This is a genomic window from Mesorhizobium sp. LMG17149, assembly GCF_024518695.1.
GTDB lineage: Bacteria > Pseudomonadota > Alphaproteobacteria > Rhizobiales > Rhizobiaceae > Mesorhizobium.
Map to the genome: position 1 here is coordinate 57,672 of NZ_JANIFL010000016.1, position 53,915 is coordinate 111,586.

General features: G+C 64.2%; 60 protein-coding genes (2 of these 60 cut by a window edge). 29 read left to right on the forward strand and 31 right to left on the reverse strand.

All coding sequences use genetic code 11. From position 1 onward, the window contains the following. From dapB to NP945_RS29730, 7 genes are all read right to left on the reverse strand, one after another. Window positions 1–37: the 5' end (the start) of a 4-hydroxy-tetrahydrodipicolinate reductase gene (dapB, locus tag NP945_RS29700; RefSeq protein ID WP_256748301.1), read on the reverse strand. Its footprint begins 785 nt before the window's first position; the window shows 37 of its 822 coding nt (coding positions 1–37); its start codon is at window positions 35–37; its stop codon lies beyond the left edge, outside the window. After that, entirely contained in the window at window positions 34–1,893 is a 1,860-nt protein-coding gene (locus tag NP945_RS29705) for an ABC transporter ATP-binding protein (protein ID WP_256748302.1), read from the reverse strand. The genes dapB and NP945_RS29705 overlap by 4 nt, the downstream gene beginning before the upstream one ends. 137 nt (window positions 1,894–2,030) lie before the next feature. Beyond that, complete coding sequence (locus NP945_RS29710; RefSeq protein WP_127268267.1) at window positions 2,031–3,056, reverse strand: glucokinase; 1,026 nt, start codon at window positions 3,054–3,056, stop codon at window positions 2,031–2,033. A 192-nt stretch (window positions 3,057–3,248) separates the two neighbouring features. Next, window positions 3,249–4,337: a penicillin-insensitive murein endopeptidase gene (mepA, locus tag NP945_RS29715; protein ID WP_256748303.1), complete on the reverse strand. Its 1,089-nt coding sequence runs from the start codon at window positions 4,335–4,337 to the stop codon at window positions 3,249–3,251. 65 nt (window positions 4,338–4,402) lie between these two features. Further along, the gene (locus tag NP945_RS29720) at window positions 4,403–5,302 is read right to left on the reverse strand and encodes an SDR family oxidoreductase (protein ID WP_256748304.1); all 900 of its coding nucleotides are present in this window, start codon (window positions 5,300–5,302) and stop codon (window positions 4,403–4,405) included. Beyond that, window positions 5,299–6,453, reverse strand: coding sequence for a tRNA epoxyqueuosine(34) reductase QueG (queG, locus tag NP945_RS29725; RefSeq protein ID WP_256748305.1), 1,155 nt, complete (start codon window positions 6,451–6,453; stop codon window positions 5,299–5,301). Before queG ends, NP945_RS29720 begins: the two co-directional genes overlap by 4 nt. Continuing rightward, on the reverse strand, window positions 6,434–7,126 hold the full coding sequence (locus NP945_RS29730) for a glutathione S-transferase family protein (protein WP_027040261.1): 693 nt from the start codon (window positions 7,124–7,126) through the stop codon (window positions 6,434–6,436). The genes queG and NP945_RS29730 overlap by 20 nt, the downstream gene beginning before the upstream one ends. 160 nt (window positions 7,127–7,286) lie before the next feature. Between NP945_RS29730 and NP945_RS29735 the strand changes: the two genes are divergently transcribed. Further along, entirely contained in the window at window positions 7,287–8,093 is an 807-nt protein-coding gene (locus NP945_RS29735) for an undecaprenyl-diphosphate phosphatase (protein WP_256748306.1), read from the forward strand. A 277-nt stretch (window positions 8,094–8,370) separates the two neighbouring features. Here the strand turns inward: NP945_RS29735 and NP945_RS29740 are convergent, their stop codons facing one another. Together NP945_RS29740 and rsmI are read right to left on the reverse strand one after the other, a co-directional pair. Continuing rightward, on the reverse strand, window positions 8,371–8,748 hold the full coding sequence (locus tag NP945_RS29740; RefSeq protein WP_027040263.1) for a YraN family protein: 378 nt from the start codon (window positions 8,746–8,748) through the stop codon (window positions 8,371–8,373). Then, the gene (rsmI, locus tag NP945_RS29745; protein ID WP_256748307.1) at window positions 8,741–9,670 is read right to left on the reverse strand and encodes a 16S rRNA (cytidine(1402)-2'-O)-methyltransferase; all 930 of its coding nucleotides are present in this window, start codon (window positions 9,668–9,670) and stop codon (window positions 8,741–8,743) included. Before rsmI ends, NP945_RS29740 begins: the two co-directional genes overlap by 8 nt. A 134-nt stretch (window positions 9,671–9,804) precedes the next feature. Between rsmI and NP945_RS29750 the strand changes: the two genes are divergently transcribed. After that, a complete protein-coding gene (locus NP945_RS29750) occupies window positions 9,805–9,993 on the forward strand; it encodes a hypothetical protein (RefSeq protein WP_256748308.1) in 189 nt (62 codons plus the stop codon). A 73-nt stretch (window positions 9,994–10,066) separates the two neighbouring features. Here NP945_RS29750 and NP945_RS29755 read toward each other — a convergent pair whose 3' ends face one another. From NP945_RS29755 to rph, 5 genes are all read right to left on the reverse strand, one after another. Continuing rightward, a complete protein-coding gene (locus tag NP945_RS29755; protein WP_256748309.1) occupies window positions 10,067–10,504 on the reverse strand; it encodes an EamA family transporter in 438 nt (145 codons plus the stop codon). Between the two features lie 398 nt (window positions 10,505–10,902). After that, the gene (gene hemW / locus NP945_RS29760; RefSeq protein WP_256748310.1) at window positions 10,903–12,066 is read right to left on the reverse strand and encodes a radical SAM family heme chaperone HemW; all 1,164 of its coding nucleotides are present in this window, start codon (window positions 12,064–12,066) and stop codon (window positions 10,903–10,905) included. Continuing rightward, on the reverse strand, window positions 12,063–12,710 hold the full coding sequence (rdgB, locus tag NP945_RS29765; RefSeq protein WP_256748311.1) for an RdgB/HAM1 family non-canonical purine NTP pyrophosphatase: 648 nt from the start codon (window positions 12,708–12,710) through the stop codon (window positions 12,063–12,065). The genes hemW and rdgB overlap by 4 nt, the downstream gene beginning before the upstream one ends. Then, window positions 12,710–13,120, reverse strand: coding sequence for a VOC family protein (locus tag NP945_RS29770; protein ID WP_256748312.1), 411 nt, complete (start codon window positions 13,118–13,120; stop codon window positions 12,710–12,712). Before NP945_RS29770 ends, rdgB begins: the two co-directional genes overlap by 1 nt. A 10-nt stretch (window positions 13,121–13,130) precedes the next feature. Further along, window positions 13,131–13,847, reverse strand: a complete 717-nt coding sequence (gene rph / locus NP945_RS29775; RefSeq protein ID WP_056585385.1) for a ribonuclease PH — start codon at window positions 13,845–13,847, stop codon at window positions 13,131–13,133. A 198-nt stretch (window positions 13,848–14,045) separates the two neighbouring features. Here rph and hrcA point away from each other — a divergent pair, with 198 nt between their 5' ends. From hrcA to NP945_RS29805, 6 genes are all read left to right on the forward strand, one after another. Beyond that, window positions 14,046–15,128: a heat-inducible transcriptional repressor HrcA gene (gene hrcA / locus NP945_RS29780; RefSeq protein ID WP_127808463.1), complete on the forward strand. Its 1,083-nt coding sequence runs from the start codon at window positions 14,046–14,048 to the stop codon at window positions 15,126–15,128. Window positions 15,129–15,152: 24 nt separating this feature from the next. Continuing rightward, complete coding sequence (locus NP945_RS29785) at window positions 15,153–15,350, forward strand: hypothetical protein (RefSeq protein WP_023814156.1); 198 nt, start codon at window positions 15,153–15,155, stop codon at window positions 15,348–15,350. A gap of 98 nt (window positions 15,351–15,448) precedes the next feature. After that, the gene (locus tag NP945_RS29790; RefSeq protein WP_256748313.1) at window positions 15,449–16,801 is read left to right on the forward strand and encodes a sorbosone dehydrogenase family protein; all 1,353 of its coding nucleotides are present in this window, start codon (window positions 15,449–15,451) and stop codon (window positions 16,799–16,801) included. Window positions 16,802–17,080: 279 nt separating this feature from the next. Further along, the gene (locus NP945_RS29795; protein WP_127808466.1) at window positions 17,081–17,698 is read left to right on the forward strand and encodes a LysE family translocator; all 618 of its coding nucleotides are present in this window, start codon (window positions 17,081–17,083) and stop codon (window positions 17,696–17,698) included. 192 nt (window positions 17,699–17,890) lie between these two features. Next, a complete protein-coding gene (gene cysK, locus NP945_RS29800) occupies window positions 17,891–18,871 on the forward strand; it encodes a cysteine synthase A (protein WP_256748314.1) in 981 nt (326 codons plus the stop codon). Between the two features lie 129 nt (window positions 18,872–19,000). Continuing rightward, on the forward strand, window positions 19,001–19,627 hold the full coding sequence (locus NP945_RS29805; protein WP_256748315.1) for a glutathione S-transferase family protein: 627 nt from the start codon (window positions 19,001–19,003) through the stop codon (window positions 19,625–19,627). A 3-nt stretch (window positions 19,628–19,630) separates the two neighbouring features. On the opposite strand, the gene NP945_RS29810 is transcribed toward NP945_RS29805, so the two are convergent. Then, window positions 19,631–20,875, reverse strand: a complete 1,245-nt coding sequence (locus tag NP945_RS29810; protein ID WP_256748347.1) for an RNA polymerase sigma factor — start codon at window positions 20,873–20,875, stop codon at window positions 19,631–19,633. Then, a complete protein-coding gene (locus NP945_RS29815) occupies window positions 20,875–21,228 on the reverse strand; it encodes a YciI family protein (protein WP_256748316.1) in 354 nt (117 codons plus the stop codon). Before NP945_RS29815 ends, NP945_RS29810 begins: the two co-directional genes overlap by 1 nt. A gap of 257 nt (window positions 21,229–21,485) precedes the next feature. On the opposite strand from NP945_RS29815, the gene NP945_RS29820 reads away from it, so the two are divergent. The 3 genes from NP945_RS29820 to NP945_RS29830 all read left to right on the forward strand — a co-directional run bounded on the left by NP945_RS29820 (window position 21,486) and on the right by NP945_RS29830 (window position 25,179). After that, entirely contained in the window at window positions 21,486–22,445 is a 960-nt protein-coding gene (locus NP945_RS29820; RefSeq protein WP_256748317.1) for a TAXI family TRAP transporter solute-binding subunit, read from the forward strand. Between the two features lie 233 nt (window positions 22,446–22,678). Next, on the forward strand, window positions 22,679–24,799 hold the full coding sequence (locus NP945_RS29825) for a TRAP transporter permease (protein ID WP_256748318.1): 2,121 nt from the start codon (window positions 22,679–22,681) through the stop codon (window positions 24,797–24,799). Next, window positions 24,796–25,179, forward strand: a complete 384-nt coding sequence (locus NP945_RS29830) for a DUF1850 domain-containing protein (RefSeq protein ID WP_256748319.1) — start codon at window positions 24,796–24,798, stop codon at window positions 25,177–25,179. The genes NP945_RS29825 and NP945_RS29830 overlap by 4 nt, the downstream gene beginning before the upstream one ends. Window positions 25,180–25,226: 47 nt before the next feature. Here NP945_RS29830 and NP945_RS29835 read toward each other — a convergent pair whose 3' ends face one another. Together NP945_RS29835 and NP945_RS29840 are read right to left on the reverse strand one after the other, a co-directional pair. After that, a complete protein-coding gene (locus tag NP945_RS29835; protein ID WP_372337998.1) occupies window positions 25,227–25,688 on the reverse strand; it encodes a thiol-disulfide oxidoreductase DCC family protein in 462 nt (153 codons plus the stop codon). Between the two features lie 179 nt (window positions 25,689–25,867). After that, entirely contained in the window at window positions 25,868–26,008 is a 141-nt protein-coding gene (locus tag NP945_RS29840; protein WP_013528645.1) for a hypothetical protein, read from the reverse strand. A 377-nt stretch (window positions 26,009–26,385) separates the two neighbouring features. On the opposite strand from NP945_RS29840, the gene NP945_RS29845 reads away from it, so the two are divergent. Next, entirely contained in the window at window positions 26,386–27,255 is an 870-nt protein-coding gene (locus tag NP945_RS29845) for a Ku protein (protein WP_256748321.1), read from the forward strand. A 12-nt stretch (window positions 27,256–27,267) separates the two neighbouring features. Then, a complete protein-coding gene (ligD, locus tag NP945_RS29850; protein WP_256748322.1) occupies window positions 27,268–29,781 on the forward strand; it encodes a DNA ligase D in 2,514 nt (837 codons plus the stop codon). 12 nt (window positions 29,782–29,793) lie between these two features. On the opposite strand, the gene NP945_RS29855 is transcribed toward ligD, so the two are convergent. Beyond that, entirely contained in the window at window positions 29,794–30,468 is a 675-nt protein-coding gene (locus NP945_RS29855; RefSeq protein WP_256748323.1) for a helix-turn-helix transcriptional regulator, read from the reverse strand. Between the two features lie 68 nt (window positions 30,469–30,536). Between NP945_RS29855 and NP945_RS29860 the strand changes: the two genes are divergently transcribed. The 3 genes from NP945_RS29860 (at window position 30,537) to NP945_RS29870 (ending at window position 31,489) form a co-directional block, all read left to right on the forward strand. After that, entirely contained in the window at window positions 30,537–30,752 is a 216-nt protein-coding gene (locus tag NP945_RS29860) for a DUF1127 domain-containing protein (RefSeq protein WP_127321960.1), read from the forward strand. A gap of 63 nt (window positions 30,753–30,815) precedes the next feature. Next, complete coding sequence (locus NP945_RS29865; protein WP_256748324.1) at window positions 30,816–31,148, forward strand: NIPSNAP family protein; 333 nt, start codon at window positions 30,816–30,818, stop codon at window positions 31,146–31,148. Beyond that, window positions 31,145–31,489: an antibiotic biosynthesis monooxygenase gene (locus tag NP945_RS29870; protein WP_127268914.1), complete on the forward strand. Its 345-nt coding sequence runs from the start codon at window positions 31,145–31,147 to the stop codon at window positions 31,487–31,489. The genes NP945_RS29865 and NP945_RS29870 overlap by 4 nt, the downstream gene beginning before the upstream one ends. Window positions 31,490–31,653: 164 nt before the next feature. Here NP945_RS29870 and mbfA read toward each other — a convergent pair whose 3' ends face one another. Next, complete coding sequence (gene mbfA / locus NP945_RS29875; RefSeq protein WP_127269751.1) at window positions 31,654–32,637, reverse strand: iron exporter MbfA; 984 nt, start codon at window positions 32,635–32,637, stop codon at window positions 31,654–31,656. A 176-nt stretch (window positions 32,638–32,813) separates the two neighbouring features. Between mbfA and NP945_RS29880 the strand changes: the two genes are divergently transcribed. The 3 genes from NP945_RS29880 to NP945_RS29890 all read left to right on the forward strand — a co-directional run bounded on the left by NP945_RS29880 (window position 32,814) and on the right by NP945_RS29890 (window position 35,120). Next, window positions 32,814–33,137, forward strand: a complete 324-nt coding sequence (locus tag NP945_RS29880; RefSeq protein ID WP_023813492.1) for a hypothetical protein — start codon at window positions 32,814–32,816, stop codon at window positions 33,135–33,137. Between the two features lie 308 nt (window positions 33,138–33,445). After that, the gene (locus NP945_RS29885) at window positions 33,446–34,423 is read left to right on the forward strand and encodes a threonine/serine dehydratase (RefSeq protein ID WP_256748325.1); all 978 of its coding nucleotides are present in this window, start codon (window positions 33,446–33,448) and stop codon (window positions 34,421–34,423) included. Window positions 34,424–34,520: 97 nt separating this feature from the next. Beyond that, the gene (locus NP945_RS29890) at window positions 34,521–35,120 is read left to right on the forward strand and encodes a DNA-3-methyladenine glycosylase (protein ID WP_127808490.1); all 600 of its coding nucleotides are present in this window, start codon (window positions 34,521–34,523) and stop codon (window positions 35,118–35,120) included. 83 nt (window positions 35,121–35,203) lie between these two features. On the opposite strand, the gene NP945_RS29895 is transcribed toward NP945_RS29890, so the two are convergent. Genes NP945_RS29895 through NP945_RS29910 form a run of 4 tightly spaced genes read right to left on the reverse strand, consistent with a single transcriptional unit; the run spans window position 35,204 to window position 38,907 of the window. Beyond that, complete coding sequence (locus NP945_RS29895; RefSeq protein ID WP_256748326.1) at window positions 35,204–36,340, reverse strand: ABC transporter permease; 1,137 nt, start codon at window positions 36,338–36,340, stop codon at window positions 35,204–35,206. Next, a complete protein-coding gene (locus NP945_RS29900) occupies window positions 36,337–37,257 on the reverse strand; it encodes an ABC transporter ATP-binding protein (RefSeq protein WP_128307091.1) in 921 nt (306 codons plus the stop codon). The genes NP945_RS29895 and NP945_RS29900 overlap by 4 nt, the downstream gene beginning before the upstream one ends. Then, the gene (locus NP945_RS29905; protein WP_128362696.1) at window positions 37,254–38,207 is read right to left on the reverse strand and encodes an HlyD family secretion protein; all 954 of its coding nucleotides are present in this window, start codon (window positions 38,205–38,207) and stop codon (window positions 37,254–37,256) included. Before NP945_RS29905 ends, NP945_RS29900 begins: the two co-directional genes overlap by 4 nt. 13 nt (window positions 38,208–38,220) lie before the next feature. Beyond that, window positions 38,221–38,907: a CerR family C-terminal domain-containing protein gene (locus NP945_RS29910; RefSeq protein WP_256748327.1), complete on the reverse strand. Its 687-nt coding sequence runs from the start codon at window positions 38,905–38,907 to the stop codon at window positions 38,221–38,223. 90 nt (window positions 38,908–38,997) lie between these two features. Between NP945_RS29910 and NP945_RS29915 the strand changes: the two genes are divergently transcribed. From NP945_RS29915 to NP945_RS29925, 3 genes are all read left to right on the forward strand, one after another. After that, window positions 38,998–39,471 carry a CYTH domain-containing protein gene (locus NP945_RS29915; protein WP_127268427.1) on the forward strand — a complete coding sequence of 158 codons (474 nt, stop codon included), beginning with the start codon at window positions 38,998–39,000 and terminating at the stop codon, window positions 39,469–39,471. Beyond that, complete coding sequence (locus NP945_RS29920) at window positions 39,468–40,400, forward strand: CHAD domain-containing protein (protein WP_256748328.1); 933 nt, start codon at window positions 39,468–39,470, stop codon at window positions 40,398–40,400. The genes NP945_RS29915 and NP945_RS29920 overlap by 4 nt, the downstream gene beginning before the upstream one ends. Window positions 40,401–40,480: 80 nt before the next feature. Next, window positions 40,481–41,287 carry a YiiX/YebB-like N1pC/P60 family cysteine hydrolase gene (locus NP945_RS29925; RefSeq protein ID WP_256748329.1) on the forward strand — a complete coding sequence of 269 codons (807 nt, stop codon included), beginning with the start codon at window positions 40,481–40,483 and terminating at the stop codon, window positions 41,285–41,287. A 72-nt stretch (window positions 41,288–41,359) separates the two neighbouring features. Here the strand turns inward: NP945_RS29925 and NP945_RS29930 are convergent, their stop codons facing one another. Continuing rightward, window positions 41,360–42,331 (reverse strand): AraC family transcriptional regulator, encoded by a 972-nt coding sequence (locus tag NP945_RS29930; RefSeq protein WP_256748330.1) that lies wholly within the window; start codon window positions 42,329–42,331, stop codon window positions 41,360–41,362. A 175-nt stretch (window positions 42,332–42,506) separates the two neighbouring features. Here NP945_RS29930 and NP945_RS29935 point away from each other — a divergent pair, with 175 nt between their 5' ends. The 4 genes from NP945_RS29935 (at window position 42,507) to NP945_RS29950 (ending at window position 43,920) form a co-directional block, all read left to right on the forward strand. Beyond that, window positions 42,507–42,650 carry a hypothetical protein gene (locus tag NP945_RS29935; protein WP_256748331.1) on the forward strand — a complete coding sequence of 48 codons (144 nt, stop codon included), beginning with the start codon at window positions 42,507–42,509 and terminating at the stop codon, window positions 42,648–42,650. Next, complete coding sequence (locus NP945_RS29940) at window positions 42,647–43,006, forward strand: hypothetical protein (protein ID WP_256748332.1); 360 nt, start codon at window positions 42,647–42,649, stop codon at window positions 43,004–43,006. The genes NP945_RS29935 and NP945_RS29940 overlap by 4 nt, the downstream gene beginning before the upstream one ends. Beyond that, entirely contained in the window at window positions 42,999–43,517 is a 519-nt protein-coding gene (locus tag NP945_RS29945) for a hypothetical protein (protein WP_256748333.1), read from the forward strand. The genes NP945_RS29940 and NP945_RS29945 overlap by 8 nt, the downstream gene beginning before the upstream one ends. Before the next feature lie 118 nt (window positions 43,518–43,635). Further along, the gene (locus tag NP945_RS29950; RefSeq protein WP_256748334.1) at window positions 43,636–43,920 is read left to right on the forward strand and encodes a hypothetical protein; all 285 of its coding nucleotides are present in this window, start codon (window positions 43,636–43,638) and stop codon (window positions 43,918–43,920) included. A 128-nt stretch (window positions 43,921–44,048) separates the two neighbouring features. Here the strand turns inward: NP945_RS29950 and NP945_RS29955 are convergent, their stop codons facing one another. From NP945_RS29955 to NP945_RS29975, 5 genes are all read right to left on the reverse strand, one after another. Next, entirely contained in the window at window positions 44,049–45,425 is a 1,377-nt protein-coding gene (locus NP945_RS29955) for an adenylate/guanylate cyclase domain-containing protein (RefSeq protein WP_127320693.1), read from the reverse strand. Window positions 45,426–45,768: 343 nt separating this feature from the next. Beyond that, the gene (locus tag NP945_RS29960; RefSeq protein ID WP_256748335.1) at window positions 45,769–47,502 is read right to left on the reverse strand and encodes a SulP family inorganic anion transporter; all 1,734 of its coding nucleotides are present in this window, start codon (window positions 47,500–47,502) and stop codon (window positions 45,769–45,771) included. Window positions 47,503–47,571: 69 nt separating this feature from the next. Then, complete coding sequence (locus tag NP945_RS29965) at window positions 47,572–47,850, reverse strand: helix-turn-helix domain-containing protein (protein ID WP_127320695.1); 279 nt, start codon at window positions 47,848–47,850, stop codon at window positions 47,572–47,574. Between the two features lie 245 nt (window positions 47,851–48,095). Then, window positions 48,096–48,815 (reverse strand): phosphatase PAP2 family protein, encoded by a 720-nt coding sequence (locus tag NP945_RS29970; RefSeq protein WP_127267185.1) that lies wholly within the window; start codon window positions 48,813–48,815, stop codon window positions 48,096–48,098. A gap of 14 nt (window positions 48,816–48,829) precedes the next feature. Continuing rightward, complete coding sequence (locus tag NP945_RS29975) at window positions 48,830–49,171, reverse strand: hypothetical protein (protein ID WP_013528672.1); 342 nt, start codon at window positions 49,169–49,171, stop codon at window positions 48,830–48,832. A gap of 172 nt (window positions 49,172–49,343) precedes the next feature. Here NP945_RS29975 and NP945_RS29980 point away from each other — a divergent pair, with 172 nt between their 5' ends. Next, window positions 49,344–50,738: a sensor histidine kinase gene (locus tag NP945_RS29980; RefSeq protein ID WP_127267186.1), complete on the forward strand. Its 1,395-nt coding sequence runs from the start codon at window positions 49,344–49,346 to the stop codon at window positions 50,736–50,738. After that, a complete protein-coding gene (locus NP945_RS29985) occupies window positions 50,735–51,394 on the forward strand; it encodes a response regulator transcription factor (RefSeq protein ID WP_023813468.1) in 660 nt (219 codons plus the stop codon). The genes NP945_RS29980 and NP945_RS29985 overlap by 4 nt, the downstream gene beginning before the upstream one ends. A 281-nt stretch (window positions 51,395–51,675) precedes the next feature. On the opposite strand, the gene NP945_RS29990 is transcribed toward NP945_RS29985, so the two are convergent. Then, a complete protein-coding gene (locus NP945_RS29990; RefSeq protein ID WP_127331940.1) occupies window positions 51,676–52,146 on the reverse strand; it encodes a hypothetical protein in 471 nt (156 codons plus the stop codon). A gap of 559 nt (window positions 52,147–52,705) precedes the next feature. Between NP945_RS29990 and NP945_RS29995 the strand changes: the two genes are divergently transcribed. Beyond that, window positions 52,706–53,915, forward strand: the 5' portion of a protein-coding gene (locus NP945_RS29995; protein WP_256748336.1) for a PhoX family phosphatase. Its footprint extends 794 nt past the window's final position; only the first 1,210 of its 2,004 coding nucleotides appear in the window; it begins with the start codon at window positions 52,706–52,708; its stop codon lies beyond the right edge, outside the window.

Sequence of the window (53,915 nt, forward strand, 5' to 3'; positions counted from 1 at the left end):
CCACCACCACAAGGCCCATATCGCCTGCTTCGCTCATGTGCTCCTCACAGCAGTCTTCTTCGCACGCGTGGCCCGGACCGGAGTTTGGATCGGCTCGCGGTCCTCGACAAGCCCCAGTCCCTTCTTGCCCTGGATGCGGTGGAAGCGGGAATAGATGCTGTCCGGGTCGGCCATAAGCGTCGCATGGGTGCCTTCCTCGACCAACCGTCCCTCTTCCAGCACGATGATGTGGTCGGCATTGACCACCGTCGACAGCCGATGCGCTATGACGATGGTCGTGCGGCCTTGCATGACTTGGGTCAGCGCTTCCTGGACGCGCGCCTCCGCTTCGTTGTCGAGCGCCGATGTCGCCTCGTCGAGCAGCAGGATCGGTGCCTGGCGCACGACGGCGCGGGCGATCGAGACGCGCTGGCGCTGGCCGCCGGAAAGGGTCGAGCCGCCTTCGCCGACCGGCGTGTCGTAACCTTGCGGCTGCTGGCGGATGAACTCGTCGGCTGCCGCCTGTTTCGCTGCCTGCTCGATCTCGGCGTCCGTGGCCGACAGACGGCCGTAGCGGATGTTGTCGCGGATCGTGCCCTCGAACAGATAGGGCGCCTGCGCCACATAGGCGATCGACTGCCGCAGCGAATGCTTGGTTACCTTCGAGATGTCCTGGCCATCGACCTCGATGCTGCCCCGGTCGACGTCGTAGAAGCGCTGCAAGAGGGCCACCAGCGTCGATTTGCCGGCGCCCGACGCACCGACGATCGCCGTCACCTTGCCGGCGGCGGCGGTAAAGCTCAGGTCCCTAAGCACCGGCATGTCGGCGCTGTAGCCGAACGTCACATTGTCGAAACGCACCTCGCCGGTGGTGATCCTCGCCTCGACGGCATCGGGTGCGTCGCCCTGTTTCGGCTCCAGGTCGAGCAACTCGTAGATCATGCGCGCGTTAACCAGGGCACGTTCCATGCCCACCTGTGTGCGCGCCAGGCGTCTTGCCGGATCGTAAGCCATGATCAGCGCGGTGATGAAGGAGAAAACCGCGCCCGGCGGCTGCCCAAGATACAACGCCCGGTAGCCGGAATAGGCAAGTACGGAGGTGATGGCGAGACCGCCCAGAATCTCGGAAATCGGCGACAGCCGCTCCGATACGCGGGCGATCTTGTTGTTACGCTGCTCGGCCGTGTCCGCCATGATGCCGATGCGGCGCGCCAGCTCGGCCTCCAAGGTGAAGGCCTTGACGATGGCGATGCCTTGCGTGGCTTCCTGCACGGACCCGTTCAGCCGCGAATTGATCAGGACGGATTCCCGGTTGATACGCCGCAGTCGGCGGGTGATATAGACGACGGCCCAGATCAGTGGAGGGCCGATCAGCAGCGAGCTGAGCGACAACACCGGATCCTGATAGATCATCACGCCGACGAGAGCGACCAGCGTGACCGCGTCGCGGCTGATGGAGGTCAGTGTCAGCGACAGCAGATCGCGAACGCCGCCGACATTCTCGCTGACCTGTGCCGCCAGCCGACCGGAACGCGTATCGTTGAAGAAGTTGACGCCGAGCTTCATCAGATGGTCGAAGCTACGCTTCTGGTAGCGCGCGACCAGATTGTTGCCGATACTGGCCAACGCGACTGCTTGGCCGTAACCGGCGAAGCCGCGCAGCAGGGAGGCCCCCATGAAACCGGCGCAGATCAACCAGAGCATATCGCCGCGTCGTTCGTAGAAGATCTGGTTGATCATCGGGGCCATGATCCACGCCGTGAAGGCGGTGGTGCCGGAAACGATCAGCAGGCAAGAGACGGCGACGACATAGGTCCAGCGATACTCTTTGCCGTTTTCAGCGAGGATGCGGCGGAGCACCGCTGTGACCTCGCCGGGCCGGGCTTTTTGTTTGTTTGGAGCTTCAAGTGTCAAATCGGGAGCGCTTTGTGGTTTTCCGCCTCGTGGGACCGGGGCTGCAAATTCGGCACCCCTCTTAACGCCCTGCGGCCTGATTGCCTATGCCCGCACCTGATTAACTTCGTCGCGGGGCGCGAGCGCTTCGCTGGCTTTCAGGCCTGCCAGCGCCGGCCCTCCGTCTGGACACCGAACAGCAAGGGGTTCCTGGCATAGGCGGCAAGGCCCAGAAGTGCGGCCAGCGGGTGGGTGATGACGTAGACCGGCATGGTGCGCATCATCGCGCTGTGCGGCGCCTTGTCCTCGAAAGCGGCGCGGAAATTGCCGGCTTTCAGCGCCGGCACGATCTTCTGCGCGATGCCACCGGTGAGGAACACGCCGCCGCGGCTCATGAACACCAGAGCAAGGTCGCCTGCGGTGCGCCCAAGGCAGGTGACGAAAATCTCCAGCGCTTCCACTGCAACCGGATCGGTTTTCGCAAGTGCCGCGGCAGTGATCTCGGCCGGCGTGGTGAAGGGCGACGGCTTGCCGTCCGCCTTGGCCACCGCCCTGTAGACATTGACCAGACCGCGTCCGCACAGGATCTGCTCGCCCGAAACGCGGCCTTCGAGCTTCTCGATATGCGGAAAAACCTCGAAATCGCGCGGTGTGCGCGGGCCGATGTCCATATGGCCGCCCTCGCCGGGCACCGGTATCCAATGGTGCAGCGCATGGACCAGCCCGGCGACGCCGAGCCCGGTTCCGGGGCCGAGCACGACGCGCCCGGCATTGGGCTCCGGCGTGCCGCCGCCGATCTTTTCCATGTGCTCCTCGCCGAGCGCAACGACGGCCAGCGCCTGCGCCTCGAAATCGTTGAGCACGACGATGTCGCTCAGGCCGAGGCTGGCGAACATTTTCCTCGGCTTGACGATCCAGGGGCAGTTGGTCAGCTCGATCTCGTCGCCGTCGACCGGGCCAGCCACCGCCAGCACCGCCGATTTGGGACGCACCGACGAGCGGTCGAGCACGGCCGCCTGGATCGCCTCGTCGATGGTGTTGTAGTTCGCCGTCTGGACGATGGTCGGCTCGCCTGCCTCGGAATTGGCGTCGAGCACGATCGAAAAGCGCGCATTGGTGCCGCCGATGTCGCCGATCAGGATCGGAAACCGCAGCAAAGTGTCGTCGTCGCCTGTGCGTGGCATGCTCTCGTCCGTCTCCGGCGCCCCCGACGGCATCTGGCCGTTCTTCCGTTGACTAGCGCATGGGTTTGAAAAGGGAAACGGTTTTCGACCCGGGCGGCGCGCTGAGGCCGGCTCTGCGGCCAAACCGCCACGGTTTCGCAAAATGAGGCGCTGAACCGATTGAGTCTGCCTATAAGCTATAAGCCGTGATCGTCAGTTTCCAGGCGGCCGCGGTCGCGGCAGCGGCACGCCGATCTCGGGCGTCGCCGTGAAAGCGTTCATCGTGCTTGGCAAGCCGGCGGCGGCCGGAGTGGCGGGCAACGAAGGCGCTTCGGGTTCGGGCGCGGCGGCCGCGACCGGCACGCCGCCGCCATGGTAGGTCGCCGCATCGGCCGACGACGGCCCCGGCGCGTCGAGCACGGCGCGGCACTCGCCCGGCAGGTTCGCCATCGTCATCAGGTCGCGCGCCTTGGGCGCATCGGGGTTCTTGTTGGGGCGCCAGGGCTCCTGCGTGAACCACCAGGCCAGCGGCTTGCCGCAACCGTCATCGTCCGGCGTCGCTTCCTGCGCCTTGCAGCCGGGCGAGCCCGGCTGGCAACCGATGCGCATGTGGAAATGATAGTCGTGGCCCCAGAACGGCCTGACCTTGCGCAGCCAGAAGCGGTCGCCCTTGACGGTGTCGCAGAGCTTTTTCTTGATGCCCGGATTGACCAGGATGCGCTTGACCTGGCCGTAGCTCGCCGCCCGCTTCAGAAGCTTTGTGTGCGCTGGCGTCCACAGCGCGTCCTTCACCAGATGGGTCTTCTCATCGACCATCAAGGTGGCGCTCATCGATTCGCGCTGCGCCATCGACAGCGGGCGGCGGGGCATCGGCGTCAGCCAGATGTCGGCGTCGAGCCCGATCTGGTGCGAGGCATGTCCTGTCAGCATCGGGCCGCCGCGCGGCTGCGAAATGTCGCCGATCAGCAGGCCTGGCCAACCATCGGCCGCTGCGTCGCGCGACAATTTCTCGACTACCGCGATCATCGCCGGATGGCCCCAGCGGCGGTTGCGCGACGGCCGCATCACCTGCCAGGTCGGACCGTCCAAGGGAATGGCGACGCCGCCGGCAAAACAGCCCTTGGAATAGAAGCCGATCGACTGCGCCGCGGTCGCGGCCGGCAGTCTCTTGGCGCCGAACAGGTCTTTTGCCCGCTCCTCGGCGCTCGCCGGCTGAACGGCTGACCCAAGCACGGCAAGCAGGCCGAGCGCAGCGGCCAACAGGGGCGTTTTGCCTAGAGATAGCCTCATCGCTGTCTTCATGAACCCGGTTCTCCACCGCAATCCCAAGGCCGAATCATAGCACGCCGCACCCGCGGCTTCGATCGTCAGCGCTTCATCGGGCTGCGCGCTTCGCCGTCACGCCAATCGCCGCTTGCCCACATATGATCGAAGGCGGCGCGGTAGTCTGGAAACCGCAGGGAATAACCCGCCGCCTTGATCGCCGCATTGGCGACACGCTTGTTCTCGCCATAGAAGGACCGCGCCATGGGCGAAAGTTGGGCGGCGTCGAAGGGAATTTCGGGCGGCGGTTCGATACCCATTAGCGAAGCGGCATAGGCGACGACATCCTGCGGCGGCGCCGGCAGGTCGTCGGTGACGTTGAAGATGCCGCCTGTATTGCCTTCGATGAGCTGCCACAGGGCGCCGGCAATGTCGTCGCAATGGATGCGGTTGAACACCTGGTCCGGCTTGACCAGCCGCCTTGCAGTGCCGTTTTCCAGATTGACCAGCGCGTTGCGGCCGGGGCCGTAAATGCCGGACAGGCGCAGGATCGCCCCCGGTCGGCCGATCTCGCGGCCCAGCTCCAGCCAGTCTCGTTCGGCGGCCACCCGCATCACCGAGCGCTTCGACACCGGCCGGCATTCCGCCGTTTCATCGACCCAGGCGCCATCATAATTGCCGTAGACGCCGACGGTGGAGAGATAGCTGATCCATTCGAGCGCCGGCATTTGAGCGATTGCCTCTCGTGCGGCATTCAGAACGGGATCGCCGGCCTCTTCCGGGGCAATCGAAATCAGCAGATGCGTTGTTTTTCCCAATGCATCGCCGATTTCGCCGGTCATCGCGCCGTCGAACAGAAGCGGCGCGATACCGGCCTGCCGTAGCGTCTCGAGTTTTTTCGGCGAGCGTGTCGTGCCGAAGATCGTCGCGGCGCCTTTGTTAGCCCGAGCAAAAGCCCTGCCGGAATAGCCGGCGCCGAAGATGAATATCTGCTTTTCGCTCATGCATTCGCCCTGGTTGGCCGCACCAGACGCCATTCGTCGCGCACGGCTTCGTCGCTTTCGGTTTTCAGGCCGATGGCTGCCCGTTCTGAATATTCGGCATCGGGCACCAGCCGCGCCAGCGCCCATATTGCCGCGCCCCGGACCAGCGGCGAGGCATCGTCCAGCAAGGCGCGCACAGTGTCGGCAAGAGAGGCATCGCCGGAATTGCCGGCGGCGATCAGCACGTTGCGGATGAACCGGTCGCGGCCGATGCGTTTTATCGGCGAACCGGAGAAGAAAGCGCGGAAGGCCGCGTCATCGAGACCCAAAAGGTCGGCGAGCGGCGGCTCGCGCAAATCATCGCGCGCGACGAGTTTTGCTTCGGAAGCTGCCCGGGCGAATTTGTTCCACGGGCAGGCGGCAAGACAATCGTCGCAGCCATAGATGCGGTTGCCGATCTTTTCGCGGAATTCGTGCGGAATCGGCCCTTTGTTCTCGATGGTGAGATAGGAGATGCAGCGCCGCGCATCGAGCCGGTAGGGCGCCGGAAAGGCATCGGTCGGGCACGCGTCGAGGCAGGCACGGCAGGAGCCGCAATGGTCGATCTCGGCGCGGTCGGGCACGAGTTCGGCGGTGGTGAAAATGGTGCCGAGGAACAGCCAGGAGCCGTGCTCGCGGCTGACCAGGTTGGTGTGCTTGCCTTGCCAGCCGAGCCCGGCGGCCTCGGCCAGCGGCTTTTCCATGACAGGTGCGGTGTCGACGAACACCTTCACATCACCACCGGCGCGCGCCACAATCTTGCCGGCGATCTCCTTCAGCCGCCCCTTCATCACGTCGTGATAGTCGCGGTTTTGCGCATAGACCGAGATCGCGCCGGAGTCGCGCTTGGCCAGCAGCCCGCGCGGATCATGGTCGGGGCCATAGTTCATCGCCAGCACGATGATCGAGCGCACCTGCGGCCAGAGGGCTGTTGGTTCACTGCGGCGTTGCAGCGTCTCGGCGATCCAGTCCATCGACCCATGAAAGCCATCGGCGACGAATTCGGCCAGGCGCGCCGGCGCCAGCGGGATCGCATCGGGGGAGGTGACGGCAACGGCATCGAAGCCGGCGCGCTGCGCCTCCGCGTCGATCAGCGCGCGCAGTTTTGCGGCGTCAGAAGTCGAGGTCCGCATAATGCGACACCGGTGACAGGCCGCGCACCCGGTCGGTCAAAAGCGGCCGGAAGGAGGGCCGCGACTTGACCCGCGTGTACCATTCGCGTGCAGCGCTGTGCTCGCGCCAGTCGATCTCGCCGAGATAGTCGAGCACCGACAGCGTCGCCGCGGCCGCGAGATCAGCATAGGTGACCCTCGAGCCAGCCAGCCAATGGCGGGTGCCAGCCAGCCAGTTGGTGTATTTCATGTGCTGGCGGATGTTGGCGCGCGCGGCACGGATCGCGCCCGAATCGGGCGAGCCGCCGCCAGCCGTTTCCGGCATGACCGGCTTCAGCACGCGCTCGCGCACCAGATGGCGGGTGACTTCGCTTTCAGCCTTGTTGAGGTACCAGTCGATCAGCCGGCGGATTTCGGCGCGCTGCATCGGGTCTTCGGCGAACAACCGCTTGTCGCGCTTCAGCACACCGCGCGTTTCATCGAGATACTCGGCGATGACCGTCGCCCCGACGATCGGCACGTCGCCTTCGGCCAGCAGGATCGGCAGCGTTCCGGCCGGGTTCAGCGCCAGGAACTCCTTGCGCCGGGTCCACGGCTTTTCCTCGATCAAAGCCAGCTCCTCGCCATACTCGCCGAATGCGAGGCGGACGAAGCGACAGGTGGCGAACATGGGATGGTGGAAAAGCGTCAGCATGGTTCCGCGATGATAAAGCGCACTGGCGAATCGCAGGGCGCACCGGTAAGTCTTGGCCGCCCGGTTAGCGGGCCGTCAGGGTGTTGCGACCTATAGGGGGACTTCAACGCCATGACAAGCAAGCCCTTCTGTCAGCCGTCACGCCAATGCCGAGGTAGCCATGGAAAGCCAGACCATCGTCGAAGCCCTGCTGCTTGGCCTGCTGGAGGGGTTGACCGAGTTCATCCCGGTGTCGTCGACCGGCCATATTCTGCTTGCAGGTCATTTCCTCGGCTTCCATTCGACCGGCAAGGCCTTCGAGATCCTGATCCAGCTCGGCGCCATCCTGGCGATCCTCAGCGTCTATTTCCGCCGGCTGTGGCAAATGCTGCTCGACCTGCCGCATGACCGGCTGACGCGGCATTTCGCCATCGGCATCCTGATCGCCTTCCTGCCGGCGGCGATCATCGGCGCGCTGGCGCATGATTTCATAAAGACGGTGCTGTTCGAATCGCCGAGGCTGATCTGCATCATGCTGATCATCGGCGGCGTCGTGCTGCTGGCGGTGGACCGCATGAACCTCAAGCCGGTCTACCGCGATGTCGAGCGCTTCCCGACCCGGCTTTACCTGCAGATCGGGCTTTTCCAGTGCCTGTCGCTCATTCCCGGCACATCGCGTTCGGGCTCGACCATCGTCGGCGCCCTGCTTTTGGGCGTCGACAAGCGGGCGGCGGCGGAATTTTCGTTCTTCCTCGCGATCCCGACCATGGTCGGCGCCTTCGCCTTCGACCTGTTCAAGAACCGCAACGTGCTGAGCAGTGCCGACCTGCCGATCATCGCCGTCGGCTTCGTCGCCGCCTTCGTCACGGCGCTCATCGTCGTGCGCTTCCTGCTCGATTACGTCTCGCGCAACGGCTACTCGCTGTTCGGCTGGTGGCGGCTGGTGGTGGGCGGTGTCGGCTTGGTGGCGTTGATGATCTGGGGGTGAGGAGTGATCCGCGTAGCGGCCCTCACGCTTCGTCATCCACGGGCGGAGCAAGGAGCGTAGCGACGCAGCGCAGACCCGAGGATCCATGCCGTGACGTGGATCGGAGGGTTCGGCGATCGAGAATAGCCATCGCCAAGCTCGCCAAATCCGGCGAAAAGTCTCCCAATTCCTGCACCGTAGAGGCTCTTAGAGGTCGCGGCATGGATCCTCGGGTCTCCGCGACGGAGCTTCGCTCCTGCTCCGCCCGTGGATGACGAATGAAGGAGGGCTGCCCCCTCTAACTCCTCCCGTAAAATGCATTCTCGACATGCACCGGCCAGCGCCAGGGCAGCACCGCGACCATGTCGAAGCGCATCGACAGTCTGCCGTAGTCCGCTTGGCGCGACAGCCAGATGTCGGCCGCGCCTTCTATTCGACGTTCCGATTCGTGGCCGATCGCCTCCATGGCTTCCATCAGCGTGCGGCGCGCCTTGACCTCGACGAACAGCACCAGATCGCCGCGCCGTGCGATCAGGTCGATCTCGCCGAAGCGCGTGCGATGGCGGCGGGCGAGAATGCGATAGCCTTTCAGCATCAGCGCTACCGACGCCAGCCATTCGCCGCGATGGCCGCGCCGATAGGCTTTTTGGCGGCTGGCGCTCGGGCGCTCAGCCACCGCCGCTTTCTCCAGAAGCATCCTTGAGCTCCAGCAATCGCCGATAGAGCGCCTGTTTCTGGCCGCCGGTCATCTTCGCGGCTTCCGCTGCCGCCTTGGAGGCCGGCATCTCGGCGGCAAGCGACAGAAGCAGACGGTCGATGTCGGCGGGCTCGTCCGCCCTGGCCTCGGCCGGACCAACGCAGACGACGATCTCGCCCTTCGGCGTATCGGCCGCAGCATAGTGGTCGGCCAGCGCCTGCAGCGTGCCGGTGCGCATCTCCTCGAAGGTCTTGGTCAATTCCCTGCCGATAGCGGCCTTGCGCTCGCCGCCGAGCGCTTCGACCATGGCGACAAGCGAGTCAGCCAGCCGGCGCGGCGATTCGAAGAAGATCAGCGTCGCCGGCACGGCCTTCAGTGCTTCCAGCCGTGTCAGCCGCTGCCCTGATTTGACCGGCAGGAAGCCGGCGAACAGGAAGGCATCGGAGGGCAGGCCGGATGCCGTCAGCGCCGCCAGCGGCGCTGACGGGCCGGGGATAGGCACGACGCGAATGCCGTGGTCGAGCGCCTCGCCGACCAGCCGGTAGCCGGGATCGGACACCAGCGGCGTGCCGGCATCGGAGATCAGCGCCACGCTCTGTCCGGCCTGGAGCGCCGCGATCAGCTTCGGCCCGGCCTCTCCGGCATTATGCTCATGATAGGCCGTGGTGCGGCGGCGGATGCCATAACGGTCTAGCAGCACGCGCGACACCCGCGTGTCTTCGCAAGCGACGATGTCGGCGGCGGCCAGCGTCTCCAGCGCGCGCAGCGTGATGTCGGCGAGATTGCCGATCGGTGTCGCCACCAGATAGAGCGCCGGCTCCAGCGGCCGGGCCGCGATCTCGGTCTGCCCGACCACATAGCTGCGCTTGCTCGTCTCTGCGGTCACCGATGACTTCTCCATTCAGCCCTGTTTGGCACGGCTGACGCGGGCTTGCAAAAGCTGACGCCGATGTAAGGAATTCGCCTTTCCTTTGCCACAGTGGGGAACCAAACCGGCGTTGGCAGATTAGCCCCCTGATTCCGGAGGAGGACAGGATGGATAGCCTGAAGATACAGGACGCTTTCGAGCCCTATTATGCCGGCCGCAAACGCGTTGCCGCACCCAGGGACAAGCGCCCGCCTGCCAATACCGAGCACAGCCTGACCAAAGAGCGCGTCGCGAACGCCTTGCCGACGAATGTCAGGCTTTCCGACAACAAACCCGACAGCACGACGGAGCACTGACCGGACGATGCCCAATCGCTTCGATATCTTCATCACCCGTCTTGAAACAAAGAACGCCCGCAACGGCGCGCAACTATCCTCGATAGGCGACCAGCACCGCGCCCGCCGCGATAAGGGCGACGCCAAGCCAGTTCGCTCCGGACAACCGCTCGCCGAGAAAGGCCGCGCCAAACACCGCCACAAGCACGACGCTTAGCTTGTCGATCGGCGCCACCTGCGCCGCATTGCCGATCTTGAGCGCCCGGAAGTAGCAGAGCCATGAGGCGCCGGTCGCCAGGCCGGACAGGCCGAGGAAAGCCCATGTCTTTCCCGAGATCGTGGCCGGCGACTGGAACTGGCCGCTGGCGAGCAGAATCGCACCGAGCACGATCAGGATGATAAATGTGCGGATGAAGGTGGCGAAATCGGAATTGATGTTCTCGATGCCAACCTTGGCGAAGATCGCCGTCAGGGCAGCGAACGCAGCCGAGAGCAGGGCCCAGAATTGCCAGGAGGATACGGTCAGGTTCATGCCGGTGGCCTTCGCGGATGGCGTCTCAACCGAGATATCTCGAAACGCGCGCCTTCAGAAGTGTAATCCTAAGCTTCGGAGATTGGACGAGGCTTCCCCACCTTCGTCATCCACGGGCGGAGCAGGAGCGAAGCGACGTCGCGAAGACCCGAGGATCCATTCCGTGACTTCTGAATTTCGCTACGGTGCAGAATTTGGAAAGCTGGCGTGGAGAAGATGCGCCGGCAACGAAATCTATTGTTTGAACGGACAAGTGGCAGAGCAGGCATGCCCATTCTGGACCGTGACGCCCCGCAGCAGCCGTCGCGGCATGGATCCTCGGGTCTGCGCGCCGCTTCGCGTCGCTCCGCCCGTGGATGACGAGGCGGGAGGAGCTTGGCGCAGGCAAAGCTACCTGCCTACCGCGCCAGATCGGCGACCACGGCGTCGAGCACGATCATGCCGGCGGCCGTGGCGCGCAGGCGCGCATTGCCGATCGGCGCCACCAGACCCTCGCCCTGCAGCATCGATAGCCGTGCGCTCGACAGGCCACGTCCGGAGAACGCTTCGTAGCGGGAGAGGTCGATGCCCTCGGCCAGCCGCAGGCCCATCAGCAGGAATTCGTCGGCCTCTTCCGAGCGTGTCAGGATTTCGCCGCCGGTGACGCCATGGCCCTTGGCCTCGACCAGATTGGCCCAGGTTTCCGGCATCCGCTCGGCGATCGTCACCGTGCGGCGGCCGTTTTCGACGAAGCGGCCATGCGCGCCGGGTCCGACGCCGACATATTCGCCATAGCGCCAATAGGTGAGGTTGTGCCGGCTCTCGGCGCCCGGCCTGGCGTGGTTGGAAATCTCGTAGGCCGGCAGGCCGTGCGCCGTGGTGATCTCCTGCGTCAGCGCATAGAGGTCGGCGGCGTGGTCATTGTCGGGAATGATGAATTTCTTTGCCGCGTGCAGGGCGTGGAAGGGCGTGCCTTCCTCGATGGTCAGCTGGTAGAGCGACAGATGGTCGGCGGCATGGCCGATCGCCTGTTCCAGCTCCGATGCCCAAGCCTCCGGCGTCTGGCCGGGGCGGGCGTAGATCAGGTCGAAGGACAGCCTTGGGAATATTTCCCGCGCCAGGCCGATGGCGTGCAGGGCCTCTTCGACATTGTGCAGCCGGCCGAGGAAGCGCAAATCCTTGTCGTTCAACGCCTGAACGCCGAGCGACACCCGATTGACACCGGCCGCCCGATAGCCGCGAAAGCGTTCGGCCTCGACCGAGGACGGATTGGCCTCCAGCGTCACCTCGATGCCGTCAGGCACAGTCCAGTTCTTCGCCACGGCGTCCAGAACCCTGGCCACGGTTTCCGGCTTCATCAGCGAGGGCGTGCCGCCGCCGAGAAAAACGCTGGTCACCTCACGCGGCCCAGTGCGCTCGCGCATCGTCGCCAGTTCGGCCTCGAAGGCGGCGGCAAAGCGCTCCTGGTCGACCGGCTGGTGGCGGACATGGCTGTTGAAGTCGCAATAGGGGCATTTGGCCGCGCAGAACGGCCAGTGGACATAGACGCCGAAGCCGGGCGCCCGGTCGAGCAGCATGCTCATGCCGAGCCCAATCTCGCCTTGGCGAATTTCTGGAAGGCACGCGCGCGGTGCGACAGCGCCGTGGCCTGGCCGGGCTTCCAGCCATGCTTTTCCTCAGCGCTCATTTCGCCGAAGGTTTTTTCGAAGCCATCGGGCAGGAACACAGGATCGTAGCCGAAGCCGAGCTCGCCGCGCGGTGGCCAGACCAGCGTGCCTTCGGCCTCGCCGCGATAATATTCCGCCTCGCCGTCGGGAAACGCCAGGCAGATGACGGCGACGAAACGTCCCTTGCGCTGTTGCGGCAAGGCCGCTCCGACTTCCTGCAGCGCCACTTCGGTGCGTTGCATGGCCATGCCGAAATCTCTGCTGCCGTCCGGGGTTTCGGCCCAGTTGGCGGTGTAGACGCCGGGCGCGCCATCAAGCGCGTCGACGCACAGGCCGGAATCATCCGACAGCGCCGGCAGGCCGGTCGCCTTGGCCGCGGCGAGCGCCTTGATGTAGGCGTTCTCCTCGAAGGTGGTGCCGGTCTCATCCGGCTCCGGCAGGCCATACTCCTTGGCCGACTTCGCTTCGAAGCCGAACGGCCCCATCAGGTCGGCGAATTCGCGCAGCTTGCCGTCATTATGGCTGGCGACGACGATCTTCTTTCCGTCGAGAGAATGCATCAAAGGCCCCAGATTCGTGGCTCGGCGAATTCGATCGAATTGCCCGAGGGGTCGCGTATATAGATCGAACGACCGCCCTGCGGCCACTCGAATTCGCTCTCGATGGCGATCTTCTTTGCCTCGAGATGCGCTTTCCAGCCGGCGATTTCATCGGCGGTCGCAGCAAAGCACAGATGGCCCTCGCCGACCGTGCCATGCGGCGGCACCGGCAGCCTTGCGTCAGGCGCCGGCGGGATTTTGGTCGCCTCGGCGTTGAAGACGAGCAGCACGCCCGGTCCGCAGCGGAAAAAGAGATGACGGCCGTCGACCTTGCCGAGGAGATTGAGGCCGAGGACGCCGACATAGAATTCTTCCGCCGCCGCCAGATCGGTGACGTAGAGGGCAGATTCCAGGATGGCGGAGGGTGTCACCAGAAAACCGTCAAGCCACTGCCATCTGCTGCAAACTCACCAACCGCTGGATGCCTTTCTTGGCCAGGCCCATCAGGTCCGCGAACTGCTCTTCCGAAAAAGGCTCGCCCTCGGCGGTGCCCTGGATCTCGACGATGCCGCCCTTGCCGGTCATGACGAAATTGGCGTCGGTGCCGGCCGAAGAATCCTCGATATAGTCGAGGTCGATGACCGGCTGGCCGTCATGGATGCCGCAGGAGATCGCCGCGACATGGTCCTTCAGCACCTTGGCGACGCTGGCCATCTGGCGCGCTTCCATCCAGCGCAGGCAATCATACAGCGCCACCCAACCGCCGGTGATCGAGGCGGTGCGGGTGCCGCCATCGGCCTGGATGACGTCGCAATCGACGGTGATCTGCTGCTCGCCCAGCGCCTGCAAGTCGACCACGGCGCGCAAGGAGCGGCCGATCAGCCGCTGGATTTCCAGCGTGCGGCCGCCCTGCTTGCCGGCCGAAGCCTCACGGCGCATGCGCTCGCCGGTCGAGCGCGGCAGCATGCCGTATTCCGCCGTCACCCAGCCCTTGCCGGAGTTGCGCATCCAGCCCGGCACTTTTTCCTCGAGGCTGGCCGTGCACAGGACATGCGTGTCGCCGAACTTCACCAGGCATGAGCCTTCGGCGTGCTTGGAGACGCCGCGCTCGAAGGAGATGGCACGCATTTCGTCGAATTGGCGTTTGGAAGGGCGCATTCAGGCTGCTTTCTTGTCATTTTTCGGAATCTTGGCCGGCTTGTAACCGCATGGGCCCCATGGCGCAAAGGAAAATGGCCTGACGATCTGACTCAGACACCGGGTGACCTCATAAAGACACCGGGTGATCTCACACAGACACCGGGTTGCGCGGGTGCAGTGTAAGTCTATATCCTTGGGCCGGAGGTTTTTGGCCGTATGACCAAGGCAGTCGATCCCGCTTCGCAGTCGCCCGCGCTCCAGTCGCTCGACATGCGTTCGCGCGACATCTTTCGGCGCATCGTCGATTCCTATCTCAAGGACGGCGAACCCGTGGGCTCGCGCAGCCTGTCGCGCATCCTGCCGTCTTCGCTGTCGCCGGCGACCATCCGCAACGTGATGAGCGATCTCGAGCATCTCGGCCTTATCTACGCACCGCACATTTCGGCCGGCCGGCTGCCGACCCAGGCCGGCCTGCGTTTCTTCGTCGATGCCTTCATGGAGCTTGGCGACCTTTCCGACGAGGAGCGCCGTGCCATCGAGGCACAGGTTCGGGCGTCCGGCTCGGGCGCGACGCTGGAACACATGCTGACCGAGGCCAGCCAGATGCTGTCGGGCATGTCGCGCGGCGCCGGCCTGGTGCTGGCCGCCAAGAACGAAGTGGCGCTGAAGCACATCGAATTCATCCAGCTCGAACCGACCAAGGCGCTGGCAGTGCTGGTGTCGCAGAATGGCGACGTCGAGAACCGCGTCGTCGAGCTGCCCGCCGGCATCACCGTCTCGCAACTGCACGAGGCCTCGAATTTCCTCAACGCCCATATTCGCGGCCGCACGCTGGCCGAGGCGCGGATCGAGATCGCCCGCATCAAGGAAGAAACCAGGGCCGCGCTCGACACGCTGTCGCAGGATCTGGTCGAGAAGGGGCTGGCGGTATGGGCCGGCGCCGACAGCGGCCTGCCGGCACGGCTCATCGTGCGCGGGCGCGCCAATCTGCTCGAAAACGTCACCGCCCAGGCCGACATCGAACTGCTGCGGCATCTGTTCGAGGACATGGAGACGCAGGACGGGCTTATCCAGCTGCTTGACCTCGCCGAGCAGGGCTCGGGCGTGCGCATCTTCATCGGCTCGGAAAACAAGCTGTTTTCGCTGTCGGGCTCGTCGCTGGTGGTGGCGCCTTATCGCGACAAGGATGCCCGCGTCGTCGGCGCGCTCGGCGTCATCGGCCCGACCCGGCTGAACTACGCGCGCATCGTCCCAATGGTCGACTATACGGCGCAGCTGATTTCACGCATGCTGCGCTGAGCTGATCCAACCGAGGAGACGATGATGGCGCTCGAAGAATTCAAGGCCCGGATCAGCCTCCTGCTGGAGGAGATGGTCAACCAGCCGGAAGACCAGCACGAGATCCAGGAGCAGTTGCGCGAAAAACTGCAGGAAATGCGCGCCATGGGCCTGCCGCTGCCGGCCGATCTCGTCGAGTTGGAAAAACGCCTCGACGACGATTTTTACGCCGCCGGGACCTGAACCGGGGAACCGGAAGCTTCCTCCACCTCATCATGTGCCGTGGAACGATCGACGAAACCGGTCGTTCCTGTTTTCACGCCCAAACATTGGAGGACCGAATGATGCGTTTTGCCGGCCCCGCACTTTCCGCCGCACTGTTTCTCTCGACCGCTTCATTCGCCCAGCAGGCGGACGAGCCGGTGCTGAAAGGCGCGGACGCCTTCGGTGACTGGCGAGCCGACAAGCCGGGCACACGCCGCCTGATCGAACCGGATGATCTGCCTAAGCCCTATGCCAACAGATCGACCTCTAACAGCGCCGGCGTTGCGGACATGCCGGCAGACGCGAAGCTGCAACTGCCGCCGGGATTCTCGGCCGAGCTGGTTGCATCCGGCATCGACAATCCACGCGTCGTGCGCGTCGCGCCGAACGGCGACCTGTTCGTCGCCGACAGCAAAGCCAACCAGGTCCGCATCTATCGCCTCGCCGAAGGCGGTGCGAGCCCTGTGCAGGACGGCATCTTTGCCGGCAGTCTCAAACGGCCCTATGGCATTGCCTTCTATCCGCCGGGCGCTGACCCGCAATGGGTCTATGTCGCCAATAGCGACAGCATCGTGCGCTTTGCCTACCGCAATGGCGACCTGAAGGCCTCCGGCGATCCGGAAACCATCGTCGGCAACATCCCGGCCAATCATCACTGGACCCGCGACATCGCCTTCTCGCCTGATGGCAAGACGCTTTATCTGTCGGTCGGCTCGGGATCGAATGTCGCCGAGCGCATGGGCAAGGAACCGAAGGGCGGCCTCGATGCCTGGGCGAAGTCGCAGCCGCTCGGCGCCACATGGGGATCCGAGGACGGCCGCGCCGGCGTCCTGGCCTTCGATCCCGATGGCCAGAACGGCCGCCTCCTTGCCACCGGCCTGCGCAACTGCTCGGGCATGACCGTGCAGCCGGCGACCGGCGCGCTGTGGTGCGTCGTCAACGAACGCGATGCGCTTGGCGACGATGTGCCGCCCGAATACGCGACCGTGGTCAAGGAGGGCGCCTTCTATGGCTGGCCCTGGTACTATATCGGCGACAATGAGGATCCGCGCCACAAGGGTGAGCGCCCCGATCTTGCCGGCAAAACGACCGTTCCCGATGTGCTGATGCAGGCGCATTCGGCTCCGCTCAACATCGCCTTCTACGAAGGGAAGGGCTTTCCGGCCGAATACAAGGGCGATGCTTTCGTCGCGCTGCACGGTTCATGGAATCGCGGCAACCGGACCGGCTACAAGGTGGTGCGATTGCTATTCAAGGACGGCAAGCCAACCGGCGAATATGAGGATTTCATCACCGGCTTCGTCGTCTCCAATGGCGAGGTCTGGGGGCGTCCGGCCGGCGTAGCAGTGGCGAACGATGGCGCGCTGATCGTGACCGAGGACGGCAACGGCACCATCTGGCGTGTCACCCATGGCGACGGTCGTTCCTGAGCAATCTTACTGAGACGGAGCAGGCCCCCTCACCCGGATTGCCAACCGAATTGCGAAGAGCAATTCGGGACAATCCGACCTCTCCCCGGCGGGTAGAGGAGGTAGGCGGGCCCGTGCTCGTCTCTTCTCCCCAGCGGGGAGAAGGTGGCCGCGAAGCGGCCGGATGAGGGGGCTTCGTGAGGCGAGGCCCCCGATATCTGGTGCAATAGAATCCGACCCCAGGGAATTCAATCTTAGCCGGTCCCATGCGACAAGGCATTCTGATCTGAGACGAATGCCATGACCCTTACCGGATTCCTCGCCTACAGCGCCGCCCTCGGCATCGCAGCCGCGATCCCTGGTCCCGGCATCACCGCGCTGGTCGCGCGTGCGCTCGGCTCCGGCTTCCGCTCGTCGCTGGCGATGTCGTTTGGCCTGATGGTGGGCGACATCACCTATCTGACCGCCGTGGTGCTCGGCCTCGCCTTCGTCGCACAGAGTTTCGGCATGGTTTTCCTCGCCATCAAATGGCTCGGCGTCGCCTATCTCGCCTTCCTCGGCTGGCGCTTCTGGAACAGCGGCATCACGTCCGAGACCGTCGAAGCCCAAACGGGCAGGGCGGGATTGCTGTCGAGCTTTGCCGCCGGCCTGACTGTCACGCTCGGCAATCCGAAGACGATGATCTTCTATCTCGCCATCACGCCGACCATCGTCGACCTGAAAACCATCACGCTGGCAGACTATGGTATCCTCGTCGCGCTGACCGTTGTCGTGCTGTTGGTGGTGCTGGTGCCGTATCTTGCGCTGGCTGCCAAGGCGCGCTGGTTCCTGAAATCTCCGCGCGCGCTCAAGGCGCTGAACCGCACGGCTGCCGGCTTCATGGTCGGTGCCGCTGCAGCGATTGCCGCCCGCCAATAGCGAGCTTTCGGCCAAAGCATTTCGCAAACAGGCCTTTGCGGGAAATGCTTTTCCGAGACGGCACTGTTTTAGACACAGGCCCCACTCGGATATTTTCGGCCGACAGCTTATGTTGCGCGGTCGAAGGTCCTATCCTGCCGGCTGCATTTGCCTGAAATTCTCCACTTGCCTGAAATTCTGGGAGCGAAACCAATGAACAAGCCCGCCACATCAGCCCGCGTGCCCGGCCGCGGCCGCGTCTATGATTCCATCACCGACACGATCGGCGACACGCCGCTGGTGCGGCTCGACAAATTCGCCCGGGAAAAGGGCATCGTCGCCAATCTCATCGCCAAGCTCGAATTCTTCAATCCGATCGCCTCGGTCAAGGACCGCATCGGCGTGGCGATGATCGAGGCGCTGGAAGCGTCAGGCAAGATTTCTCCCGGCAAGACCACGCTGATCGAACCGACGTCGGGCAACACCGGCATTGCGCTTGCCTTCGCCGCTGCCGCCAAGGGCTACAAGCTGATCCTGACGATGCCCGAAACGATGTCGATCGAGCGCCGGAAAATGCTGGCGCTGCTCGGCGCCGAGCTGGTGCTGACAGAGGGCCCGAAAGGCATGAAGGGCGCCATCGCCAAGGCCGACGAACTGGCAGCGACGATCCCCAATGCGATCATACCGCAGCAGTTCGAGAACCCGGCCAATCCGGAAATCCACCGCACGACGACGGCCGAGGAAATCTGGAACGATACGCATGGTGAGGTTGATATCTTCGTCGCCGGCATCGGCACCGGCGGCACCATCACCGGCGTCGGCCAGGTGCTGAAGAAGCGCAAGCCCTCGGTGCATGTCGTCGCCGTCGAGCCGGACTCCTCGCCGGTTCTGTCGGGCGGCCAGCCCGGCCCGCACAAGATCCAGGGCATCGGCGCCGGCTTTGCGCCCAAAATCCTCGACACGACGATCTATGACGAGATCGTCAAGGTGTCGAACGAGGATTCCGTGGCCAATGCCCGCCTCGTCGCCCGCCTCGAAGGCGTGCCGGTCGGTATCTCTTCGGGCGCCGCCCTGCAGGCGGCCATCGTCGTCGGCTCGCGGCCGGAGAACAAGGGCAAGAACCTGGTGGTGATCATCCCGTCCTTCGCTGAGCGCTATCTGTCGACCATCCTGTTCGAGGGGCTGGGATCGTAATCCGACGCCTCTTCGTGGCCAAGCTGGCCCGTTGAAAAAACGCCCGTGGCCGCCATCGGCGGCTTGAGCGCGACACCGCTTCCGGTTCATATCGCCCCCGGCCTGCTTTGCGCGGCCGGGGGAGAATTTATGTACAAGCTTTATACCCGTCCGGGCAGCGGCGGCTTCGTCGTCGAGGCGGCGCTGGTGCTGGCGAATGCACCGTTCGAGCAAATCGACGTGCCGAAGACCGACCGGCCCGATCCGGCCTTCCTCGACATCAGCCCGTTGAACCAGGTGCCGGTGCTGACCTTGCCGGACGGTAGCTCGATGACCGAATCGGCGGCGATCTGCATCCTGCTTGCCGAGCGTCATCCCGACGCCAATTTGGCGCCGGCAGCAGACGCGCCTGCCCGCGCCGATTTCCTGCGCTGGATGGCATTCATGTCGTCGGTGCTCTATCCGGCGGTGCTGCGTTTCTACTACGCATACCGCTACACTGCCGATCCCGAAGGCACCAAGGCAGTCAAGCAGGCGGCCGTGGCCGAGATGGACCGTGGCTTTGCCGTTCTCGATGCCGCGCTCGAAGGCCGTGACTGGCTGGTCGGCGACCGGATGTCGCTGGCCGACATCTATCTGGTCATGCTGGTGGCCTGGCATCCCGACATCGACAGCGCGCGGACGGCATGGCCGAACATTGAACGTCTGTGGTCGAGGCTGCGCGACCATCCGCTGATGAAGACGCTCAACACCTCGCACGAGATGTGGCCGGGCTGAAGCTCAATTTCTGAGCACCGCTCTTTTTCCTTGCAGGAACCGGCGCACCGCCGGGTCGCGCTCGAGGCCGATCGCCCGGTCATAGGCTTCGCAGGCTTGCGGTACCTGACCAAGCCTGGCCAGCAGACCGGCGCGTGCGGCCCAATAGGGCTGATAGTCATCAAGCCGCTTGTCGTCGCCCAGCACGTAAAGGGCCGCCAATCCCGCCACCGCGCCCTCGGCTTCGGCGATCGCCACCGCGCGGTTGATCGCCACCACCGGCGATCCTGCGATCGAAAGCAGCGCGTCGTAGAGTTCCTGGATCGCCGCCCAATCGGTGCGGCCGGTGAGCCTTCGTGCCGCATGCGCGGACTGCACGGCCGCCTCAAGCTGGTAGCGGCCGATGACGCCCTTGGCCGCGGCGTGGGAAAGCAGCGCTTCCGCCTCGTCGATGAGGGCACGGTCCCATAGAAGGCAATCCTGCTCCGCCAACGGCACGAAGTCGCCTTCGGCGCTGCGCCGTGCGGCGCGGCGGGACTCGGCAAACAGCATCAGCGACAACAGGCCCAGTGCCTCCGGTTCCTCCGGCATCAGCGAGGCCACCAGCCGGCCGAGCCAGATGCCTTCGGTCGCCAGGTTGCGGCGCCGCGTTTCGGTGCCGGCCGGATCGGACCAGCCTTCGGCGAACGCGGCATAGATCGCCTCCAGCACCGCGTCCAGCCTTTCGCCGAGTTCGGCCCGCTCCGGCACGCGGAACGGAATGCCGGTTTCACGGATGCGGGTCTTGGCGCGCACCAGGCGCTGGCCCATCGTTGCGGGCGAGACCAGGAAGGCGGAGGCGATCGTCGCGGCGTCGAACCCCAGCACCGTCTGCAGGATGAGCGGCGAACGCACGCTCGATTCGATCGCCGGATGGGCGCAAGCGAACATCAGCCGCAGCCGATCGTCGGGCAGGTCTTCCTCGGTCATGCGCGCCTCCGCCTCCTCGGCAATCAGCTTGAGATGCTCGCGGCCGGCCTCGCTGGTCAGCCGCCGCCGCACCGCATCGACGCGGCGCCGCCTTGCCACCGCCAGCAGCCAGGTTTCCGGCTTTTCGGGCACGCCGGTTCGCGGCCAGCGCTCGAGGGCGGCGGCGAAGGCATCGGCCAGCGCGTCCTCGGCGCCGGCCACGTCGCGCGTGCGCGCCGCGAGCCAGGCGACAAGCTTGCCGTAGCTTTGCCGGGCGGCGGTTTCCGCCGCCGCCCGCGCGATCTCCGGGCCAGTCTCCATCACATGGTCTGTTCCCAGATCGGCCGCAGCTCGACAGTGCCGGCGCTGGCGGCGGGACAGCGCGACGCCCAGGCGATCGCGGCATCGGCGTCCTCAGCCTCGATCATGTAGAAACCGGCGAGCTGCTCCTTGGTGTCGGCATAGGGGCCGTCGAGGACGTTGGTCTTGCCATTGGCCATCCGCACCGAAGTGGCGGCCTGGGTCGGCTTCAGCCGGTCGCCGGCCAGCCAGGCGCCGGATTTCTTCAACGCATCGGTATAGGCGCCGTAGGCCGCGCTGATCTCGTAGGTCTTATCGGTCGGCGCGGCCGCCATCGCGGCTTCGTTGACGTAGATCAAAAGCATATATCGCATGGTCTTCTCCCGTTTTCTCGAAGGCCGCTTCGTTTGCGAGCCGGACGTATGTCGCGCGGCCCTGGCCGATTTCGACAGGCGCTGGAAAAATCTTTCGGCTCCGAAGACTTTTCACGCAAGCGGTCATGTGCGCATGCCGCACTCAACCATTCGTCTAACGCATGGGATTGCGGGTTGGCATTTCCATCTCGCTGTCTAAACTCGCCCTTGTTCGCGTCAGGGAGGTGATGCGGCCGCTATTCCAGGGAGGAAATCAGATGTTCCATTTCAGAACGAAATTTGTTGCGGCCGGCGCCGTGGCGCTGTCGCTTGGCCTAAGCGCTGTTTCAGCCAAGGCGCAGGAATTCATCAATGTGCTGACCGGCGGCACATCCGGCGTCTATTATCCGCTCGGCGTGGCGTTGTCGGAAATCTACGGCAAGGGCATCGAAGGCGCGCGCACCCAGGTGCAGGCGACCAAGGCGTCGGTCGAAAACCTAAATCTACTGCAGCAGGGCAAGGGCGAGATCGCCTTTGCGCTCGGCGATTCCGTCAAGATGGCCGCCGAAGGCAATGCCGAGGCCGGTTTCCCAGGCAAGCTCGACAAATTGCGCGGCATCGCCGCCATCTATCCCAATTACATCCAGATCGTCGCCAGCCAGGAGTCCGGCATCAAGACGCTGGCCGACCTCAAGGGCAAGAGCCTGTCGGTCGGCGCACCGGCGTCGGGCACCGAACTCAACGCACGCGCCATCTTCGCCGCCGCCGGACTGAAATACGAAGATCTCGGCCGGGTCGAGTACCTGCCCTTCGCCGAATCGGTCGAGCTGATCAAAAACCGGCAGCTCGACGCCACGCTGCAATCGGCCGGGCTCGGCGTCGCCTCGATCCGCGACCTCGCCACCTCCGTGCCGATCAATGTCGTGGCGGTGCCGGCCGAGGATGTTGCGAAGATCGGCTCGCCCTATCTTTCGGTGGTCATTCCCAAGGGTACCTATGAGGGCCAGAGCGAGGATGTCGCCACCGCCGCCGTCGGCAATTTCCTCATCACCCGCGCCGATGTCTCCGACGAGACCGCCTATCAGATGACCAAGCTGATATTCGACCATCTCGACCAGCTTGCCGCGGCCCATGCCGCCGCCAAAGCGATCGACCAGGCCAAGGCGCTCGACGGCATGCCAGTGCCGCTGCACCCCGGTGCGGAACGGTATTACAAGGAGAAGGGGTTGTTGAAGTAGCGGAGCATGGCTCGGCAACTAGACATGTCTTCGACAAGCGCCCCCCTCTGCCCTGCCGGGCATCTCCCCCTCAAGGGGGGAGATTGGCCGACACCACTCCTTTCGCCAATCGCCAACGTTGCAAGACGAGCGCCGGCATTGATGCTGCTGATCTCCCCCCTCGAGGGGGAGATGTCCGGCAGGACAGAGGGGGGCGCCTCGCACTACACTTCGTTCCTTCTGGAGACCGTTGGATGAGCGAAGCATCGTCTGGAACGTCAACCGACGGCAAATCCGCCACCTTCCATCTGCCTGCCGTCGAAGAACATGTCGAAGGCCTGCCGCCGGGCTTCGGCGACGGCATCGCCGGCAAGGCCGCCTTTCTCATCGCCGTCGCCTTTTCCGTGTTCCAGATCTATGTCGCCGCCTATGGCAGCATTCCGAGCCAGGTGGTGCGGGCGATGCATGTCGGCTTCCTGCTGCTGCTCGGCTTCGGCCTGATCGCCAATCTGCGCGCCAAGAGCATGCCGGCCAAAGCAGCGTTCTGGGCGCTCGGGGCGCTCGGCTTCGGCACCGGCCTGTACAATTGGGTGTTCTACACCGATCTCATTCGCCGCTCCGGCTTCCTGACCACGCCGGATCTCATCGTCGGCGCGGTGCTGGTGGTGCTGGTCTTCGAGGCGGCGCGGCGGCTGATGGGCCTGCCGCTGGCGATCATCGCCCTCATCTTTCTCGCCTACTGCTTTTTCGGCAACCATCTGCCGCCGCCGCTCGTCCATCGCGGCTATGATTTCGCCCAGCTGGTGGACACCTTCGCCTACGGCACCGAAGGCATATACGGCACGCCGATCTATGTCTCGGCCGCCTACATCTTCATCTTCGTCGTCTTTGCCGCCTTCCTCGAACGCGCCGGCATGATCGCGCTGTTCAACGATTTCGCGCTCGGCCTTGTCGGCACGTGGCGCGGCGGCCCGGCGCAGGTCTGCGTGCTGTCGTCGGCGCTGATGGGCACGATTTCCGGCTCGGGCGTCGCCAATGTCGTGGCCAGCGGCCAGTTCACCATCCCGCTGATGAAGCGCTTCGGCTTCCGCCCGGCCTTTGCCGGCGCCGTCGAGGCGACCTCCTCGATGGGTGGCCAGATCATGCCGCCGGTGATGGGCGCGGTCGCCTTCATCATGGCCGAGACGCTGAACGTGCCTTATGCCGAGGTGGTCAAGGCGGCGATCATCCCGGCGCTGCTCTATTTCGGCGCCTGCTTCTGGCAAGTGCATCTGGAAGCCGGCAAGGCCGGTCTGCACGGCATGGCCAAGGCGGATCTGCCCAATCCGTGGGACGCGGTGCGGCAACACTGGCCGCTGGTGCTGCCGCTGGCAGCGCTGATCTATCTGCTGTTTGCCGGCTACACGCCGATCTTCGCCGGCACGATGGGCCTGGCGCTGACCATCGTGCTCATCCTCGGCACGCCGCTGGCAGCAGCGATCGGACCGCTCGCTTTCCGCATCGTCTTCTGGATCGCGCTCGGGCTTGCCGCCGCCTCGTTCATGAAGTTCGGCGTCAACCTTCTCGGCGCCGTCATCGCCGCGCTGGTCGTCGCCTGCTTCACCTTCAGGGGCGGCCGCGAGACGCTGCAAATCTGCGTCGACTCGCTTGCCGAAGGGGCCAAGAACGCGCTGCCGGTCGGCATTGCCTGCGCCATCGTCGGCATCGTCATCGGCACGCTGACGCTGACCGGCATCGCTTCGACCTTCATCGGCTGGATCATCTCGATCGGCGAGAACAATCTGTTCCTGTCGCTGTTGCTGACCATGCTCACCTGCCTGGTGCTGGGCATGGGCATCCCGACCATTCCCAACTACATCATCACCTCGTCGCTGGCCGGGCCGGCGCTGCTGGAACTCGGCGTGCCGCTGCTGGTCAGCCACATGTTCGTCTTCTATTTCGGCATCATGGCCGATCTGACGCCGCCAGTGGCGCTGGCCGCCTTTGCCGCGGCACCCATGGCTAGGGAAAGTGGCCTAAAGATCGGCATCCAGGCGACTAAACTCGCCATTGCCGGCTTCGTGGTGCCGTTCATGGCGGTCTACACGCCGGCTCTGATGCTGCAGGACGCCGGGCCGATCGCCGCCCAGTTCGGCTATCCCGTCGAGGTCGCCTACATCGTCGCCAAGGCATGCATGGGCATCGTGCTGTGGGGTGCCGCCGCCGTCGGCTTTCTCGCCCGCCGCATGGCGGGGTGGGAACGCCTGCTTGCCTTCGCTGCCGGCGTGCTTCTGGTCGCCGCGGTACCGCTGACGGACGAGGCCGGCTGGGCGCTGGCGCTGGCCTGGATCGGCTGGCACTGCTTTCGTGCGCGGCAGGCTTCAGTCAAAACATGAGCCTTTGCATCCTGGCCGCCGGCAAGATGGTGACGTTCTCCGTCGCCGCCTTTACGCTGTCCTGGATGCATTCGGTGGAACGGACGCGCTGGGAGGAAGACTGGAAGGTCACGCCTATCGGCCTGCAGCTGGTCGAGGCGCGGGTCAAGGGCTCGGGCGCCGGCATGGAGCCATCGGAAGGCGCGGTGCTGAAGAATGGCTGGTGGGCCTACACGCCCACGGTCGGCCCACAGCGGCGCGTCATACTCGCCGCCTCTGGCGCAACCGGCGACGGCTGGACGCTGTGCTCGGTTCAAGGCTGTAGGGAACTGGGCAAGGCGGCCGGCGATACAATCGCGCTGGAGCCGTGCGGATCGGACGGCACGAGCCAGCCGCGGTAGCATAATCAAGCCGGTGAGCGGCGGCTCATTCTCCAGCAGCCACACCCTCAGCCAAGGAACCGCTCGCGCAGCTCCGGAGAAGGAACCTCGCAGCTGTCCTTCCTGCCGAACAGCGCGTAGCGATTCCTGGCAACGCGCTCATAGAGCCAGTCGCGCAGCGGGCGCGGCAGCAGCAGCAGCGTTTTTGCCGCCCGCCAGGGCCAGCCGAGTTCCGCCATGACAGCGACGAAGCTGTCGAGCCGCGTGAAGGCGACGCCGTCGATCAGGACGAGGTTGGTTTCGTAAGAGTCCGTGCGCAGTCCATGCTTCCGAAACAGCGTTTCACCGAAGGGCGACTGCGCGGTGGCGAAGCGGAAACGGCCTTGGCGATCGAGTCTGACCACCATGCGCACGAAGCCTGAGCAGAGCACGCAGACGCCATCGAAAACGATCAATGGATGGCGTGCGTCGAGAGTTGTTGCGGAGGGACGATTTGACTGGGGTCGACTTGGTTGGGAATGGTCGGTCACGCTGGCCTCGGCTGCTCGTGTCCTATGACACTAAGCCGGCCAGCGTCGGTATCAAAGCCCTGGCGTTATCGCGCGGCGCCTGTCGGCGAGAGCGGGACGCTCGGCGCGATAGGTGGTGGCGCGGGTAGAGGCGGCCGGCCTGCAGATCCTGCTGTTGTGGCGATTTTCGAAAGCCATGATCAGTGCGCGCCCAGCGAGTTGCCGCGACGGGCGCAAGCAGGGCCGGGGCCGCGCATGTAATAGCGCTCGGGCCGATAGGTCGGCGCGACGAATTCGCGGATGGCGGCGGCATAGCCGATGAGGTGCGCGAGGAAGTTCATTACCCTTGTCCCTGTCCCGATTTTCGGATGTCCCTTCCGAATTGCGGTCATGATAGCGTCGAGGCGTGAATAGTCGGTGAACGTGATGTTAATATCTGGTCGAAAATGCCTTGCTTCGTGGCTGGATTGCGGCTGATTCGGGGTCTTTCCGTGCAGTTGGCCGGCATTCCGGCCAATGTGACTTTTGCATCACATATGTTTCGTTTGAATGTCGCGCGCGCGCGGTTCTGTTTCAACTTTTGTGGCGTCCGCGAAATTCAGGTGCTGACGGCCATAAGGCCTCGGGCGCGCCCTGGCGTCCAGATCGGTCCGTGAGCGCGGAACTGGAGCGCGGTCTGTCCGTTCTCACCTTCATCTGGTTGTGGAAGGGAGATATCATGGCGCCGCGTCCGGCCTGGAGAGGCTATTTAAAGCTTTCGCTGGTCACCTGTGCCGTCGAACTCACTAATGTCGTCACCCACACGGAGCGGGTCTCGTTTCGGATTCTCAACCGCAAGACCGGCAACACGGTGAAGCGGCTCTATGTCGATGCCGAAACCGGCAAGCCGCTGGAGGAGGATGACGAGATCAAGGGCTATGAACTCGACGATGGCGATTTCATCCATATCGAGGAAGACGAGATCGAGGCGGTGCAGATCGAATCCTCGCACACGATGGCGCTCGACGGTTTCGTCGACAAAGCTTCGATCCAGCAGATCTATCTCGATACGCCCTATTATGTCGCCCCGGCCGACAAGGTGTCGGAAGAAGCGTTCGCCGTCATTCGCGACGCGATGGCGGGCAAGAAGATGGCTGGGTTGGCGCGTATCGTGCTCTACCGACGCGAACGGCCGGTGGTTATCGAACCGCTCGGCAAAGGCATGGTGCTGACGACGCTGCGCTACGACAACACGGTGCGCCAGCAGGACACCGTCTTCGGCGACATCGAGTCGGTGAAGACCGATCAGGAGATGACCGACCTCGCCGAGTTGATCATCGACAAGAAGAAGACGAAGTTCGATCCCTCGAAATTCGACGACAAATACGAGGACGCGCTGCTGGAGTTGATCCGCGCCAAGAAGGCTGGCCACAAGGCGCCGAAGGCCAAGGCGGCGCCCAAGCCTTCCAATGTCGTCAATCTGTTCGACGCGCTGAAGAAGAGCCTGTCAGATTCCGGATCATCGAAAAGGTCTTCGTCGGCGAAAGCCAAGCCGGCGGCCAAACGCGCCAAGCCGAAAGCCAGCGCGCCCAAACGCAAATCGGCCTGAGGAACCCAACGGATGGCCAGCCTCGAACAATATCACTCCAAGCGCGATTTCAAGAAAACCGTCGAACCGGCCGGCAAGGTCGCCCGGACCAAGCAGGGCGGCGCGGGCGGCATCTTCGTCATCCACAAGCATGCCGCGACGCGGCTGCATTACGACCTGCGGCTCGAGCATGACGGCGTGCTGTGGAGCTGGGCGGTGACGCGCGGCCCGAGCCTCGACCCGCATGAGAAGCGACTGGCCGTGCATGTCGAGGATCATCCGATCGACTATGCGCCGTTCGAGGGCACCATTCCCAAGGGCGAATATGGCGGCGGTTCGGTCATCGTTTGGGACGAGGGCACCTGGACCCCCGAGATCGACCCGGCCAAGGCGATGAAGAAGGGCCATATCAGCTTCGAGCTCAGGGGACACAAGCTGCATGGGGCATGGCATCTGGTGCGACTGAAGCCGCGTGCGGGTGAAAAACGCGACAACTGGCTGCTGATCAAGTCGGACGATGCCGCCGCGCGTCCTGGCGAGGACATCCTCAAGGAGGCGCCGGAATCGGTGAAGTCGGGCCTGACCATCGAGGAGGTCGGCGAGGGCAAGACCGCGAAGGGTGAGAAGCCGAAAGTCTGGCATTCCAACAAGCCGGCCGCCGGCAAAGCGAAACCCGGCAAACGCCTCGACTTCATCGAGCCGCAACTGGCCACGCTGGAGCGCGATGCACCGCCGGGCAAGGACTGGCTGCATGAGGTGAAGTTCGATGGCTATCGCATGCAGGCGCAGATCGCCGGCACCGATGTGCGGCTGCTGACCCGGACCGGCCTCGACTGGACGAAGAAGTTCGGCGGCGAGATCGTCGCGGAGTTGGCCGCGCTGAAGTGCAGCGACGCCATCATCGATGGCGAGGTGGTCGTGCTGGCCGACAGCGGCGTCTCGTCTTTCGCGCTGTTGCAGCAGGATCTGTCGGCGAAGCGGACGAATCGCTTCATCTATTACGTATTCGATCTGATGCGCCTCGATGGACGGGATTTGCGGCGCGAGCCGCTGGTCGAGCGCAAGCAGGCCTTGCAGGATTTGCTCGGCAAGCAGTCCGACAATCCGGCGGTCCGCTTCAGCGACCACTTTTCCGAACCCGGCAAGATCATGCTGGAGCATGCCTGCCGGATGGGCCTGGAAGGCGTCGTCTCCAAGCGTGCCGATGCACCCTATCGCAGCGGCCGCGGCCCGACCTGGGTGAAGTCGAAATGCACGGCGCGGCAGGAATTCGTCATCGGCGGCTATCTGCCGTCGGACAAGACCGGGCGCGGCCTGCGCTCGATCCTGGTCGGCTTCCACGACGGCGGCAAGCTGCATTATGCCGGCCGCGTCGGCACTGGTTTCTCCGGCAAGGGCGCCAACGAGCTGAAGGCAAAACTCGATGCATTGACGGCAAAAACATCGCCCTTCTCCACCGCGGTGCCGAAGGGCAAAGGCCTGGTCTGGGTCAAGCCCGAACTTGTCGGCGAAGTGGAGTTTCGCAGCTGGACCTCGGACCGTATAATACGCCACGCCTCGTTCCAGGGATTGCGCGAGGACAAGCCGGCGGAGGAAGTCGTGCAGGAAAAGCCCAAAGCGTCGACACGCAAGCCATCGACAGGCAAGAGCACGGCCAAGCCGGCATCGGGTGGCAAAGCCGCCGGATCGATGACGACCACGGTAAAACTCTCGCATCCCGACAAGCTGCTGTGGCCGGACGAAAACATATCCAAGCAGGGCCTGCTCGACCATTACGCGCAGGTTTGGCCGCGCATGGAACAGTTTGTCGTCAACCGGCCGCTCAGCCTGGTGCGGGCGCCGGACGGTGTCGGTGGCCAGCGTTTCTTCCAGAAACATGCCTCGGCCGGTATGAGCGACAAGATCGCGCGCATGAAGGATCCGACTGACGGCGAGGAGATCTTGTACATCCGGGATTTCGATGGTGTCGCCGCACTGGTCCAGTATGGCGTGGTCGAGATCCACATCTGGGGGTGCACGATCGACGAGATCGAAAAGCCCGACCAGATCATCTTCGATCTCGATCCCGATGAAGGTGTCGACGTGAAAGCGGTCCGCGAGGCGGCACTCGATATCAGGGGCAAGCTCGACGAGCTGTCGCTGCCGAATTTCGTCAAGACTTCGGGCGGCAAGGGTTTTCACGTCATGGTGCCGCTGAGACCAGCGGCGGATTGGGAGGAGGTCAAAACCTTCGCCCATGATTTTGCCCGTGCGCTGGAGCAGGGTGCTCCCGACCGCTACACGGCGACGCTGTCGAAAAAAGCGCGCACGGGAAAGATCTTCGTCGACTATCTGCGCAATGGCAGGGGCTCGACGACGGTCGCGCCCTATTCGTCACGCGCCAAGAAGGGCGCCACCGTGTCGATGCCGGTGACCTGGCCAGAGATCGATGCCGGCTTGGCGCCGAACGCTTTCCCGATCGGCGACAAGACTACGCTGAAACAGCTGGCGAAAGCCGATCCGTGGTCGGATTTCTTTAAGCAGGGCAAGGCTCTGAGGCGGGGTTAACGCTTCGCCCGTTCAGGACAGAAACACCTTCTCAAACGCCTGCTTGCCCGGCGGCGAGAAGATCACCGCGCGGCTGTCGTTCTCGCGGCGCGCCCATTTCTCGGCCAGGATCTTCTCGAGGATGGCGGCGCCCAGCGTGCCGGCGAGGTGCGAACGGCGCACGCTCCAGTCGAGGCAGGCGCGGCACACCGGCCGGCGCGGCTTGGTATAAACGTCGATGCCGATCGCTGCGAAATGCGATGCCGCCGATGGCCCGAGCCTGATCTCTTGTTCGTCGCGGACCAATACGTTTTTGGCGACGAGCCGATCGAGCATCGCCACCGCCTGCTCGCCGGCGAGGTGATCGTAGCAGACGCGCGCCACCCGCATGGCACCATCGCGCGGACCGGGGCGCACACGCTTTGGACCGACGGCTTCCGCGACGCCTGTGATGGCTTCGATCATGCCCGCCACCTGCGGTCCGGCGAGGCCGTAATAGCGATGCCGGCCCTGGCTCGCCACCGTGAGCAGCCCACCTTCCATCAGTTTGCCCAGGTGCGAGCTGGCGGTCGGCAGCGAAACGCCGGCCTCGAGCGCCAGTTCGCTCGCCGTCAGCGCCGTGCCGCCCATCAGGGCATTCAGCATGTTTGCCCGTGCCGGGTCGCCGACCAGGCTGGCGATGCGGGCGATGTCGGGTCCTTCACGCATAGTTCGTTCCTCATCGAAGCGTTCTTGTCAGATAATCACTATTCTCAGGTGAGATCAAGGAGACGACGATGGCCGAACGAACCGCTTTCCCCTCAGCCCCGCTCCCCAGCCGTCAATTCTTCCCGTTCGTCAGCTGGCTGCGTTCGCGGCTGCTGGCCCGCTGGTATGACCGCCATTTGCAGCGTCTGGACCTTGCCGAGATCGATGATCATCAGCTGCGCGATCTTGGGCTAACGCGGCAAGACGTGCGCCGCGAATGCGCGAAGTCCTTCTGGCAGCCCTAGCAGACCAGACGACACAATTTTTCGATGCCGCTCGAACTATCGACGCACCCCAAGGAGACCACAATGACCATCACCTGCTTCATCCGCTACGAGATCGACCCGTTCGGCAAGGCGGCCCCCGAGGAGTATGCGCGCAATTGGGGCCAGGCCATTCCACGCTGCGGCGCCGATCTGATCGGTTACTACGCGCCGCATGAGGGCTCGGCGACGACCGCCTATGCCGCCTACAACATCGAGAGCCTGGCCGCCTACGAAGCCTATCGCGCCCGGCTTGCCGCCGATCCCACCGGCAAGGCAAACTACGAATTCGCCAAGCGCGAGAGGTTCATCCTGAAGGAGGATCGCATGTTTCTGAAACTGGCCTCAGGCCCGCACGCGAAACTGGTGCTGCCGTGATTGCCGTCATCTTCGAGGTCGAGCCGGCGGAAGGCCGGCGCGACGCCTATCTGAGCATCGCCGCGGACCTGCGTCCACTGCTCGACGGCATCGACGGCTTTCTTTCCATCGAGCGTTTCCAGAGCCTGGCCGATCCGAACCGCATCCTGTCGCTGTCATTCTGGCGCGACGAGGAAGCCGTGAAGGCCTGGCGCAACACCGAGGAACACCGCCAGGCGCAGAAGGCCGGCCGGGGCGGTATCTTTGCCGGCTACCGTCTGCGCATCGCCCATGTGATGAGGGATTATGGACTGACGGAGAGAGACGAGGCGCCTAGGGATAGCCGGGCGGTGAATGGGTGAGTGGCAAGTTTCTTCCTTCTCCCCCTGTGGGAGAAGGTGTCGCCGCAGGCGACGGATGAGGGGTGTTCCAGGGAACGCCAACGTCTCACTCCGCTGGAACACCCCTCATCCGTCTCGGCGCTGCGCGCCGATCCACCTTCCCCCACAAGGGGGAAGGGAAAAAACTATGCATTCCCGATCAGCACGCCGGCCGCGAACACCAGGGCGCCGCCCAGCACCACCTGGAAGGCGGCGCGCAGGAAAGGCGTCTGCATGTAGCGGTTCTGGACAAAGGCGATCGCCCACAATTCGAAGAAAACCACCACCGCGGCAACCCCGGTGGCCGTCCAGAAATGCGGAATGACATAGGGGAGCGCGTGTCCGAGACCACCCAGCGTCGTCATAATACCGACGGTCAGACCGCGCTTGATCGGCGAGCCGCGGCCCGACAGCTTGCCGTCGTCGGAAGCGACTTCGGTGAAGCCCATCGAAATGCCGGCGCCGATCGAGGCGGCAAGCCCGACCAGCAGCGTCTGCCAGGTGTCGTGCGTGGCAAAGGCAGCGGCAAAGATCGGCGCCAGAGTGGACACCGACCCGTCCATCAGCCCGGCCAGCCCTGGTTGCACATAGGTGAGGATGAACTGGCGCTGCTCGGCGCTGGCCTCCTCGGCCTTGACGGCGCCCGGCACATGTTTCTGTTCCAGCCGCTGCGCCAGGGTCTCATGGCCCAGTTCGGCCACCGCCAGATCGTCGAGCAGTTTTCGCGTCGAAGCATCTGCCGTGCGCTTGGCCGCCTCGACATAGAAAAGGTAGGCTTGCCGCTCCATTGCCTCGGCATGGCTGCGCACGTGCTCGATGCCGAGCGGCCGGACCAGCCAGTCGGGCTTGCGCTCGTAATAACCCTTCACATGTTCGCGCCGGATCAGCGGTATGCGCTCGCCGAACCGCTTGCGGAAAAGCTCGATCAACGCATCGCGATGGCCATCCTCTTCCTCGGCCATCTCCTCGAACACTTTTGCCGATTGCGGGAAGTTTTCCGTCAGCCCGTCGGCATAGGCCCGGTAAATGCGACCGTCATCCTCCTCGGAGGAAATGGCCAGCGCCAGGATCTCCTGTTCGGAGAGCGATTCGAAGGGGCGGCGGCCGAAGCCGAAAACACGGGAAAGCATGAGGAATTCACCCTAGTTTAGAATAGTTCTAAACTAGGGTTTTGAACACCTTCGGTCAATTGCGCGCTTGGGTCGCGGTCAAGAATTGTTGAAGCCCCACGCCCGCGGTGACTCTTCATTATCAGTGAATGTTCACCTATATTGCTGGACTCAAGCCAAGAACAAGGAACCGGCAGATGACGGCAAAACAGCCTCCGCACCCCTATGATCCCAAGCCCGTTCTCGATCTCATCGCCAGCATCGAGGCCGACCTGCAGCGCCTGAAGGGCCTGGTCGAGCAGCAGGTCGAGAAATTCGACCCCGCCAACCCGCACAACAAGGCGCCGGACGGCAAACTGACGGAGGAGGGCGTCGAGTGCTGCTACCGCATGTTCGACGAGGGCAAGTCGCGCTACTCGGTCGCCCAGCAGATGAAGATATCCTTTGCCGCCGCCAGCCACCGTTTCAACAACTGGCGCAAGCTGGGTGGGGGCAAGAGGCAGAGGACTTTGCTTGGCTAGAATTGGGTGGCCAATTTGCCGATCTCGGCGCTGCCCCTCATTGCCCTGCCGGGCATTTCTCCCCGTAAACAGGGAGAAAGAAGCTGGCGGGAAGCGCCGCACCCCCTTGCAACGCTGAAGATTGGCGAAACCAAAGGCGACAGCGTCCTTCTCCCCGTTTACGGGGAGAAGGTGGCGGCAGCCAGATGAGGGGCGGCGCAAACGCCGATCATGACTCGCTAAACTTTGTAACGGTCACATTTTTCCCATGGTGCGCCACCTCCCTTTGCGGGCATCATGAAGGGCAACATCTTCCCACAGGACCCACCATGACCACCCTTCCCGGCATCGCCGACATCCACGCCGCCGCCGCGCGTCTCTCCGGCTTGATCATCGAAACCCCCTTGATCGAATCGCAGGAGCTGAACAGACGCTTCGGGGGCCGCATCCTGTTCAAGCCGGAGACGCTGCAGCGCACCGGCTCGTTCAAGTTCCGCGGCGCCTACAACAAGCTGTCGTCGCTCAGCGAGGCGGAACGCAGCCAAGGCGTCGTCGCTTTCTCATCGGGCAATCATGCGCAGGGCGTCGCCGCTTCGGCCGCGATGTTCGGCGTCAAGGCGGTGATCGCCATGCCTTCGGACGCGCCGGCGATGAAAATCGCCAACGTGCGCAAGATGGGCGCGGAGGTGGTCCCGTTCGACCGCTTTCGCGACGACCGCATGACCGTGATCCGTCCTTACATGGAAAGAGGCATGGTGCTGGTGCCGCCTTTCGACGATCCGGCCATCATTGCCGGCCAGGGCACGATCGGTCTCGAATTGATGCGCCAGGCAAAAGCGCTTGGCGTCAACCTCGACGCGGTGATCGTCCCCTGTGGAGGCGGCGGCTTGTCGAGTGGCATCTCCGTTGCCGTCAAGGATGCCTCGCCTGACACCGCGGTCTGGGCCGTGGAGCCCGAGCATTTCGACGACACCCGCCGTTCGCTCGCCGCCGGCGCCAGGGTTTCGAACGAGCCCGGCCATAGCTCCATCTGCGACGCGCTGCTGACCGCCGAGCCTGGCGTGATCACCTTCGAGATCAACCGCAGGAACCTCACCGGTGGCATCGCCGTCTCCGACAAGGCGGCGGCGCAGGCGATGCGCGACGCCATGGCCTATCTCAAGCTGGTGGTCGAGCCCGGCGGCTGCGTGGCGCTGGCAGCACTGTCATCGGGCGAGATCGAACTGTCGGGCAAATGCGTTGCCGTGGTGCTGTCGGGCGGCAATGTCGATTTCGGGACGTATGCCGGGATCATGGCGGCTGCTTGAGACGGCGATGTCCAAGGGTATCTGATATGGAGTATCTGGCGACAGGCTCCGCCTTGGATCACTCCTCGCCCGCCGCCAAATCGTCGCCGCGCTGAGCATGGTCATCTACCGCCCGCTCACGCGTTCCGAGCTGCCCGACGATACGGCATCCCTTGCCCGCACCCTCATCGGCAAGATCGTGGTGCGCGAACTGCCCGAAGGCATCGCCAGCGGCCGCATCGTCGAGACCGAGGCCTATGTGACCGGTGACGCCGCCGGACACGGTTACCGGGGGATGACCCCGCGCAACCGTTCGCTGTTTCTCGAACCCGGGCACGCCTATGTCTATCTCGCCTACGGCATCTCCTACATGCTCAACGTTTCGAGCGAGATGGCAGGGGTCGGAACCGGCGTGCTCATCAGGGCGCTCGAGCCGCTCGAAGGCATTGCGCTCATGCGGCTCAATCGCGGCATCGACCGCTTGCGCGACCTGGCGCGAGGACCGGGAAGGCTGGCCCAGGCATTGCGGATCGATCGTTCCCTCGACGGGCTCGATCTTTGCCGCAAAGGCCCGCTATGGCTGGCAACCGACGAGCATCAAGCCGGCGACATCGCCCAAGGCGTCCGGATCGGCATTACAAAGGATGCCGATCGCCCGCTGCGGTTTTACGTCAAGGGGAGCGCCTTCGTCAGCGGCCCGAAATCGCTCAACGGTTAGTGGCAGTTACAAACCATGGAGATTGGCGAAAGCATTTCTCCCTTCCGCAAAGGCTGGTGCCAAGACTGGAGGTCGTGCGGCATCTAATCCAGCGTCCGCCTGAACCGCACCAGCGCAACGCCGGCAAACAATGCCACGAACACCACCAGCCAGCCGATCTCCGTTGCCACCGCCGGCAGTTCGGCGCCCTTCAGCATCACCGCGCGGGTGATGCGCAGGAAATGCGTCAGCGGGAAGATCTCGCCGAAGATTTGCGCCCAGTCCGGCATGCCGCGATAGGGGAACATGAAACCCGACAGCATGATCGACGGCAGGAAGAAGAAGAAGGTGAGCTGAAGCGCCTGCATCTGCGTGCGGGCGATGGTCGAAATCGTGTAGCCGAGCAGCACCAGCGCCAGCACGAAGATCAGCACGGCGGTCAGGAGCAGCGACATCGATCCGGTGAAGGGGATGGCGAACAGCAGCTTCGCCGCCGCCAGCACCACCACCACCTGCACGCCGCCGACCGCCAGATAGGGCAGCACCTTGCCCATCATGATCTCGAGCGGGCTGGACGGCATCGCCAGCAGGTTCTCCATCGTGCCGCGCTCGGTCTCGCGGGTCAGCGCGATCGAGGTCATCATCACCATGGTCATCTGCAGGATGACGCCGAGCAGGCCGGGCACGATGTTGTATTGCGAGATGCCTTCGGGATTGTAGCGCCGGTGTACGACGACATCGAGCCGACCCTTGGCGGCCTCGGCGGCGGCTTCCTGCGTGCCTTGCGCCCTCAGCAGCGCCTGGCTGGCGACTGTGCCGAGCGTCGAGATGGCGCCACTGGCCACCGCCGGGTCGGTGGCGTCCGCCTCGATGAGTATCTGCGGGTTGCTGCCGCTCTCCACCCTCCTGGCGAAATCGGCGGGGATGGTGACGACGAAGGCGACGTCGCCGCGCGATATCAGGAACTCGGCCTCGGCGGCACTTTGCGCGACATGGTCGAAACGATAGTAGCCGGTGGTCTGCAGCGCCGCGACAATGGCACGCGTGTAGGGATCGTTGCTCGTCGCCACGAGTGCTGCCGGCAGGCTTTTCGGGTCGTTGTTGATGGCGTAGCCGAAAAGCACCAACTGTATCAGCGGCACGCCGAGCATCATGGCGAAGGTGATGCGGTCGCGCCGCATCTGGATGAATTCCTTGATCAGCAGCGCGCCAAGCCGGGCGAAGGAAAAGACGCTGTTCATGCCATGTTGTCCTTCGAGCCGGACATGAACTGGATGAAGACGTCCTCGAGGCTGGTTTCGCCGGGCGAAACTTTCACGCCCTTGTGCTCTTTCTCGACGTCGGCGAGTGCGGCTTCGAGCTTCTTTTTGTCGGAGCCGACGACATGCAGCGTCGCGCCGAAAGGCGCCACCTGGTCGACGCCGGAGCGGCCCTGGAGCGCTTCGGCGACCTGATCGAGCCGCGGGCCCTGCAGGACGAAGGTGGTGAGCCCGGCATTCCTGACCACCTCGGCGACGGTGCCGGTGGCCAGCATCTTGCCGTAGGAGATGTAGCTGATGCGGTGGCAGCGCTCGGCTTCGTCCATGTAGTGGGTGGAGACCAGTACGGTCAGCCCGCCGCTGGCCAGGCGATGGATCTCGTCCCAGAACTCGCGCCGCGCCTTCGGATCGACACCGGCCGTAGGCTCATCGAGCAGCAGCAATTTCGGCTTGTGCATGATGCAGGCGGCCAACGCCAGCCGCTGCTTCCAGCCGCCCGACAAGGTGCCGGCCAGCTGGTTGCGGCGCGACGTCAGGCCGAGGTCCTCCAACGTGCTCGCGACATGCTCTTCAACCGGCTTCAGCCGGTAGAGCCGCGCCACGAATTCGAGATTCTCGCCGATCGTCAGATCCTCGTAGAACGAGAATTTCTGCGTCATGTAGCCGACTTCGCGCTTGATGCGCAGGCTGTCGGTGCGGATGTTGAAGCCGAGTACCGTGCCTTCGCCTTCGTCCGGCGTCAGCAGGCCGCACATGATGCGGATGGTGGTGGTCTTGCCCGAACCGTTGGGGCCGAGAAAGCCGACGATCTCGCCCTCGGCGACCGACATCGTCACATGGTCGACGACGGTCTTGTCGCCAAATCGCTTGACCAGGCCGTGGACGTCGATGGCGTTCATCTTGCGCTGTCCGCGAGATCAACATCGACGATCTGGCCGGGCTGCAGCGGCCCGGCATCGCCCTCCGGCCGCGCCTCGACCAGGTAGACCAGCTTCTGCCGGTTCTCGAGCGAATAGATCACCGGCGGCGTGAATTCCGGATCCGGCGACACGTAGCTGACGCGCGCCTTCACATCCGGGCCGCAGCCGTCGCAATGGACGCCGAGCAAGGTGCCGACCTTGACCGAGGAGAAGGCGCTCTCCGGGATGTAGACGCTGAGCTTCACCGCGCCGTCGGGCAGGATCGAAATCACCGGCGCGGTCGGACCTGATGTGTCGCCCGGATTGCGGATGACATCGTTGACGCGGCCCGGCGAAGGCGCTGCCAGCACCCGCTTCGATAGCCGCCACTGCGCCTGCTCCAACGCGGCCTGCGCCTGCTTGACCTGATTGTCGGCGGCCTTGATCGTTTCGGCCCGTGCAGGCAGGCCGCCGACGGCGAGATTGGCATTGGCCTGGCCGACCTGCGCATTGGCCGTTTCCAGCGTGGCCGACGCGGTGTCGAAATCGGCTTGCGTGCCGGCGCCGCGCTTGAACAGATCGGCGGCGCGGTCGTATTTGCGCTTGGCGTCGGCGGCCTGGGCGCTGGCCATGTCGACCTCGGCCTTCAGCACGGCGATCTCTTCCGGCCGCTTGCCGATCTGCAGGTCGGCCAACTGCGCCTGCGCCTGGGCAAGGCCGGCCTGCGCCTGCGCAACCGCGATCTTGGCATCGGCACTTTCCAGCGTCACCACGGTCGTGCCAGGCACCACACGGTCGCCGCGCTTCACCGTGACGGTCTCGACCTGCGCCACCTCGATCGGCGCCAGAAGCACGTAGTCGCCTTCGACATAGCCGACGGCCAGCGGTGCTGCCGGGGCACAGGCCGAGAAGAGCTGCGCGGCGAGCGGCAGCGAACACAGAAAGCTCATGGTCTTTGCCCCTTCATGCTTTGCTCTTTTTGGAAGCCAATATGGCCTTGAGATTACCCGATGTGACCGCCACCACCTTGGCCGCCTCGGCGGCGCCGATGTCTTTCCAGCCCATGCGGCGCATCACCGCCTCGCGGCCGATGCGGAAATAGATGACCTGGCCAATCAGCGTGAACACGGTGAGCCTTGTGGCCTCGCTTTCGGCGGGCTCGCCGGTCGCCTGTTCCCAGAGCTGGCACAGCCGGCGATGCATCGGCTCGAAGACGCCGTCATAGATGCGGTCGAGGGCTGCCGTCGGATGCGAAAGCTCACGCAACACGAACTGCACGATCTCGCCGGCCTGCGGGCTGGCCACGACAAAGCCGACCATCCGCTCCAGCGCCGCGAAGAGTAGCGCTTGCGCCGCCTCCGGATTGGCTGGTCCCGGCGCAGGCGCCTGTACATTGCCGAGCGCCTGGCCGGCTACACCCTGGATGGTCTCGACGATAAAGTCGGCGGCAGCGGCGCGAAGACCCTCCTTGCCGCCGAAATGATAGGCGATCGAGCCTATATTGGCTCGCGCCTCGGCGGCGATCTCGCGCGTCGAGGTGCCATCGAAGCCCTGCCTTCCGAACAGCTTCAGCGCCGCTTGGACAAGGGCCGCGCGCGTCATCTCGGCGGGCTCGCGGCGAAGAATTTTGGGCTCAGGCAGTTTGACCATGAGCGCAGTTTAATCAATCGATTGATTAAAGTCAACTTCTGTTCGTCATTATCTTGCCATCGACGGCGGCAAACGCTTTAGTGCCCGGCCATGGGCAAGGAAGTCGAACGAAAATTCCTGGTCACCAGCACCGCATGGCGGGAACTGGCCGAGGCCAATATCCGCATTCTCCAGTTCTATCTCGCTGCCGGCCCCGGGCGCACGGTGCGCATCCGCATCAGCGATGGCGGTTCCGCCAAGCTGACACTCAAATTCGGCAGCAAGGCGCGCGAACGCGACGAATTCGAATACTCGATCCCGCTCTCGGAGGCGGTGGAGATGCTGGACTTCGCCATCGGACGTGTCATCGAGAAGACACGTCACCATGTTAGGCACCGTGGCTATCTCTACGAAATCGATGTCTTCGGCGGTCCGCTTGCGGGACTTGTGATCGCCGAACTTGAGACGCCGGAGGACGTGCCGGACGAAATGCTGCCTGATTGGCTCGGCCGCGAAGTCACCGGCGAGTCAAAATTCTACAACGCGTCGCTCGCCCTTGGGGGGATACCGGAGATCGCCGCATGAGCTTTCGTATCGATCCGCGCCTGCCGCTGACCGGCGAGGTCAGGCGTATCCTTGCCGAGGAAATCGGCAAGGCGCTGCATCACCTTGACGCCGCACGGAGCCGGCCGGAACAGGCGCTGCACAAGTGCCGCAAGCGGCTGAAGAGCGCCCGCGCCCTGCTGCGGCTTGTTCGTTCCGGCGACGAAACATTCTGCGAGACCGAGAACCAGTGCTATCGCAATGTAGCAGGCCTGCTTGCCGGTCCGCGCGAGGCGACAGCGCTGATCGAAACCATCGACCGGCTGGCGGCGAGCTTTCCCAAGGAGAGCGCCGACGATGGGCTTACTGCTGCGCGCGACAGGCTGATCGCGCGCCAGCATGAACTGCACGAAGGCAGCGGGCTCGAGGCGGCGATCGGCGCGGCGACCGCCGCTTGCGAGGATGGCCTCAAACGCGTCGAAGCGTTGGCCTTGCCCGACCAGCCGGAACAGGCGGCCGACGTGCTTGCCGAAGGTGCCCGCGTCACGCTGCGCCGTGCCAGGAAGGCGCTCGACAAGGCCAGATCGCGGGGCGCGGCCGATGATTTCCACGATCTGCGCAAGGCGGCCAAGACCCACGGCATGCATCTGTCGCTGCTCGGCAGGCTGTGGCCGACACCGATCAAGGCCCGGCGCAAGGCGGTCGACGAACTGGGCGAGCGGCTGGGCGACCTGCACGATGTGCTGGTGATGCGCGCGCTGCTCGAGGCCGACGACCAGCCGCTCGGGCCGCCCGAGGACACGAAGCTTCTGGGCAAGCTGCTGAAGCGGTCGGAGAAGCAGTTGAAGAAGAGGTGCCTGGCCGAGGCGGCCGAGTTGTTCGGCGACAGTCCCAAACGCTCGACACGCAAACTGGCCCGCAAGGCGCGCGACGATCTGGCTGCGCCGCCGGAAGAGGCCGCGGCATCGTAGGGCGCTCTTCCTCGCGCTCCGGACGGGGAGGAAGGCGTGCGCTAGCCCTCATTACCCGCCCATGCTAATCGGCATGGGGCATGACCGAGCCCGGCGACACGCTTCTGGATCGACTTGGCCGCTGGCTTGCCGGCCGGCTGCAGGAAGAATCGTCCGGCTACGAGCCCTACACTCCTTCCGATGCCGAGACGCTGCGCCGCACGCTTGAGCCGGGCGACATCCTGCTGATCGAGGGCAACCAGAAGATCTCGGCGGCGATCAAGTACCTGACCCAGTCGACCTGGTCGCATGCGGCCTTCTATATCGGCGATGCCTTGCCCGCGCCGGAAGACGGCTCGGAACGGCCGCGCCTGATCGAGGTCACGATCGGCGAAGGCTGCGTCGCCGTGCCATTGTCGCGCTACCGCACCTACAACACCCGCATCTGCCGGGCGAGCGGGCTGGCGCCGGAGGATCGCGACAAGGTCGTCGCCTTCATGATCGGCAGGCTCGGCCTGAAATACGACCTCAAGAACATTTTCGACATGCTGCGTTTTTTCTTGCCCACACCGCCGGTGCCGGTGCGCTGGCGCCGCCGCATGCTGGCCTTCGGCTCCGGCGATCCGACACGGGCGATCTGCTCGACGCTGATCGCCGAGGCCTATGGCCAGATCCGCTATCCGATCCTGCCCGAAATCACCCGTGCGCCCGGCCGAGCCTCCGCGCAGTCGAACTATTCGCGCAAGGAAATCCTGCACATCCGCCACCACTCGCTCTACACGCCGCGCGATTTCGACCTGTCGCCCTATTTCCGCATCGTCAAACCGACGCTGGAATATGGTTTCGACTACCGGCAGATGGTCTGGGACGACAAGGTTGCCGATCCCGGGGCAAAGGCCGCCGAATAGACGCGATCAAATGAGTCCAACAGCATGGACGGCACGGCACGGGAGCGCCGCCCGGCAGGCGGCGCTTTGGCGTCAGTGCTTGCAAGCCGCAGCGCGCACGTCCGAGGGAGTGGCATCATAACGGCGGCGGAACGCCCGGTTGAAATAGGAAAGATCGTTGAAGCCGGCCTCGTAGGCGATCGCGGTGATGCTGCGTCCGGCATGGCGCGGATCGCCAAGCATGCGATGGGCACGCGCCAGCCGCTGGTTCATCATGAAATCAATCAAGGATGTGCCATCGCTCTCGAACAGCTTGCGGACATAGCGGGCCGACAGTCCGTGGCGGGCGGCGACGTCCCGCGCCGACAGGTCGACATGGCCACCATGCGCGACGATATCGGCCTTGATGGCGCGCAAGCGGGCAACGCTGACGCCACGGCCGCGTGCGATCTGGGCCGCATCCCTGGTCGCGCCCATGGCGAGTGCGGCAAGGTCGAAGACATGCGTCGTCGCAAGGTGACAGGCCTCCGCAGTCAACTCGTCTCCGACCTCCTGGATCGAGTTGATATAGTCGAGCAACAGCCGCATCGCCCCGCTTTGGGTCGGCAAGGGCCGCATAAGGACCGCTGCCGGATCGCCGATCAGAGGCGAAAGCTGCTTGCGCGAAAAACTCAGATTGATGAAGCGGAACCCGCCGGCGCCGATCAGATTGAGGCCAACCTCTTCACCGCTCATCATCAGCGCCTGGCCGTTGCCGACCGCCTCCTCGCGGCCGCGGTGCTTCATCACGCTGCCCCCATCGAGGGCCGCCAGAAGAACGAAGTCGTCGTTGTCGATCAGCGACGATGTGCGATGCACCCGGAATTCCGATGAGTTGCCGGTGGCGATGCCGAGGCCCGGCAACGCGCGCACCCGCATGTCAATCTGCGCCGGCGCCAGCGGATCGAGGTCCACCCTCAGAACCGTGCGGCCGTAAACCTCGCGCGTAATCTCGACGCGATCCCGCTCCGGAAACATCTCCGTCGCCAGCCTGAACGAAGCTGATGGCCCCATCGTCGCAGTCATCGACACCCCCATGCCAAGAGCGCGGTCATATGCGCCGCGGCCTGCAAAACGTCAATACCGGGCCGTTTTGGCCGCTTTCAGTGCCGTTCTGTCCAAGCTGTCCCCCTTTGATGCCCCTAGTTTGCGGCGCGATTCCGAAACCGGAACCGTATTGGCGGCAATCCAAGGGGGCACGATGTTTCATTTGCAACTGTTCAAGGCGCTGTCGGCACTGGCCGCGGCGGGCTTCAATCCGCGTGCCTATCTGCTGTCGATCGCGTTGGGCAACACGGTGACCGATCACCGCGAGGTCAAGCTGCCGCCGCGCGCTGCCCGATGATGAGCAGCACCATGAAAAAAAGCTTTTTCGTGGCCCTGACCATTGCCCTGGCGGGCTGCCAAACGGGCCAGGCCGACAGCAACCCGGCATCGATCGCGAGCGCGGCCGGCAGCAACAAGGCCCGGAACGAACCATCGACGGAAACCGCCTGCGCCGAGGCCGCCAAGAAGGCGGCGAAGGCGCAGACCAATGCGGCTCTGCTCGGCGGTGTCCTGTCGATGGCGGGGGGTCTTGGCGGTCTGGCCGGCAATGGTGGGGTCATTGCCGGCCAGGCCGCCTCGATCGGCGGCTCGGTTCTGCAGTCCCAGGCGACGAGCAGTGCCCGGGCCGGCGTTGTGGAGGACTGTTATGGCTGAGCGGCGTTTCGCAGCCATGCGCCGGCTGGCCGGCGCGCTCGCACTTGCCGGCATGATGTTCGACAGCCCGCATGCCTTGGCGCTGACAGCGCGGGATGCGTCGGCGGTCGTCGGCCTGATCGAGGCCTTGCAGCCCGAATTCGGTCAGTTCGCCTATGACGAGGAGATCGCCGCCGACTGGTACGAGCGCGATGCCGCGGACAAGGGCTTGATCGGCACAGCCGGCTTCACCGCCGACAGCTGGAAGGTCGCGCTTGGCGAGACCATGCGCGGGTTCCTGGCGACGATGTCGGTCGCGGAACTCGATGCCATTTTCGCCAAGCTCAGGGGTGCCATATCCGGCATGAGGGAGCTGACCGACGCACAGAAGACGGAGACCATCGCGGCCATCGACGAAGAGGTCGAAGGGTTGATGGCTTTGCGGGCCGAGGGCGACCCCTTCGCCGATGTCGTCAGGCCGCTGACGCCAAAAATCCGCAGCCTCATCCTCGGCCCGGCGATGGGGCGATAGGATGTTGGGCAACAGCAAACGGGTGGCGGGAAAAGCAACTCCGAGCGGGAGCCTCGAGGCCGAACATCGCGGCATTTTCCCAGCCACGGCACGTGTCAGGCGGGGCAGCCCGATCGCAATGCTTATCTGCCTGCTGGCTTCCAGCTGCAGCCAGACGGCCGCCAGCCCGCCGATCACGCCAGACCAGCATGCGCAATTGGCGGAGCTGGCGGCCGGCCCGGACTCGCCGGAAGGTCTTGGCGAAGCCATGGCTGCAGTCGAGGCGACCAGGAAAATGCAGGATTGCCGGGCGCGCACGAACGAGACCGCCGGGCAGATGAAGATGATGGGCGCGGTCAATGGCGCCGTCGGCACCGCCAGGGCCGTGCGCGGCAAGCTCAGCCGCCAGATGCAATCATGCTGAGACGATTTCGCACTCCTCGAGATCGCGCAGATAGAGGAACATCGACGCCTCGCTCAGGGCCTGCGAGCGCATGATGCCTTCAGGCGTGAACTTTCCGGCAGATGCAGGCGTTTCACATGGCGGCTATATCACGCCGAAACCGCAACAGCACCCTGGTTTTCGGCTCTGTGTTCGACCCAGACATGGACCGGTTCATCCCGACCGCGGATGCTCACCGGCCCATGATCGCGCGCATTCAACTGTGTCGTGGGCGATTCCGCCTTCGCGGCTTCTATCAGTCGTGACCCAAAGCAAATGTTTGCCTGAAGTTCACGGCAAAGCGCCTGCAAACGGCTGGCGACGTTGACGGTGTCGCCCACCACCGCGAAGGAAAGATTGCGCTCGCTGCCGACCGCACCGATGACGACTGCGCCATATTGTGCACCGATCCGAACGTCCAGCGACGGGTATCCCCTGGACACCCGCTGCACATTCCAGTCTTCGAGAGCGGCGATCATCGCTTCAGCGCACTGGATGGCTCGGGTCGCGTCGTTATGGCTGGCTTGCGGAACCCCGAATGTGGCCATGATGCAATCGCCGATATAGTTGTCGACGGTGCCATGGTGGTCGAAAACGACCTGCTCCATGCGACGGTGGAACTGACGCAGAAGTTCGAACACTGCTTCGGCCGGATGATCCTCGGAATAGTGTGTGAAGCCGACGATGTCGGCGAACAGTACCGCGATATCCTGCCGGCGGACCGGGCCGAAGGGCTCGTCATCCGCGGCGAGTTGGTCGACGACATTTGGCGAAAAATGCCGGGCGAGATTGGCGCGGGCGCGCTCTGCCTTGACATAGTCTTCCGACAGATGTCGAGAACGAGAGACGACCAGCGCCATGATCGCGCCGATAATCAGCACAACCAACACGTTGGTCGCCTGCGCGAATGTGTCGACGAAATTGGGATTGAGATAGAGGTTCAGTCGCTCTGTCGTCGGCAGCGAATAGAGATTCGTCGCCGGAAGGACGGTTCCCGCATGAAGAATCACCCATCCCACCCCGATCGTCCACGTCAAGGCTGCGAGCGCTCCGAGATAGAGCGCCAATCGGGTCGAAAGGGTCAGCGCGCCAAGGCACACGAAAATCAACAGGAATTTGAAGCTGCCTTCGCGCAGTTGCATCGCGGCCGGCGCGACCTCCAGGGAAAACGGGTTGGGCGTTACCAGCAGAACGGTCAACAGAACGATGTCCAGCGTGCCTACGAGATAACCGATCCACCATGGCGCGTTGCGACGGCGCGCAAAGCGAAACTGGATCAGGCCGACGAGTTGGAACAACATGAGGCCCGCCAGCACGAAGAGCAGAGAGGCATCCCAGCGGCTGATTAATGAAAAGAAGCAGGAGATCACGGCGAGCGATGCCGTACGCGCCCAGAACTGCAATGCAGCACCTTGGCGTTCTGCGCGCTCTCGCAAATTTCTCAGCCGTGAATAGCGGCGAAGTTCAAGTGTTGGCGCGGTCGGCATAGGATCACTTCGATTTCGCGGGGACGTGTCACGCATTTGGCAAACCCGCCTTCTACGGTCTGGCAAATCACTGCGCGAACTCTATCATGAATGCGGTTTCATTTTTGAACCGCGGCTGGGAAGAGCAAAATGTCCGGACAAAGGACCACGGTGAAAGCTGAAGCAGGATAGGCGGAGGCTTCCCTGTTCAGGTCACGAAGATTGGTGGCATTCGACGCCGCCGCGAAGCGACTTTCCTTGCATCTGGGACTAAAGTGAGCCCGCTCGCCTAAAGCGTGCTCCCCGCTTGCTTGAGATCAAAAAGTTGACGTTCAAGCGACCGCCGGCCGGCAAATCCCGGCCCCTACCGCACCTCGATCTTGCCTTTCAGCTGCGCCCGCGCCTCCTCGATCGACGCGGCATAGGTCACCAGCGGGCGCTTCACGCCGTGGTTGATCAGCATGCGCCGGATCTGCGGCGCGGCGCCTGATATGATGAAGCGGACGCCGGCGCGCCTGGCCTTGTGGGCGGCGCCCTCGATGACGTTGGCCGCCGTCGAATCGAAGAACGGTACGGCCGAGCAGTCGAGGATGAAGTTCCTGCGCTGGTCGGCGATGCGGTCGAGTACGGTGCCGACGGTCGATGCCGCGCCGAAGAAGAAGGCGCCCGAGATGCGGTAGACCACGGTGTCGGCGTCGGTCGCCTCGCTGGCATCGTAGGCGTTGGCGCTGTCGGCGACATCCTCCTGCACCAGCGGCTGATCGGCCTCTACCGCAATCGACTTGGCCATGCGGTCGATGAACAGGATCGAGCCCAGCACGAAGCCGACGACGATGCCTTCGGTGAGATCGCGGAAGACGACGAGCAGGAAGGTCGCCATCAGCACCAGCGCATCGCCGCGCGAGGCGCGCAGCAAGGTGGCGAAGGCCTGTTTCTCGAACATGTTCCAGCACACGACGGCCAGTACACCGGCAAGGGCGGCGAGCGGGATGTAGCTGGCGAGCGGCGCCGCCACCAGCATCAAAGCGAGCAGGATGGCTGAGTGGACAATGCCGGAAACCGGTCCGTGGGCGCCGGCCCGCACATTGGTCGCGGTGCGGGCGATGGTGCCGGTGGCGCAGATGCCGCCGAACAGGGCGGACGCGATGTTGGCGAAGCCTTGCGCCACCAGTTCGCAGTTGGAACGATGCCGCCGGCCCGTCATCCCGTCGGCGACCACCGCCGACAGCAGCGATTCGATCGCGCCGAGCAGGGCAAAGGCAATGGCATCCGGCAGCACGTCAATCATCCTGCCCAGGCTGACCGGCGGCAAGGCAGGCATTTGCAGGCTACGCGGGATGCCGCCAAAGCGAGTGCCGATCGTCTCCGCCGGCAGCGAGAGAAGCGCCACGACCAGCGATGCCAGCCCGATGGCGATGAGCATGGCAGGCCATGTCGGCCGCCAGCGCTTCAGGCCGGCGATGGTGAAGATGGTCAACACCGCCACGAAGGTCGCCGCAAGATTGATGGTGCCGGCCGCCTCACCGACCGCGATCAACTTCGGCACCAGCGGTCCCGGCTCCCTGGCTGCAAGCTTCAGCCCGAACAGTTCGACGATTTGTCCCGAAAAGATGATGACGGCGATGCCGGCGGTGAAGCCGACTGTCACCGGATAGGGAATGAACTTGATGTAGGTGCCGAGGCGGAGATAGCCGATGGCGAGCAGGAAGACCCCTGCCATCATCGTTGCCAACAGCAGTCCATCGATGCCGACCCGGGCAACAGTCGCGGCCACCAGCACGATGAAGGCGCCGGCCGGACCACCGATCTGGAAGCGGCTGCCGCCGAGCGCCGAAATGATGAAGCCGCCGACGATCGAGGTGTAAAGGCCGCGCTCGGGCGTCACGCCCGAGGCGATGGCGATCGCCATCGACAAGGGCAGCGCGACGATGGCGACCGTCAGCCCGGCAATGGCGTCCGCCTTGAAGTCGGCGAACGTGTAGCCCTCGCGCCAGACCGTCACCAGCTTCGGCGTGAACAATTCGGAAAATGTCGGTTTTACCGGCCTATGGGCCGACCTGTGGGCCGGTTGATGCACTGCCCGCTGCGTCTGATCCATGGACTGCCTTTCGCACCCTGAAAGGCGGCGGGATCGTCGGCAGGGCTGTCGGCGGTCGCCGTCGCGACTTTATGCCGGCTCAGCCTTGGGATCCCGCGGCACGGCAGGCTTGAGGCGCACGCCCCGGCCGCCGCGCTCGCTGGTCTGGTTCTCGCCGATCAGCTCCACCCCGGCCTCGTCGAGAGCCTGGATGACCTTCATCAGCGTGTCGACCACGCCCCTGACCACGCCATCGCTCGCCTCCATGCGCTGGATGGTTGGAAGCGAAACGCCGGCGCGCTCGGCGAGCGTCTTCTGATCGATGCCGGCCAGCGCCCTTGCGGCGCGCATCTGCGCGGCAGTGATCATCGGCCGGAATCCCCGTCTGAGTCTGCAGGAATAAGGTATAATACCATCATTGTGATGTTACAAGCATTAGGATGAACGTCTGAGGCGTAAAGGGGCGGCTGACCGATCATTCAGATACTTCCCGGGATTGTGCCTAGGGTGTCCATCTAGGCAGGGGATAACGCGGTTGAATTCTTCAAGACCTTCATGACCTGGGCGGCCTTGCTGTCGGTGGGCTGCGGGCACGGGCTGATCGACCGGCTGATCTAGTCTCCAGTCTCGCTGTCGCCGTTCAGGCGCTGCCCGCGCCATCGCTGCCACGCCCGGGCAGCGAGCCAGCACAGCATCGCCCAGACGAAGCCGGCGCACCAGCCGGCAAGCACATCCGATGGCCAGTGGACGCCAAGATAGATGCGGCTGATGCCGACCAGCAGCGTCGTCAGCACCGCCAGCGACAGCACATAGATCTTCGTCGTTCGACCGGGCAGGAAGCGTGCCGCCAGCGCGCCGAGCGTCAGATAGGTCACGGCCGACAGCATGGCGTGGCCGCTCGGAAAAGACAGCGTCGTTTCGTTGACGAGATGCGAGACGAGTTCGGGGCGCGGCCGGTCGATGCCGGCTTTCAGCAGGCTCGACAGCACCTGACCGCCGGCCACCGCCACGAAGATGAAAAGGGCGGTCGCCGGCCTGCGGATAAGCAGGAGATAGACGATTACCGCCGTCACGATCAGCACCAACACGCTGCCGCTGCCAAGACTTGTGATGTCGCGCATCGCCCCTTGCAGCCACAGCGGGCCGATCGGGCTGTCAGGGCGCCCCGCCTGGCGGAAGGCGAGCAGGATCTCGGTGTCGAAGGCGTGCGGCGTGGTGGCGCGCGCAATCTCCATCAGCTCCTCGAATCCCCACAGGCCGGCGGCGATGACCAGGCCGGCCAGCAGCACCGGGAATTCGACCCGGTTGAGCAAAGCGTTCGCGGCGTTCTTCATCGGCAATTCGCCCGTTACAGCCGGCCTTGCAGATAGGGTCCCAGCGTGATCAGCGCCACCGCTGCGATCGCCAGCATGATGCCGGTCGCCTGCAGCGCATTGACGCGCTCGCCGAAGAAGACCAGCGCCACGACGTTCACGGAGACCAGCTGGATGACGGCGGAAAGGCTGAACGACACCGACATGCCGAATTCGCGGATCAGCCGCAGCATGATCAGATTGCCCAGCGAATAGAGCGCCAGCGTCAGCGCTATCTTGCCAAGGCTCGGCGCAAGGCCCCATTGCTTGGCGGCTGTCGCCGCCAGCAGGAAAATGACCGTCGAAAAGCCGAGCTGCAGCAATCCCGAAAAACTCAACGTTTCGTCCCCTCTCGAAGCGGCCGCCGCCGCGTGCGTCGCGGACGTTGTTTCCCAAGCGCGCCGGGACGTCAAGCGACCTCGACCAAACGAAGCCCTTGGCAATGGCAAGCCGGAAGCTCAAAGTACTAACATCGCCCAATCTGTCGGTTCGAAGGGCGGTCAGGGGCTCATGATTCGCAGTTTTCAAAACCTGATGCGGCGCTGGAGCGAGCTTTCCCTCGCCCTGCAATTCGTCGTTGCCGGCGGCTTTGGCCTGCTGGCCGTCATGTTGGTGGTGGGCACCTGGGTGACGGCGCAGATCCGGGACGGCGTCATCCGCAATTCGGCCGCCACGACGGCGCTCTATGTCGACAGCGTGATTGCGCCGCTGCTTCCCGACTTGCGCAAGGACCAGGAGCTCAGCGAGTCCGTCAAGCAGGCGCTGGACGAGACGCTTGGCCAGGGCGCGCTCGGCAAGCGCCTCCAATCGTTCGTGCTCTGGCGCCGCGACGGCACGGTTCTCTACGCTAAGGAGGCGTCCCTGATCGGCCGCCGCTTCGGTCCGAGCGACAATCTGCGTTCCGCCTTCGAAGGCAATGTCGTCGCTGAATTCAATACATTCGATGATGATGAACGCGAGGAGAAGGCTACCGGCTTGCCATTGCTGGAGATCTACAATCCCGTGCGCGAGCCCTGGTCGGGCGAGGTGGTGGCGGTCACCGAGTTTTATGAGATCGCCGACGATTTCCAGGCCACCCTGGCGTCCGCCCTGTGGTCGAGCTGGCTGATCGTGGCCGGCGCGACGCTCGCGGCATTCCTGCTCCTGTCGGGCATCGTCCTGCGCGGCAGCCGCACCATCGACGATCAGCGTGGGGCACTGCGCCGCCAGGTTTCGGAGCTGCAGGGTCTGGTGGCGCAAAACAGTGCTTTGCGACTGCGCGTGCAACGGGCCTCCCGCCGCGCCACCGCGCTGAACGAAAGATATCTGCGCCGGATCGGCGCCGACCTCCATGACGGCCCGGCCCAACTCGTGGCACTGGCGGCGCTGCGCATGGACAGCCCGATTTTTTCCAGCGACGGCCATTCGAGCGTAAGCCGTTCGACCGAGGTCGCAATGATCCGCAAGACACTGGAGGACGCGATGCGCGAAATACGCGGCATCTGCACCGGCCTTGTTTTGCCGCAGATCGAGACGGCTGCCGCAACCGACATTCTGCGGCTGGCGGTCAAGGAACATGAGCAGAGGACGGGAACGTCGGTGACGCTGACGCTGACCGGACACTTGCCGGAGCCCGGCGCCTCCGAGAAGATCAGCATCTATCGCTTCGTCCAGGAAGGGCTGAACAACGCCTATCGCCACGGGTTGGGCAAGGATCAGGCGGTGAGTGCGGGGATGAAAGGTGGCCGGCTTTTTGTCGAAGTGTCGGACGGCGGGCCCGGTTTCGATCCGGCGGCACGGGTCGAGGGTCTCGGCCTCGCCGGCCTCAGGGAGCGGGTCGAAAGCATTGGCGGACAGTTCGAAACCTTGACCGGGCCGCAAGGTACGCGTTTGGTGATCCGTCTATCGGTCGAGGAGCAAGCATGACTGGGACCATTCGCATCGCCATTGTCGACGATCACCCCCTCTTTCGCGAAGGTGTGACGCGCAGCCTCTCGGAGATCGGAGGCTTCGAGATGGTTGGCGAGGGCGCCACGGCGCAGGATGCCGAACGCCTCGCCACGACGGTGCGGCCCGACATCTTGCTGCTCGATATCTCCATGCCGGGCGGCGGGCTGACCGCCGTCGCAAGCATCCTCGCCAGCCATCCGGCCCAGAAGATCGTCATGCTGACCGTTTCGGAGGCCAACGCCGATGTGACAAAGGCGCTGAACGCAGGGGTGAATGGCTATGTCCTCAAAGGCGTCGGGTCGCGCGGGCTCGCCGACATCCTGCGCAATGTTGCAGCCGGCGAAAGCTATCTGTCGCCGACGCTGTCGGCCCGGCTGCTTTCGGATCTCCAGTCCCAGCAGCCGACCGACGGCATCGCGGAACGGCTGCGGCAGCTCACCGATCGGCAGACGGAAATCCTGCGGCTGGTGGCGGAGGGGCTGAGCAACAAGGAAGTCGCCTTGCGGCTTGAGCTGCAGGAGAAGACCGTCAAGCATCACATGACCGGGGTGCTGTCGAAGCTCAATGTGCGAAACCGAACCGAAGCGGCCTTGATGATGCGTGAGTTGCGCGACCGCGACAGGCCTTCTTAGAGCAACGAGAGCATGATGCCGAAAGGTGTGAAGCGGTTTTCGGAAGACATCATGCTCTATCTCTTTGATTTAGAGGCGGATTCAGTTTTCAGGCCGCTTCGACCTGAAATCATCCGGATTGCGCAAAACAATAATTGAACGGTTGCGTGCCTCCGCAAGGTGCGGACCGCGCAAAGCGCGTCGCGCCTCGGGACCGGGGCGGCACCGCCAAAAACGAGGTCACCTCCGCCGGGGGGCGGCGGAGGTGACGTGCAAAGCTGACCGTTGCCTGTTGGCCAGCTTCACAAGGCCTTGAGACGATCGGCATCGGCCGGCGTGGCCTGGCGGTCGATGATCGTGCGACCGAGCGCGTCCTTCATGCTGAAACGTCCGTTCTCGAGCTTTTCCGTTATGCCGTCGGGATGCCGGACCGTGATCTTGTTGCCGGTCACGTCGACCTTGTCACCGGTCTTTGCATTGACATGGCTTCCGCTCTTACCCTGATTGGATCCCGATTTGCCGCTGTTGCCGTTATTGCCGCTGTTGCCATTCCCGCTATTCCCGCCGCTGTTCCCTCCATTGCCGCCGCCGGAATTGCCGCCGTTGCCGCCGCCACCACCGCTGTTGCCGCCACCCTTGGCGTATGCGCCGGCGGTGTGGATGCCGGGAACGGAGCCGTCCAGGACAATTTGGTAGGGAGCAATCGTCAACGCCAGCGCCGCTGCCGATTTGAGCGCCAGCCGGCAACAACGGGTCGTGACCGATCTGTGCATTTTGATCTCCGACGACTGAGCCGGGCGCGCCCCACCCCAACGTTGCAGTGCAACAACATTGCCGAAAGACGCGGCGCCCGGAAGCGACCTCCGACCGTTGCGGTTGTCAACTAGGACCTTTGAAAGCGCAAGATTGGACTAAAGTCCCAAGCGTATGCTACATTAGCTTCGCATGAACGGCGCCGCGACCGCCATCGCTAAATGGGAGACTCGCTTTCCCTACGCTGACGACGGCAGACGCCGAACATCAAGTCACCTCCGCCGGGGGCGGCGGAGGTGACTTTGTCGAGCCGGCTTTGTCCGTTGATCCGTTTGCAAGACTGACGTCATGCGCCGTTGCAGGATGCGCGGCGAAACATGCCGCCGAAGGTCTCCTTCATCTCGAAAAGACGATTCCGGAGCAGTTCACGGCCTTCGGGAAGGCTGAGCCAGCGCTGCGCGTACTGCCTGTCGCGTCTGAAAGGTCTCCCGATGTCACGAAAATGTGACCCGGCGATTATAAGGGGGGTCAAACAGGTACCCCACGCTCCAGCCACCCAACAGCCAGAGGCAAGCCACCATGACTGACCTTCGCTCCCCCGACACCCGATTCCGCACCAGCCTGCTCGAGGAAAACGACGGCCCGGCCATCAACGCCTCCGACAACCGCACCATGGGCGAGATCATCGCCGCGCGGTTCTCGCGCCGCGGCTTCCTCAAGGGCTCGCTGGCCGTCTCGGCCATCGCCGCCACCGTCAGCCCGCTGGCGCTGATCAGCGCCGACGAGGCCCGGGCAGCGGAAGGCTCGGTCTTCGCGTTCGACGAACTCGAGGCCGGCATCGACGACAAGCACCATGTCGCGCCGGGGTACGATGCCGATGTCCTGCTGCGCTGGGGCGATCCGCTTTTTGCCGATTCGCCCGACTTCGACCCGACGAAACAGTCGGCCGAGGCCCAGGCGAAACAGTTCGGCTACAACAATGACTATGTCGGCTACATTCCGATCGACGGCTCGGCCGAACATGGCCTGCTGGTGGTCAACCACGAATACACCAATCCGCATCTGATGTTCCCGGGCATCGTGAAGATCGTCGAAAAGGACGGCAAGAAGTCGGCCGAAGTCGCACCCCTCTCGAAGGAGCAGGTCGATGTCGAGATGGCCGCCCATGGCGGCACCATCGTCGAGATCCGCAAGGACGGTGGCAAATGGCAGGTGGTGCGCGACGGCAAGCTCAATCGCCGCATCACCGCCAACACCGAAATGGCGCTGTCCGGCCCCGTCGCCGGCCATGACCGCGTCAAGACCAAAGCCGATCCGTCCGGCACCAAGGTTTTCGGCACCGTCAACAATTGCGCCGGCGGCGTCACGCCCTGGGGCACCTATGTGATGGCCGAGGAGAACATCCATGGCTATTTTTCCGGCGAGCTGCCGGAAGACCACAAGGAAGCCGCGAACTACAAGCGTCTCGGCATTCCCGAAGGCGCCTATGAATGGGCGGCGCATTACGAGCGTTTCGACCTCGCCAAGGAACCCAACGAAGCCAACCGCTTCGGCTGGATCGTCGAGGTCGATGTCAACGACCCGACCTCGACGCCGAGGAAGCGCACCGCCATGGGCCGCTTCAAGCATGAGGGCGCCGAATCGATCGTCGCCAAGGACGGCCGCGTCGTCTTCTATCTCGGTGACGACGAGCGCTTCGACTATGTCTACAAGTTCGTGACCAGGGCCGCGTTCAATCCGAACGACCGTGCCGCCAACAAGGACCTGCTCGACGATGGCACGCTGCATG

What these genes read in the sequence shown, in the direction of transcription:
- NP945_RS29965 (WP_127320695.1), bottom strand. Translation starts at nt 47,850, where the DNA reads ATGATCACTGCCGCGCAGATGCGCGCCGCAAGGGCGCTGGCCGGCATC.
- NP945_RS29930 (WP_256748330.1), bottom strand. Translation starts at nt 42,331, where the DNA reads ATGACTGCGACGATGGGGCCATCAGCTTCGTTCAGGCTGGCGACGGAG.
- NP945_RS29720 (WP_256748304.1), bottom strand. Translation starts at nt 5,302, where the DNA reads ATGAGCGAAAAGCAGATATTCATCTTCGGCGCCGGCTATTCCGGCAGG.
- queG (WP_256748305.1), bottom strand. Translation starts at nt 6,453, where the DNA reads ATGCGGACCTCGACTTCTGACGCCGCAAAACTGCGCGCGCTGATCGAC.
- NP945_RS29805 (WP_256748315.1), top strand. Translation starts at nt 19,001, where the DNA reads ATGTACAAGCTTTATACCCGTCCGGGCAGCGGCGGCTTCGTCGTCGAG.
- rsmI (WP_256748307.1), bottom strand. Translation starts at nt 9,670, where the DNA reads ATGGAGAAGTCATCGGTGACCGCAGAGACGAGCAAGCGCAGCTATGTG.
- rph (WP_056585385.1), bottom strand. Translation starts at nt 13,847, where the DNA reads ATGCGCCCTTCCAAACGCCAATTCGACGAAATGCGTGCCATCTCCTTC.
- NP945_RS29895 (WP_256748326.1), bottom strand. Translation starts at nt 36,340, where the DNA reads ATGAACAGCGTCTTTTCCTTCGCCCGGCTTGGCGCGCTGCTGATCAAG.
- cysK (WP_256748314.1), top strand. Translation starts at nt 17,891, where the DNA reads ATGAACAAGCCCGCCACATCAGCCCGCGTGCCCGGCCGCGGCCGCGTC.
- NP945_RS29865 (WP_256748324.1), top strand. Translation starts at nt 30,816, where the DNA reads ATGACCATCACCTGCTTCATCCGCTACGAGATCGACCCGTTCGGCAAG.
- NP945_RS29970 (WP_127267185.1), bottom strand. Translation starts at nt 48,815, where the DNA reads ATGAAGAACGCCGCGAACGCTTTGCTCAACCGGGTCGAATTCCCGGTG.
- NP945_RS29785 (WP_023814156.1), top strand. Translation starts at nt 15,153, where the DNA reads ATGGCGCTCGAAGAATTCAAGGCCCGGATCAGCCTCCTGCTGGAGGAG.
- NP945_RS29815 (WP_256748316.1), bottom strand. Translation starts at nt 21,228, where the DNA reads ATGCGATATATGCTTTTGATCTACGTCAACGAAGCCGCGATGGCGGCC.
- NP945_RS29940 (WP_256748332.1), top strand. Translation starts at nt 42,647, where the DNA reads ATGATGAGCAGCACCATGAAAAAAAGCTTTTTCGTGGCCCTGACCATT.
- NP945_RS29905 (WP_128362696.1), bottom strand. Translation starts at nt 38,207, where the DNA reads ATGAGCTTTCTGTGTTCGCTGCCGCTCGCCGCGCAGCTCTTCTCGGCC.
- NP945_RS29790 (WP_256748313.1), top strand. Translation starts at nt 15,449, where the DNA reads ATGATGCGTTTTGCCGGCCCCGCACTTTCCGCCGCACTGTTTCTCTCG.
- rdgB (WP_256748311.1), bottom strand. Translation starts at nt 12,710, where the DNA reads ATGCATTCTCTCGACGGAAAGAAGATCGTCGTCGCCAGCCATAATGAC.
- NP945_RS29945 (WP_256748333.1), top strand. Translation starts at nt 42,999, where the DNA reads ATGGCTGAGCGGCGTTTCGCAGCCATGCGCCGGCTGGCCGGCGCGCTC.
- NP945_RS29820 (WP_256748317.1), top strand. Translation starts at nt 21,486, where the DNA reads ATGTTCCATTTCAGAACGAAATTTGTTGCGGCCGGCGCCGTGGCGCTG.
- NP945_RS29935 (WP_256748331.1), top strand. Translation starts at nt 42,507, where the DNA reads ATGTTTCATTTGCAACTGTTCAAGGCGCTGTCGGCACTGGCCGCGGCG.
- NP945_RS29955 (WP_127320693.1), bottom strand. Translation starts at nt 45,425, where the DNA reads ATGCCGACCGCGCCAACACTTGAACTTCGCCGCTATTCACGGCTGAGA.
- mbfA (WP_127269751.1), bottom strand. Translation starts at nt 32,637, where the DNA reads ATGCTTTCCCGTGTTTTCGGCTTCGGCCGCCGCCCCTTCGAATCGCTC.
- hrcA (WP_127808463.1), top strand. Translation starts at nt 14,046, where the DNA reads ATGACCAAGGCAGTCGATCCCGCTTCGCAGTCGCCCGCGCTCCAGTCG.
- NP945_RS29885 (WP_256748325.1), top strand. Translation starts at nt 33,446, where the DNA reads ATGACCACCCTTCCCGGCATCGCCGACATCCACGCCGCCGCCGCGCGT.
- NP945_RS29890 (WP_127808490.1), top strand. Translation starts at nt 34,521, where the DNA reads ATGGTCATCTACCGCCCGCTCACGCGTTCCGAGCTGCCCGACGATACG.
- NP945_RS29985 (WP_023813468.1), top strand. Translation starts at nt 50,735, where the DNA reads ATGACTGGGACCATTCGCATCGCCATTGTCGACGATCACCCCCTCTTT.
- NP945_RS29735 (WP_256748306.1), top strand. Translation starts at nt 7,287, where the DNA reads ATGGAAAGCCAGACCATCGTCGAAGCCCTGCTGCTTGGCCTGCTGGAG.
- NP945_RS29900 (WP_128307091.1), bottom strand. Translation starts at nt 37,257, where the DNA reads ATGAACGCCATCGACGTCCACGGCCTGGTCAAGCGATTTGGCGACAAG.
- NP945_RS29990 (WP_127331940.1), bottom strand. Translation starts at nt 52,146, where the DNA reads ATGCACAGATCGGTCACGACCCGTTGTTGCCGGCTGGCGCTCAAATCG.
- NP945_RS29980 (WP_127267186.1), top strand. Translation starts at nt 49,344, where the DNA reads ATGATTCGCAGTTTTCAAAACCTGATGCGGCGCTGGAGCGAGCTTTCC.
- NP945_RS29750 (WP_256748308.1), top strand. Translation starts at nt 9,805, where the DNA reads ATGGATAGCCTGAAGATACAGGACGCTTTCGAGCCCTATTATGCCGGC.
- NP945_RS29755 (WP_256748309.1), bottom strand. Translation starts at nt 10,504, where the DNA reads ATGAACCTGACCGTATCCTCCTGGCAATTCTGGGCCCTGCTCTCGGCT.
- NP945_RS29960 (WP_256748335.1), bottom strand. Translation starts at nt 47,502, where the DNA reads ATGGATCAGACGCAGCGGGCAGTGCATCAACCGGCCCACAGGTCGGCC.
- mepA (WP_256748303.1), bottom strand. Translation starts at nt 4,337, where the DNA reads ATGAAGACAGCGATGAGGCTATCTCTAGGCAAAACGCCCCTGTTGGCC.
- NP945_RS29915 (WP_127268427.1), top strand. Translation starts at nt 38,998, where the DNA reads ATGGGCAAGGAAGTCGAACGAAAATTCCTGGTCACCAGCACCGCATGG.
- NP945_RS29860 (WP_127321960.1), top strand. Translation starts at nt 30,537, where the DNA reads ATGGCCGAACGAACCGCTTTCCCCTCAGCCCCGCTCCCCAGCCGTCAA.
- NP945_RS29825 (WP_256748318.1), top strand. Translation starts at nt 22,679, where the DNA reads ATGAGCGAAGCATCGTCTGGAACGTCAACCGACGGCAAATCCGCCACC.
- NP945_RS29840 (WP_013528645.1), bottom strand. Translation starts at nt 26,008, where the DNA reads ATGAACTTCCTCGCGCACCTCATCGGCTATGCCGCCGCCATCCGCGAA.
- ligD (WP_256748322.1), top strand. Translation starts at nt 27,268, where the DNA reads ATGGCCAGCCTCGAACAATATCACTCCAAGCGCGATTTCAAGAAAACC.
- hemW (WP_256748310.1), bottom strand. Translation starts at nt 12,066, where the DNA reads ATGAGCATGCTGCTCGACCGGGCGCCCGGCTTCGGCGTCTATGTCCAC.
- NP945_RS29845 (WP_256748321.1), top strand. Translation starts at nt 26,386, where the DNA reads ATGGCGCCGCGTCCGGCCTGGAGAGGCTATTTAAAGCTTTCGCTGGTC.
- NP945_RS29830 (WP_256748319.1), top strand. Translation starts at nt 24,796, where the DNA reads ATGAGCCTTTGCATCCTGGCCGCCGGCAAGATGGTGACGTTCTCCGTC.
- NP945_RS29710 (WP_127268267.1), bottom strand. Translation starts at nt 3,056, where the DNA reads ATGCCACGCACAGGCGACGACGACACTTTGCTGCGGTTTCCGATCCTG.
- NP945_RS29795 (WP_127808466.1), top strand. Translation starts at nt 17,081, where the DNA reads ATGACCCTTACCGGATTCCTCGCCTACAGCGCCGCCCTCGGCATCGCA.
- NP945_RS29910 (WP_256748327.1), bottom strand. Translation starts at nt 38,907, where the DNA reads ATGGTCAAACTGCCTGAGCCCAAAATTCTTCGCCGCGAGCCCGCCGAG.
- NP945_RS29925 (WP_256748329.1), top strand. Translation starts at nt 40,481, where the DNA reads ATGACCGAGCCCGGCGACACGCTTCTGGATCGACTTGGCCGCTGGCTT.
- NP945_RS29730 (WP_027040261.1), bottom strand. Translation starts at nt 7,126, where the DNA reads ATGCTGACGCTTTTCCACCATCCCATGTTCGCCACCTGTCGCTTCGTC.
- NP945_RS29950 (WP_256748334.1), top strand. Translation starts at nt 43,636, where the DNA reads ATGCTTATCTGCCTGCTGGCTTCCAGCTGCAGCCAGACGGCCGCCAGC.
- NP945_RS29920 (WP_256748328.1), top strand. Translation starts at nt 39,468, where the DNA reads ATGAGCTTTCGTATCGATCCGCGCCTGCCGCTGACCGGCGAGGTCAGG.
- NP945_RS29855 (WP_256748323.1), bottom strand. Translation starts at nt 30,468, where the DNA reads ATGCGTGAAGGACCCGACATCGCCCGCATCGCCAGCCTGGTCGGCGAC.
- NP945_RS29810 (WP_256748347.1), bottom strand. Translation starts at nt 20,875, where the DNA reads ATGGAGACTGGCCCGGAGATCGCGCGGGCGGCGGCGGAAACCGCCGCC.
- NP945_RS29880 (WP_023813492.1), top strand. Translation starts at nt 32,814, where the DNA reads ATGACGGCAAAACAGCCTCCGCACCCCTATGATCCCAAGCCCGTTCTC.